We start from the raw sequence: 57671 nt of genomic DNA on the forward strand, positions 1-57671 counted from the left end.
TTGATTGCCTGGTTTTTCGGATCGTTGATAATTGCTCCAAGCTTTTCGATATCGTTTACCTCCATAACGAGCGCAATTGAATTCGGATCGTCTGCATCCTGAAATGTTTTGAACCCTGAAACGGTATCGCCAAACAAATCAACCCGATCCTGATGTCCTTTTATCCATGTGTTAAAATCGCCTACTCTGTGACGAAATACGAATGTTGCCATATGGTTACAATTTAATTTTTACGCCTACTCTATTCGGTTTTCGGCTCTTCCCGTTTAATAATTTTCACGCCTTAACGCCATCCCAGTCTGCTATTTTAAATGCCCCAATAATTCCTTTCCGGATTGGATCAATTGCATCATTAATCGATTGAACCCCGAAGTCGAGACCGGCAACTGTGCGCAACGGACGGCTTCCGGCAGGAGCATTGATTAATGATTCAAATATCTTGACCACGACCATGGGATCGGTTGGTGCATTTTCGTCGGCAAATGCAGCCATAACCTGGGTGCCAAAACCATCGAGAAAATCTCCGACAAGAGGATAAGCAGAAGCGATTTCAGCATTTCCTGCTTTAAATATTCCGGGGAGAAAATTGGTTGAGAAGGGCCCCGGTTGAACAATGGCCACATCAATTCCAAATGGAGCCAGTTCATAACGCATAGCTTCGCTTAAGCCTTCAACACCGAATTTGCTTGCATTGTAAATGCCAAATCCCGGCGCGGAAAATCGTCCCGCAATTGAACTGACCTGAATAATCAAACCTGATTTCCGGGCTCGCATCGCCGGAAGTACTGCTTTTACAAGCCGAACGTTTCCAACGATATTCAAATCGAGTTGTGCCAGGCACTCTGCTGAAGTGAAAGCTTCTATTGGGCCTCCAAATCCCCGGCCTGCATTGTTGATGAGCACATCAACCGTTGGTATCTTTGTCATGGCTGTTTCAACACTTTCATCGGAAGTAACATCCATTTCAACAACTTCAAGTTTTAGTCCTTTTGTTGTTGCCAGTTTTTTCAGTTCGGCGGCGGCTACCTGGTTTTTGTCGTTCATGTTTCGCATGGTTGCATAAACATGATGTCCTTTTTCGGCCAGGTATTTTGCGGCATCGAAACCAAATCCGGTACTGCAACCTGTGATTAGAATTTTTTTCATTTTCTATTTTTTTGTTGCCTACTCTGTTCGGTTTTCGGCTCTTCCCGTTTTAATGAATATTTACAACTGGCCAGGCAGCATTCGCTGTATAGAAGGGTCGATCATGATGAACTCAAATAAGAACAATACCGCTTTTGACTTGTTTTTCATCATCATGTCCACCATGAAATTTTACCGAACCTTAACAATATAATCTGCAAAGAAAAGTTGATTTTTGGCTGAAAATAGATTGACAGGATGCCATTTTCCAAAATCTGACTCTTGAAAGTAAAAAGACAATCAAACTACCTTCAACAGAAACACAAAGCAATTTAAGACACAAATATCTTAAATGCAAATAAATTACTGACTTTCAGAAACCTAAACTATATTTTACCGATTCATTCAACAATTACCACTTCTCTGACAACGAATTCAATAATCATTGAAAAATCAGCCATTTTAATCTTTATTAACCTTAAAAATCTGCATTTAAGACAAATATGTCCTAAATTAAATCTGATAGTTCAAATTGATTCAAACTTTAAAAATTAAAATTATGGGATTAGTCGTTGCGCCTGTTGTAAAAGGCAAGGAAGAAGAATGGAAAAGCTGGACAAAAAATCTGAAAGGGGAAATGAAAAAAGATTACGATGACTTAAATAAACGTCACGGGCTGACCCGCCATGGTGTTTGGGCAGTGGAAACGCCAAATGGTTAGTTGGCAGTTGTTTTACACGAAGGACCTGGAGCCAACTCGTTTATGCACAGCGTGGCGGTTTCTGATCATCCAACCGATATTTTGATGAAAGACAGTATTGAGAAATTTCACGGCATGGATATGAGTGCACCCCCTCCTGGTCCAATGCCTGAAAAACTGCTTTAGATCAGCATTTTCGATCGATTGTTGAACGAATCGTGCGCCACGATATCAGGTATCCAGTGCCTTAATTTTGTCTTTCAGCGCGATAAAATCCACTGGTTTGGTTAGAAAATCATCGGCGCCAAGTTGCATGGCATGACTGTAATTTTCTTGATCACCGTATGCCGTTATCATCATGACAACGGGCGGTGGTTTTTGATATTTTTTCTTGATGTTTTTTAATAATTCGAGTCCGCTCATGCCGGGCATGTTAATATCCGAAAGGATCAGAACGACTTCCTGCTTGCTGTTTTTCATGTAATCCAGCGCTTCTTCGCCCGAAAAGGCAAAATCGAAACTAAACTCGCCGTGTCTGATCTCCCTCCGAAAACGCTGTTCAAACAATGTTTTAATATCTTTTTCGTCGTCAACTACCAAAATTTTCATGCTATTGGTCTTTATTTATTTAACGGGTAACAAAATAGTAAACGTGGCGCCTTCGCCTTCGTTATTTTCAACTTTTAACTGGCCGTTGTGGGCTTTTGTCACGATTTCGTAACTCATGCTCAATCCCAGGCCGGTTCCCTTCCCGCTGGGCTTTGTCGTAAAGAATGGCTGAAATATTTTATCCAGAACTGCCTGAGGAATGCCATCTCCATTGTCGCTGACCTTTATTTCTACTTTTCTGCCCAATTTTTTTGTGCTTACGACTACGGTAGGCATGTACGGGGTTTTATTTTCCTCGTCATCGGTGGTCGGAATTTTTTCAATCCGCTTTTTCTTTTCGCTGACTGCATAAAAGGCGTTGGTCAGCAAATTCAACACAACCCGTCCAATTTCCTGTGGCACGACCTCTACTTTGTCGAGCGATTCGTCGAAATCCGTTTTTAAGGTTGCATTAAACGATTTGTCCTTTGCCCTTAAACCATGATAAGCCAAACGTAAATATTCATCGGCCAGCACATTGATATCGGTCGGCTCTTTAATACCGGTATTGCTGCGGCTGTGCTGAAGCATTCCTTTCACAATACTGTCGGCGCGCTTTCCGTGGTGGAGGATCTTTTCGAGGTTTTGTTTTATGTCCCCTGCTATCTCATTTGCGAATTGCATATTTCCTTTTTTCAGCTCCTCTTTCATTTCTTCGAGCAATTCAGCATTTACTTCGGAGAAATTATTCACGAAGTTGAGCGGGTTTTGAATTTCGTGGGCAATGCCGGCGGTAAGCTCCCCAAGCGATGCCATTTTTTCGGATTGAATGAGCTGATCCTGGGTGGCACGCAGCTCATTCAGGGCATGCTCCAGGTCCTCTTTTTGCTTCGTAAGTTCGGCGGTGCGTTCGGCCACCAATCCTTCCAGCTCAACCTTCCGGATGGCGATGGCCCTGTTAACTTCATCCTCGTGCTGCCTTTTTATCCGCTCTTTTTCCTCTGCTTTGCTTTGCCTGTAATGGCTGAACAGAATGGCCACCAACCAGATGACCGAAAGCATTTCAGCAATGTCGAAATAATTCTCCCACCGGTTATAAAAATTGCTTAAAATGAACTGGATTGAATCACTCAAAAATGAGACGAGGACATAGGGGATAAAAGCCATTAAAAACATGCGCAGAGAACGCATTTCTTTCTGTTGAAAAGCAAAAAGGACAAGGGAGATCAGTATGATATGCCAAATCCATCGGGTAGCGTTTGAAGCCGAAAGAATGATTTCGGCGACAAAAAGGAAAATGGCGAAATACCGGACATATCGGAATAACCGTTCCCACGTCGGGTGATTGTTGATTTTTGAAAACCTGAACAAACGCTGTGTCAGCAACAGGGTGAATATGAGTGGACCAAGCGAAAGATGCATAGCTTTAAAAGTTATTGGTTTTTAAGTGCTTCTTCCTTAGTTTCGAATATTCTGAATAAATTCGAAAAACCCGAAATCCGGAAAATATCCTGAATGGCAGGTTGCATATTACACAGGAACAGCTTTCCACCGACTGAAATTGCTTTTTTCTGGGCGACCAAAAATACACGTAAACCGGAACTGCTGATATAACTTATTCCACCGCATTCGAAAATCAGATTTTTTTCTCCACTTTCAAAAAGTTGGTTGACCTCTTTTTCCAAAACGGTAGAATGGATGGTATCAACCCTTCCGTTGATTTTCAGCACGATGAAATCTGCGTTTTTTTCCTTCTTTATTTTCATATGTTTTTATTTAGTGTCAAAATGTTCTCGTTCTTGTTTCGGTCATAGTGCATTTCATCCATGATCTGCGACATCAGAAAAATTCCAAGGCCACCCACCGGTCTTTCTTCCGCAGGCAGTGTCACATCGGGTTGCTTATGCGATAAAGGATCGAACGGAATCCCGTCGTCGGTGATTTTAATGGTGAGCCTGTTATCTTTAACCGAAATGGAAAGGTTGATTTCGTGCCTGGCATCATCAGCAAAAGCATAAAACATGATGTTGGAAAGCGCCTCCTCAATCACCAGGTTTATATTCATGGCCAATGCTTCCGACAACTCCCATTCGTGGGCCAGTTTATCAATTTCCCTGGCCAAAGAAGCGAGTTCCCCAACCTGATTTTCAATAACGAAATATTTTGTTTTCCTGTTTCCCATTTTAAAAGAAACTATTTATAAATCTTGTTTCAATAACAACTCACTTGTCACTTGCCTTTTCCTGCACAACTCCTTTGGGTCTTCGTTTTTTTACCTGAACGGAGAATTCCAACATTTTTCGCAACCAATTGTAATAAAGGGCAATATATAAAATTGAAATCATTAACCATATCATTCCCAGATTAAAAACAAAGGTGTCAACCGGATAGCCAAATAGGTTTTTGTGTGAAGCCAGGAAATGTGCCCTTCCGTTATTGAAGTCGGGCTCTTTGTAAATGGGGGCTACTTTCTGCATATAGCCGTGGGGCGTTTCCCGGTATATCTCGTTTGCTTCACTGTTGAGCACCAAGGTTTCAAGCGATTGATTATGGTATTTCATTTTCTGATTGTAGAGGAACTGCTTGCCATTTTCCTTTTCCAGCTGGCGAATCAGTTGATCTTTCTTCCCTTTTATTTCCTGATTGCGATTGCTGTGAAAGTCTTTCAGTTGGTTCAGGTGTGATTTTGCAAACCCGGCAATTTCGGAATTGAATTTTCCGGCTGTCAGGCTTTCCGTATGTTGAAACGGGGGCTGTACTTTTTCATCATCCAGCTCTTCAATTTCATTTTTGATGATGGTGAGTTTCCGCGAAGTTTCTTCCGCTGGGTTGTTCAATCTTATCCAGCCGTCCACAAGGTCAAGCTGGCCAATCAATTGGGTGGTCAGTATTTCGGAACGAAAGCGGGCTCGTGCCATTTGCTTTTCCATCTCGAAAAAGCGGGCCATGTACCTGTTTTCTTTAAACTGTTCAACGGCCAACGCTTCAAAAGCCCAACGCGAAGCCATGATTTCTCCGGCAATCGGAACGGCATCTTTAGCGGCCGTTTTGTCTTGTAAATCATCAAACTTTACGATAATGCCGCAAAGCAGAATCTGTGGGATCAGCAGTAGCGGAACCAGAATGTAGATGGCCACCACCGAATTGAATGCCGCAGAAATATTTAATCCTAAAAGGTTGGCAAAAACCGCCACAGAAAACAGAACGATCCAATAGGCCAGCGTCATCCCGTGGATTCCAAGGATGAGATTTCCGATTAAAACGAAACTGAACGACTGAAATGCCGAAAGGACTACGAGGAAAAGAATTTTGGAGTTTAGGTAACTGAAGCGGCTCAGGTTAAGAAACGATTCGCGCTGTACTATTTTGCGATCTTTAATAATCTCCTCGGCACTGACGCTCATTCCCATAAACAAAATCACGACAATAGCCATGAAAAGGTAGGAGATCATACTTTTATTTTCGAAAAAGATGTAATCGTTTCCCTCCGAGAAACGGGTGAACCAAGCCACGATCAGGGCAAGCACAGGGGCTTCGAGAAGGTTGATGATCAGGTATTGGCGGTCGGCGGTTTTGATTCTCAAATTCCGTTCGAAGAAGATCCGGAACTGTTTTGTCAATCCTGGTTTTCTTGAACCAGCGGGGGGCAAGCCGGCTTCCGGACGCGGCATCTTCGCTCGTAGTAACTTGGACTTTTTTCGGTATTCGTCGTACCAGTACTGCGGTGTAAAACGACGTTCAGGCAAAAAGTTCCCCGAATTGTCAATCTTTTTGGTTTCCACAATCTCCAGTACCTGCTCGGGATTTACATTTCCGCAAAGCAAACATTCGCAAACTTCGGCATTCACATGGTTCACCTCCCTCTTGAAATAGATGATGGCGTCGAGAGGATTACCTGTGTATATGGGGCGGCCTCCTGAATCGAGAATCCACAACTTGTCAAACAGTTTGAAAATAGCCGATGACGGCTGATGGATGTTTACGATGATTAATTTGCCTTTGCGGGCCTGCTGCTTTAAAAGCAACATCACTTTTTCCGAATCGGTGGACGACAAGCCCGATGTGGGTTCATCAACAAACAGGATGGCCGGTTCGCGAATCAATTCAAGCGCTACATTCAGCCTTTTTCTCTGGCCTCCGCTAATCACCTTTTTTAGCGGGCTGCCTACTTTTAAATCTTTAAAGGCATTCAGTTCGAGTTCATGCAATACCTTGTCGACCTTTTCACCAATAGCTGAAGGCGAAAGCTGATCGAAGCACAGGGTGGCATTGTAATAGAGGTTCTCCCAAACGGTAAGGTCTTCAAACAAAAGATCATCCTGCGGCACATAACCAATCAGCCCTTCGATAGCCTTTTTATGATCGTAAATATCGACCTGGTTGATTTTAACCCGTCCCTGCCGTACCGGTATATTCCCGTTCAGGATATTGAGCAGCGTTGATTTCCCCACGCCACTTCCACCCATAATGGCAATCAGTTGGCCCGACTTTTCGGCAAAGGAAAACCGGTGTAGCCCGTTGTTGCTGTTCTTGAATTTAAATTCAATTTCTTCGGCTGAAAAAACAAAGGAGGGGCTCAAATCCTCATCAATAAAACCAGACGAAATATCGGTGTAATAAACCGGCGCTATCCGGGGCCCACGAATAATGCTCCCTTCCTTGAAGGCATAAAAACGTCCCGGGATTACCGGGTTTCCTTCAATGGTGAGGTATTCGTTGCCGTGGAACACAAAAATGTGGTGTCCAATTGACCGACAACGCAAAAAAAGCAGTTCACCATCAATATTCTTTTCATAAATGTGCCGATACCTGTGTTTGCCGGGTTTTTCATTTCTATTGATCAACAAAAAATCGGAGGCATCAATCTCTTGGGTGGAAGGATAAAATATAAAGGCGAAAAATTTATTGACCTCTGCTTTACTGATTTCAAAAACATTGGCCAGGGTCTCAAAAAGCCCTTCAGCCTTCGCGATATTTCCGTTTTTAACCAGTTCGAGGAAACGCAGAAAAACCATGATCTGCTCTTCTTTCCGGAGCCAGCCCCTGATGTTGGTGCTGATGTTGCGAGCCTCCTGCACCATGTCAAGCGGGATAGCAGGACTTCCGTCAACCCCGTATAAATCAAGCAACTCTTCAAAAAGGTTCAGGTATTCCTTACTGTCAGCAATGCCAAAGTGCTCGTGCAGGTACAAGGAAAAATTCCGGATGGCCTCCTCTTTTTTCGATTCGCTTATGGCCGAGAACAATGCAAATAAATTGATCAGGGCATTTAGTGTAATCTCGTTCATAAGCAATATGTTAGAAATAGAAAAATCCGGGGTCCTGCGCAGGTCCCCGGATTTCAACAACTAGTTCAAAATATTCTTTCTGAAATCCTCCATCAAAGATCCGATTTCTGTCAGTTCTGTTTCGGTAATTTCCGTGTTTTCTTCAAAAATGGTGACAACGGGTTTAAACTGTTCGTAATATGGCTGTATGCTTTCATCTTCCGACATCAGTTCGAGCAGTGTAAAAACCAGGTTCACCCGCTCGGTTTGCGTGCTCATGATCTCCAGCAATTTCGCTTTGTTGTTTGCCAGCAAAGTGGTCTGGCTTAAAACATACAAAGCTTCCACATTGGATCCAATGACGGAAAGCGCATAAACCCCGGGTTGATTGCCGGCGGACATTTGCTGGTGAAAGTGGTTGAGGTTCTCTGATACCAGGTAATCAAGCGAATCTTTGTTGCCCGCATTTTCCCTGATTCTCTCCATATGATTTTTTGATGAAATAAGTTCATCTCTGAGTCCGAGTTGATCGATCAGTTGTTCGGAAACTCCGGTTATTTCAGCGGCCACATCACCCCGGTTATAAACACTGGCATAGAGCAAATCGAAAGAATAGAGGCCGAGTCCAAAACTTTGCTCCGATTTGGTCATCAGCTTTTCGGCCTGATCAGGGGTCACCGTTAAATCAAAAATATAGGAAGCACCCGCCTCATTCAGTAGCGTGGCAATCTCCTTTTCACTAGGCATCTTGTTAATGGTTTCAACAATTTGATCTTTGATTTTTACGGCATCAAAAACTTCAACTTCAACATATGCCTCTTGTCCGCCGGAGGTTGTCCCTTTCTTTTCTTTAGTTTTAGTCGATGAATTACATCCGGCAAGCAGAGCCAGAGCCAGACCAAACGCTAAAACTTGTGTGGTAAATAAATTTTTCATTTGCAATTGTTTTTTTTGATTCTTAATTCATGAATACATTTATTTTCTATTTTCTCCCCCAAGACACCAAAAGAGAATATGTTTAGTGTGCGCAATCATACCAAATATACGAATATTTCATTTAGTTACTTATTATCAAGTCTTTCTATAAACAAATGTAAGGAAAAGTTGTTTTCAAAATTAGAGTAAAAACACCGCTGGATCTGAAGCTGAAATAAAACTTTATTTTTTTATGATTCAATCTTTACAAACTGCAGTTAAAATACTGGTTGTTGATGATGAAACCGATATGGAGCCGATGATCCGGCAGAAATTTCGCCGCCATATTCGTGAAAATACGTTTGATTTTGAATTTGCTTCGAACGGGTTGGAAGCTCTGGAAAAGATTGTTGAATTCCCCGAAATTGGGATTGTGCTTTCCGATATTAATATGCCGGAAATGGATGGGTTGACGCTGCTTTCGAAGTTAAATGAATTGAAAAATCCCGGGTTGAAAACCGTGATGGTATCGGCATACGGCGATATCGACAATATACGAACTGCGATGAACCGCGGCGCTTTTGATTTTATTACGAAACCGGTAAACTTTGAGGACCTCGAAATAACGATCAAAAAAACGATTGAAGAAATTATTTCGATCCGGCGCTGGCTAACCGAGCACGATCAACTTGTTTCCATACAACACGACCTCAACATATCCCGTGACATTCAGCAGGCCATCCTACCAAAAGAATTTCCACCATTTCCTGAAGAACCAAATTTTGATATTTACGCTTCGATGGTGGCTGCCAACGAGGTTGGAGGCGATTTTTACGATTTCTTCCTCATCGATAAAGACCGGCTTGGATTTGTGATTGGCGACGTTTCGGGCAAAGGAATTTCAGCAGCTATTTTTATGGCTGTCAGTCGCACACTGGTTCGCGCCACCGGGCTTAAAGGCGATTCGGTTAGTGACTGTATGCGATATGTAAATAATCTTCTTTGCATTGAAAGTGTTTCATCGATGTTTGTTACCGTATTTTATGGAATTTTGAATACGCAAACCGGCGAGGTTGATTACGTAAATGCGGGGCACAATCCGCCCTATCTACTTTCGACAGAAGGGATTAGCAAGGTTGAGATGACCAATGGCCTCGCACTTGGGGTTATGGATGATTTTAACTTCGAATCGAAAAAATTACATCTGAAAAAAGGCGACCAGCTTTTGCTCTACACCGATGGCGTTGTAGAAGCTTTCAACCTGGAAGAAACAGCTTACGGAGAAGAAAAATTTGAGAATTTTCTGAATGAAAATCGCAACCATTCTGTTGAAACGATCATTAAAAGATCATTTGCCGATGTCAATGATTTTGTGGCTGGTGCGCCTCAGTCAGACGACATTACACTTTTAGGAATAACGTTTAAAGGGTAAATTGTCTGAGCCAGGATTCATAGGATTAAATGATTGGCATGATTCAATTTAGTGGGATTTGAACGACGAACTCTGTCCCGTCTCCTTCTATTGTTTCCACCTTTATTTCTCCTCCATGTGCCTTCACAATATCGTAACTTAAACTCAACCCTAATCCGGTTCCCTGTCCGGTTGGTTTAGTGGTGAAGAAAGGTTGGAAAATTTTGTCTTTGATGGAGGAAAGGATTCCGGGGCCATTATCGGTTATACGAATTTCAATTGTAGTATTCACTTTTTTTGTGGATACGATAACTTGTGGCTTGTAACTTGATGCTTGAGGCTTTGATTTCTCGGACACTGCATAAAACGCATTGTTAATCAAATTCAGCAAAACCCGCCCGATATCTTGGGGAACTACCTCAATTTTAGGGAGAAATTTATCAGCTTCCAATTTGAAATCTGAATTGAACGATTTGTCTTTTGCCCGGAAACCGTGGTAGCTCAGGCGTAAATATTCATCTGCAAGTGCGTTGATATCAGTGGGTTCTTTTTGGCCGCTGTTTCCACGGCTGTGCAACAACATGCCTTTTACAATGGCATCTGCGCGCTTGCCGTGGTGATTAATTTTTTCGAGGTTTTGTTTGATGTCTTTTACGATCTCATTTGCCAACTGTACCGAGACTTCGGTACCAACTGCCAACTCTTCCTTCATTTCTTCCAACAACTCATTGCTTAATTCCGAAAAATTATTTATAAAGTTCAGCGGATTCTGGATTTGGTGAGCAATGCCGGCAGTGAGCTGGCCGAGACTTGCCATTTTTTCGGATTGGATAAGTTGCGATTGTGTTGCTTTTAATTCTGCAAAGGCATATTCCACCTGATTTTTGGCCATTTCCAGTTGGTTAAAATCTTCGTAACGTAAGTAAGCGATTGAGAATGCCTGTGCCAGTGAATTTACAGGTTCAAGTTCATTATCGTTTAAAGGAGAACTATTGCCTATATAAAGCATACCCTGTTTAAACGGAACAAAATTCAGATACAATGATTGTGGCGCAGAAGCACCCTGAAATGATTCGGGGTTATCTACTTTTTCTTCCTTAATCAGGTTTTGCATAAAACTGACAAATTGAGTTTTATTCCAGCTCTCACGATAGGTTTCATTATTTTTCCAACTTCTAACCATTCCCGAAGCAATTCCCTCCTCATTAAATGACATTTTGAAAGTGCTAAGCGACCGTCCTTCAGTTGCGGAAAGATAGGTTTGAATCGATTCAGAGACTTCGTCCATAATAAATACACCGCAATGTATAAATGGAATTCCCAGAGCAATCAGTTCTTTCCAGATTAGTGGAGTTATTCGGTTTAAATCTTCTTTGGTACGCATGCTTGCAATTTCACCACGAACCCGATCAAGAGAAGCTTGTTTAATTTCTGCAATGCGTTTTAGCTCTCTTTCCTTCGATTTTTCAAGTTGCTTTTCAATTCGTACTTTTTCTGTTATGTCGTACTGGACAGCAATTAAACTCTCAACTCTTCCATCTTTGTTAAATACCTGAGAAATTGACCATTCCATGAAAAATTCAGTTCCATCTTTTCTATAATTAATGGTTTTTCCTTCCCAAACCTCACCTTTGCCCAGAATGTCTTCCAGATGTTTGAAAATACTCAGATCGGTCTTAGGGCCTTGCAAAATTCTTGGAGTTTTCCCAATCAGTTCCTCTCTGGCCCAACCTGTCATTTTCTCAAAAGCTTTGTTTGCATAAATAATGTAAGGACCCGGAGGTCCAAGTTCCGGAGTAGTAATCAATATACTTTGAGTCATTGATTCCAATATCATTGAATCACGATGAGAAGGCAGAGGGTTTTCCATTAATTGTTCAATATAATTGCCAAGACATATTATACAATTTTGTATAAATATACATATAATTCCAGTGCAACAATTGGCTTATTTACCGGCTTCAGAGTTTTCAGTGATCACATCCGGTAGTTGGACAATAAATTCGGTAAAGACTCCAGATTCAGAATTGATCTTAATACTACCTCCATGTGCCTTCATGATATCATAGCTCAAACTGAGCCCCAGTCCGGTTCCCTGCCCGGTTGGTTTGGTGGTGAAGAATGGCTGGAAGATTTTTTCCTTTATGTTTTCAGGTATTCCATTACCGTTGTCAGATACTTTAATCTCAAGTTTGTCGCGAGCTTTGGCGGTGCTTACTGAAACGGTTGGTTTATATCCTTCTTCTCCTTTTTTGCTCCGCTCATTCACGGCATAAAACGCATTATTTATCAAATTCAGCAACACCCTGCCAATATCCTGCGGAATCACATTGATTTTCGGTAGCGACTCAACGAAATCAGTCTTAAAATCTGCATTAAAAGACTTGTCTTTTGCCCGTAAACCGTGATAAGAAAGTCGCAAATATTCATCGGCCAGGGCGTTGATATCGGTGAGTTCTTTTTTGCCGTTGCTGATTCGGCTGTGTTGCAGCATGCCTTTCACAATGGCATCGGCGCGTTTGCCGTGGTGGTTTATTTTTTCGAGGTTTTGTTTGATGTCGGTTGAAATGGCTTTGGCTTCTTCCGTGTCGCCTTTATCCAGCTCTTCATTCATTTCATCAACCAGCTCACTGCTTATTTCCGCAAAGTTATTCACGAAGTTTAATGGGTTTTGAATTTCATGAGCAATGCCAGCGGTCAGTTCTCCCAAGGAAGCCATCTTTTCGGATTGAACCAATTGGCTCTGAGTGGCCTTTAACTTCGATATGGTTTTATTGAGCGCTTCGTTCTTGATTGCAATCACTTTGTTTTGCTCATCAAGTGCCAGCATATTCTTTGCAATTTCATTTCTGGCATTTTCTATGAGGCGCTTTTTTTGTTCCAATTCAGCGATGGTATTGTTTAATACATTGGTAATGGCGCTTTTGTCCATTATGGTGCGCCTGTACTTGAACTCTGCAATCTCCAGTTGCTTTTTTACCGGTTTAATTTCTGCTATTAAAAGCTGTCTGTCCTCCTCCGATATATCAAGGTTCATTATCAATTTAAGCAGTGCTTCCAAAGTATATTAGTTTTTCTCCTTTAAAATTACCATTGAACATGTTTCATTGTGAAAATCACAGAAACTATTTTTTGAGTATCCTATTTCTCCGTAAGTAAAAAACCCAATCAAAGGCTTATCCCAAATAGCGCGAATTTGTTCTGCTTCATTGCTGGTCATTGGCCCCAAAGCCAAATGCCTGGCTTTACACGAAAACATTAGTATTGCATCGGCTTCAGGAATAGTGGTTTTTAAACTTGAAATTTCATTGGTGGTATTTTCAACTAAATCAAAGCCAGGGGGTACAGAAAACTTCACTTTGGATCCCTGAGGTATGCCACCACCGAATATCAAAGACCTGTTTTCGTTATCGGCCATCATGGGTGACCTCAAAACGACATTACCGTTTTCCTTGGTCAATTGCAACGGGTACTGGGCAAAGTTCATTGCTACTACTTCCGAGCGGTTATCCAAATACCCCTTAAATTCAAAATATTTGATAAAAACATCAACAGCGGGTTCATCATCGATTGTATAAACTACGTTGCCCTCTGATTTTGTGATTGTTTTTTCTATGCCAATGCTGTCCCACCCACTGGTGGCAAGGCCCTGTACATTGATTTTATCACCATCAACAATCAATCCCATAATCGCATTTGAATATTCTCCTGCGGCGTTAAATACGTAAGTAGCTTTCATGGTCAAATCATCGCCTGCCAGTCCTCCATACAATGGCATTTGAGGGGCTTTATCAAATACCCCTTTGACTATTTGTTCGCCATCGATTGTTAGCCCGCTTGAAACAACAATGAGCGAAGGATTATTGAAAATCTTTTGGGCATGATCAGCCAGGTTCGCACAGGCTTCGTATGTGGATCCGTGCGTGGTGTCCTGAATTAATACCTCATAATGGGTCTTTTTTATGTCCAAAAGCATGACAACGGTCGATTGTTCGGTCACTTCAGCATCCAGAATCTCTCCGGCTGTAGTAGCACCAAAAACATCCACTTTTTTCTCATTGAGGAACTCGGCTAATTCACTCCTGTCTTGCACTATGGAACAGAACACAATGGCAAGAGTTGGCGAAAAACCATCGCTGGTAGCTTGAGAAAATTTTGATTTAATATCATCAATGTTTTCTCCAAACATATTTTTTGCTTTCATAATAATTTTCTTTTAAATAGTTCCTGATTCGTTTGACCCGGCTTTAACTGCCGCAGCAATAGCCGTTATATTTTTAGTAATAATTGACATTAGCTGAGGAATAAAAGAACCATTTACCGTTTTGCTAAGCCAGGGGTTCATAATGGTGGAAATTATAAAACTGATAGACGCATCATTATCGGTTACAACGCCCAGCCGTTGCCGCAGATTGTCAATCAGCAAATCACCGTCTGCCTCACGGCTAAAAGCAGATGAAGTGACCACAATTTCGGTATTCTGTGTATTATCCTCATAGGGTTTGTAACTGAATTTCCGGTAAATCTTATCATTTAATTCGTTTACTTTTAGCATATTATTATTTGGCGTACCATCGTCCATGTAGTAATTGTACAGGTAAGTTACAATGGTTTGGTCGCCGCCCAGTAATTTAAATAATTCAAAGGCCTCGGGGTCGGCAAGTAACTGCTCGTTGGTTTTGTTTACGATTCTGTCTCTGATAAATTCGTACTGCGTCTGTACCTCTGCAGGGCCAAGACCCTGCCGGATAGCGGGAATGGGTATCAGTGGTACCACAAAAAAAGGCAGATCGGCAATATTTAGACAAACCAATGCCGCATATAAACGCTTTGCGTTGAAATAACATTCGCTGGTAAGTTTACCATAGCCATCCATATTGGGTCTTATTACCTTATGACATAGGTACACTGCGGCGGCCGCGGCTCCGGGTTTTGATCCTTCCACGCCATACACGCCTACGGTGGGATCCACACCGCCATGATACACCACTGGCGCCGTGAAGGAAACAAGGTTTCGCATGGCGGAATTGCGGTAACATAACCCTCCGGCAGGGTATGGAACGTAGCCGGATTTATGGGGATCAACGGTTATGGAATCAGCATGACGTATCGCTTTATACTGTTGAATTACATAGTCACTCATTGGCAGTTTCGCCATACCAGCTTCATCAATGTGTTTAAATGAATGAGGGCTGCACTCATCACTGCTGTTCATCATTGTTATGAAATAGCCGCCCCAGGCAGCATCACAATGAATGGCAAACTCCAGGCCTTTTTCTCGGTATTCATCCCTTATCTTGAGGATATCGGCCAAGGGATCAACGGCGCTTTCTTCTGTTGTACCGATTATTGCCACCACATTCATAAGTGGAATTTTCTTTTCTAAACAAAGATCAAGGGATTTTCGCAGTTGGCTTAAATCCATTCTTGCATTTAAATCCACCGGGAGACTCCACATATTATCAGCGCCAATCCCTAAAATAGCAGCCCCTTTTGGCCATGAGTAATGCCTGGTCCCGGAACAAATGGATACCGGGGATTCAGAAATGGAGGGTAGGTATTTTTGTAAAATCTGATGATACCCGATTTTCTGTGCGGAGTATTTTGAAATGGCAGCATTGATCGTATCAATATCGATTCCATACTGTTTATTTATCCGGTTTGGAATATCCAGCACATCATCAATGGCCAGGTTAAGCGTCGTCCAGTCGTCAAGATTGGCAAGCGTTGCCATCGAACCATTGGCTAGTTTTACCTGGAAATCGTCTATATTTTGAAAAACTGCTTCCTTGTGAATTGCTGCACGTACGCTTACCGGATAAAATTTTAGATTCCTGGCCATCCATAATCCTTCCAGGTTGGCCACCGAGCCATCGCAGGTAATATGTCCCCAACCTGTAATAAGGTTGCCCGGCAAAGGGACTTCTGCCGTATTCTGACCAATCGGTTGTACGGAATAACCCAGCATCTTGCACAAATCGTTGCCCACATACATTTCCATCAGTGTGGTTACCGGTGAAGCTTCGGCCGCTACATTATTCTGATTGTATAGCAGGGCTGCAAAATAGCCGAGAATGCCCGGTAAAGCGGTGTCCCACAACATGTGTCCAATACTGCGCATGCTGAAAAATGTGCCCGATTCCTGCAATTGTGAGACGAGTTTATCGTATTCATCCATCATCATTTGCATCGTACTCTCAAATTCCGGAGAGCTTTGTATGGCGGCATCGACATAATCCGGATCATCAGGATAATAATTTTTCCTGAATTCGACATTGCCCTTCAGGGCGCGGTCAAGCATTTCGTGCAGATATTTGGCGTTGCCGCCATGGGTTCCTAAAAACAAAGCTTCAAGAGTTTCAGCACCGGAGCCGGCCAACCCAATTTGTTTTTCTTTGGGTAAATTTCGATGCGCATGCAATAAATTCCTGGCGAATTGCTCTGCGTGATGTTTCGATATTTCATGCATAGTAAAGTGTATTTAGGATATTTATTCAGTCATCTGCAAATTTGAATTAAAGCAATCTCTGAATATCTTCCATACACCATCTTCCTGCTTCCAGAGCTGTATTGATTTTCCACTATCCATATTCCTGCCATCCTGTTGGCTGAGCTCATATTCTGTTTGAACGCCCACTATGCCAGCACTTCCATAAATGCTTGTGGAAATAACCTTGTATTTCGTAAAACCCTGGCTTATATAGTCCGCAAGTGTTGTTTGAATCTTGTTTCTTCCTTTTACCGACTCCTGGCTTGGAGCCATAAATTCTGCATCTTCCGTGTAACAATTGGCAACACCTGCAGCATCAGCATTGGCCATGGCTTGTTCAAAAATCCGGGTTCTTGCTTCGATAGCCTCCCGTGTCGAATTAATTCCATAATCATTTTTTGTGTTCATAGTATAGGGATTTTAATGATAAATTCTGTGCCTTCTCCTTTTTTTGATTCTACTTTCAACTCCCCACCGTGCGTTTTCACAATATCGTAACTCAAACTCAATCCCAATCCAGTTCCCTGCCCGGTGGGTTTGGTCGTAAAGAAAGGCTGAAAGATTTTGTCTTTTATTTCAGCAGGAATGCCTTCTCCATTATCTTTTACACGGATTTCGACATGGTCGGCAATGTTTTTTGTAGAAACGATAACCGTAGGATTGTAATCAGGTGGTGTTTGTGGTAGAGACAAGGCATGCCTTGTCTCTACGGGTGTCGTTTTTTCATCGGTTCCGGTTTTTCCATTACCGACCGCATAAAACGCATTATTAATCAAATTCAGCAAAACCCTGCCAATATCCTGTGGAACAACACTGATTTTTGGTAGCGACTCATCGAAATCAGTTTTGAAATCGGCATGAAACGATTTGTCTTTTGCCCTAAGTCCGTGATAACTCAGCCGCAAATATTCATCTGCCAGGGCGTTAATGTCGGTGAGTTCTTTTTGTCCATTGCTGGTGCGCGAGTGTTGCAACATGCCTTTTACGATCGCATCGGCACGTTTGCCATGACGGTTTATTTTTTCTTCATTCTCCTTAATATCGTTAGCAATTTCTTCAGCTAACTGCCTGTTGCCAATTGCCAACTCTTCTTTAAGTTCTTCGATCAATTCTTTATTTAAGTCTGAAAAGTTATTGACGAAATTGAGCGGGTTTTGAATCTCGTGGGCTATTCCGGCAGTGAGCTCTCCAAGACTGGCCATTTTTTCGGATTGGATGAGCTGGGCCTGGGTTGTTTTTAATTTGGTGTACGCTTTTTCAATTTCACGGGCATGCAGAAGTTCACGCTCACGCGATTTTTCCCGTTCCATTCGGATGGTTCTTTCTTTCTGGTATTTATGAACCTGCCAGATGCTAAAAATCAAGAGCAGCAAATAAAATCCATAAGCCCACCAAGTTCTCCACCAAGGCGGCAGGACGGTGATTCCCATACTGGCACCCTCCATATTCCACACCCCAAAACTGTTGGCTCCCCGCACCCGGAAAGTATATTCGCCCGGCGGAACATTCGTATACGGAGAAGTTTCGCCATCGCGCACATCCTTTCGCCACTCTTTGTCGTAGCCCTCAAGCATAAATTGCAATTGAATGGATGATGCATCATAAAAATCGAAACAGGCAAGCGAAAAAGCAAATAAATTCTGATCGTGTGCCAATCGGATTGCTGTCGTTTGCCAGATCGGCTTCTCCAACAAGTCAAAAACTGCAGTTGGATTCTGATCGCCTAACAGATGAAAACCAGTAATACGGATATCCGGCAGCCGGGTATTTTTATGTTGTAATATCTGAATTGGGTAAAAGGCATGGAACCCTCCTTTCCGGCTGAAAAATAATTCCCCGTCGTAAGCAACATAGCCGCTGTTGTAATGGTCATAGGCATTTCGGATACCACTATTGGCGTTATAAACCGACATGGTTTCAATTTCAGGATCAAACTCAATAATCGAATTTTGGTCGCTTAACCATAGTTTCCCATCAACGGACTTCACCAGAGACAATAGGTAATTTGAAGGCAAAAGACTGTTGTTTGGAGTAAATGATTTGAATATCCCGGTGGCTGGATTTAGCTTTTGAAGTCCATTTAACCAATCAGCAAACCAAATGTTCCCGTCATTATCTTCAGTGATATAGGAGAGCATGCCAAGCTGCTTACCTGCCTTAAAAAAATGTTCTATTCTGTTCGTTTTCGGATTAATCCGGTCTAAAAACAATGGATTAACTATGTCGCCAAACGGAGATCCTCCTCCCACCCAAATATGCCCTTTTTCATCTTCATAAATAGATCCAACCAAATTTCCACCAAGGCTGTTTGGATCGTTTGGATCGTGGGCATAGTTTACAATGTCATTTGTTGCCGGGTCGTAGCGAAAAAGGCCTTGCTCCCAACTCCCAAACCAGAAATGGCCGGAGCGATCATGTAAAACCTCCATAAAAAAATCTTGCGATATGTCATCCGTAATTCCGGGTAGTTGAAAAAACTGGAACCCACCAGTTTCGGGATTTCCACGAAATTGCCCTCTGTCTGTACCAACCCAAAGGTACCCTTCCCTGTCTTCCATCAATCCATGGATCATTGTAACCGGTCCTTGAGAATCACCAATTTCAAAAACTGTTCTAGACCCTGTCCGGCGATCAATCCGTTCGAGATAGGCAGGATTAGCATGTCCTATCCATATATTACCCGATCTATCTTTTAAAATCCCATGAGAACCTGATCTTGATTCATCCTCATTCCTTGGAATGTTGAAAAAGGGAAACAGGTCGTCATACAGCTTGACTTTAAGAACTGTCTGACCATCGCCTCCGGATGTCACCCATAGGGTGCCGTCCTTTGTCTGGTAGGTCTGCCACAGGAAGTCGGTATTAAGGTCGCTTGCATTATTTCCCCTTTTAAAGTGCCGGGTGATTCCGGAAGCCGGATCAAACACTTTAAGTCCACCTGGGAAAGCGGTTATCCAGATTCTGCCTTCGTCATCTTCGAAAATTGAAGAAATATGGGTAGACGAATCAGAAGCAACCGGAACTGGTCCAGCCTGCCAGGGGCCCGATAACTTTTCAGGGTTTTTAGGATCGCTGGTCAGCCTCTTGAAAGTTCCCTTTTCCCTGTCCATTAAATGCAGGCCATCACCCACTGTACCGATCCAGAAATTGCCTTGGCTGTCTTCCAGAATCGACCTGACTTTGTTGCTGATAAGGGTGGTGGAATCTCCTGGGTTATGCAGGTATCGCGTAAATGTTTCGCTTTCGGGATGATACCTGTTTAATCCGCCTTCGCTTGAATTTGTTTCCCATGGAAAACCAGCTCCAACCCACAGCGTACCCGTTTTATCTACATAAAGCGCTCTGACCCTATTGTACGAAAGTGAGTTTGGATCATCGGAATCATGCTGAAAATGCTTAAACGTTCCGGTTTCCGGGTCGTACCGGTCAAGCCCAAGCTCGCCTCCAATCCAGATAAAACCCTGATGGTCTTCTGCAACACAGCTTAATACATTACCACTCAAGGATTCGGGATTGTCAGGATCATGCTGGTATCTGGTAAAAATCCCCCGTTCGGGCTCGAAAGTAGTCAGCGCTCCCTGCTGCCAGTGTGTCATCCAAAGCGTGCCATTGGAATCAAGAAACACTGATTCAATATAATCGTTTGACAACGAATTCGGGTTATTGACATCGTAGCGGTAAATCACAAACTTTTGCCCATCGTAACGGATCAGGCCTCCCTGCGTGGCAAACCAGAGGAAACCTGTTTTATCCTGTACCATTCCCTGTACACTGTTCCCATAAGTATCCCCGGGCAGTCTAAAAACTTCAAATCTGGGATTAAAATTCCGCACATCTGCTGCACTCCTTTGCTGTGCGAAGAGTTGTATGCAAAATAAAAGTGTAAAAATCCCAAACAGTATTTTCATAATTGGCCGTTTTTCAGTGGTAATCGAATAATAAACTGTGTGCCCGTTCGTTGGTTACTGCTTTCATTTCCCCGCCACGCGCTTTTACGACATCGATAATTCAACTCAAACCCAACCCTTTTCACTGGCAAGACTCCAATCCGTTTCGATAAACTGGTCGTCTTTCTTTTGATAAACTCACCTCCAACAACCAGAACTATCAGGGAAAACAAGCAACGGAACGATGCAAAATATTTTGGGTTTCATTGTTAATAATTGATTGAAATTCTTTAGCAATACCTGAATACAATTTAAAACATTTGTGAATAAAATACCAATTTATCCGAATATATTATTCAGATTGAAAGTTTTGTAAGTCAATAATTTATATAATCTTGCGTTTTGTTGTGATCCGATGAGAAAACAGTGCTTACAGGGCACAAAAATTACAAGCGAAATGGCTGATAAAATGCTATTACCTTTAAAAAGATGAGCAGACCTGCACTTACAAAAAAAATCCTAAAAGATTAAAAAATCAATCCGCATTTTCTTCAATTCGTGTATCCACAGGTTGCCTAACCCAGGGGTTGAGACTTTTTTTGAAGGACGGCCCAGGTTAAGTATTGATGATCGCTGGGGTACCTGCGCGTACTTATGGGACGCCCAGCAGACTTTAGGACATAAAAAAGGCAAGCCTCTCGGCCTGCCTTTCCCTATTTGGTAGCGATTTATTTTTATAACCAACGTAAATAATTGAAATCCTGCCGGTGTGGAAGGAGTGCATTCTTCGGAAACATGCGGATCGCATAGTTGTAAGCTCCCGGATGCGTTAAATGAAGGTCGAGCTTGTAAGTAGTCAGCCCGTCTTCAGTCTTGAGCATATTAAACTCCTTGCATTCGACCAACTCCGGATCATCACCTCCTCCGTTTTCCGTCATCACAATTTCAACTCCAATTTCATCAGGCGACAGCCCTTTCAAGTCCAGAACCACCTGCGCCGGATAGTCCTCTCCAATCCGGATGGCATTAGTAATTCCATCAGCAATTTCAAGTTCCCTGACTTCAATGTCGTCCCATTTTTCGGCGATCTTGCTCTTCCAACTGACCATTTCCCGGGCTAATTTAAAGTCATCGGCTTTCAACAGTTTTCCGCGTTCAGCCTGCGGCACGTAAAAGCGTTCCTGATAGTCACGAATCATCCGGCTTGTTGTGAAGTTAGGGGCCACCTGCGCTTGCGTTTTCTTAATGTATCCCACCCATTCTTCCGGAACATCGTTGCTATTCCGGTTGTAAAAGGCCGGTACAATCTCATCTTCAAACAAGTTGTAAATGGTTTGCGCGTCCAGTTCATCCTGAAAATCCTGAACATCGTAAGAACGCTCCAGTGGTAAAGCCCAGCCGGCGCCTTCCTTGTAACCTTCCACCCACCAACCGTCCAATACGGAGAAGTGAAGGGTACCGTTCATCACGCCTTTCTCGCCGCTGGTTCCTGAGGCTTCCAATGGGCGGGTGGGTGTATTTAACCAGATATCAACTCCCTGAAGCAGTTGCTTGGCCAGGTTCATGTCGTAATTTTGAAGAAACAGGATTTTACCTAAGAACTCCGGTCGCTTTGAAATTTCCACAATATATTTAATCAAATCCTGCCCCGCTTTGTCGGCCGGATGGGCTTTCCCCGCAAAAATAAACTGCACGGGCCGATCGGGGTTGTTAACAATCTCGGCCAGTCGGTCAAGGTTTCGAAAAAGCAGGTGTGCTCTCTTGTAAGTCGCAAAGCGTCGTGCAAAACCAATGGTCAGTGCTTTGGGGTTTAATGAGCTGAGCACCTCGGTGATCAATTTTGGGTTTTCGTTGCGTTTCACCCAGTTATCAGTAAAACGTCCCTTGATGTAATCAATTAGTTTGGAGCGAAGATTCTGCTTCAGGTCCCAAATTTCCTGGTCAGGTACCTTATAAATCTTATCCCACAAATCGAAATCCAACTGATTATTCGTAAAATCTTTTCCAAAGTATTTTAGGTGAATGGCTTTCCACTCTTTTGCAGTCCAGGTAGAATAATGTACTCCGTTTGTGACATAGCCAATATTTAATTCTTCAGATAAATAACCTTGAAACAACGGTCTTAAGATGTCTTTCGACACATCGCCATGTAACATACTAACCCCATTGATTCCCTGTGACAGGTTGGCCGCCAAAAAGCTCATATTGAAATGATCTTCGTATGGTGCCACTTTTCCAAGCATCACAAATTCATCCCAGTTCAGGTTGATCTTGCCCGGATAATCTTTCATGTACATGGCAAACAGATCCTGATGGAAGGAATCGTGGCCGGCTGGCACCGGTGTGTGGGTTGTAAACAAGGTCGATGCCCTTACCACTTCTTTGGCCTCGGCATAGGTGAGCTTGTCTTCAACGACCAGGTTGTGGATTCGCTCCAAACCAATCATGGCTGCGTGTCCCTCATTGCAGTGATAAATATCGGCATCGGTGTGTCCCAGCTTTTTCAAAGCGCGAATTCCGCCAAGGCCCAGTAACATTTCCTGTTTCAGCCGGTTTTCATTATCGCCTCCATACAGGTGATGCGTCACAAAACGATCGTTTTCGTTGTTGGCATCAAAGTCAGCATCGAGCAAATAAAGGCTTACCGAACCAATTTTTACCTCCCAAACCTGGGCATGAATGACGCGCCCTGGATACTCCACTTCAACGTGTACCCAATTGCCATCTTTGTCGAATGCCGGCTGAACCGGAATTTTTGAAAATTGCTGGGCTTCGTAATTGGCCATCTGGTCGCCTTGCAAGGAAATAACCTGCTTGAAATAACCGTAACGGTACAGTAATCCCACGGCTACCAAGTTAGCCTTGGAATCACTAGCCTCCTTCAGGTAGTCTCCAGCCAGTATTCCCAGACCTCCTGAGAAAATCTTCAGGCTGTCGTGCAGTCCGTATTCCATACTGAAATAAGCAATTTTGGGGCCCACCTTCTGCTCCCGCTCCTTCTGGTAGTTTTGGAAGCGTTCGTAAATTTCATCCATTTCGAGGATGAACGCTTCGTTGTGTTCCAGCTGTTTAAATCGCTGATAGCTTACTTGCTCCAGCAAAACAATGGGATTATGGGCCGATTCTTCCCATATTTCTTCATCTATTTTCGCAAATAACTCACGTGTTTCCGTATTCCAAACCCACCACAGGTTTTTGCTCAACTCTTTCAGAGGAGCTAGTTTTTCAGGAATGTTTGATTCAACAAACAATTTTTTCCAATTTGGCATATCCACAACAGGTCCTTTTATAAATCTTACACCTTCTGTATTCATCTCCGTCAAAATAAATTATATTACTATGAAAATCAGTTCACTCCCAGCATTAAATATGCTGAACTAAAAAGAGATGTAAAAGTATAAAAACTTTCATTCAAAGATTTTTACGCCTCTTCAAGATGTTCAAGATTCTGGTTAAACTTACTTTTTACTTTTTGCTCCAGTTGAAGCGGTCTTACGTTTGGTTGCAGTTTTACTCGTTTTTTTCCGGGCATGAAGATGGGCTATTTCCAACTCGTATTTTTTTAGTTTCTCGTCCTTTTCAAGCAAAGCTTTATTCAAAACAGCCAACTTAACTTCCAATTCACTTTCTGGAACAAACGTATTCAATCTTAGTTTAAAATCGCTGAAAACATTCATGTAATTAATAAATGCTTCGTAGGGACTTTCGTATGGATTGAAGTAGTTGTGTACTTCTCCGTCAGAGAAAAACTTTGTACTCATATAATAAAAATGATCGCTCACCTGAAGGTAGCTCCAGTCTTTATTTAAGGCTTCATCGCTTATTTTTGCCATTCGGTCTTTCAGTTCATACACTTTATTGAAAGCTTCCTGTTGCATTTCATTTCCCAGCCAGGCTGTCAAATCACGTTCTTCATCGGCCCATGAAATGGTATTGGGCACGTTTACTGCCGATACAGGCTGAAAGTCGTCGGCAATTTCGGAAGGCGTAGCAAACCGGAAAGCCGACTGGTTAAAGACCGTATCAGGCAAATGCTCCATAAACCGGAAGATCCCGGATTCTTCGGACTGGTGCTCGCCAAAGGTTTCGTAGTCCATGAAAAGATTAATGATCTCATCTTTCTTATCTGCACTGATCCAACGGACAAACTTTTCGGTGGTCAGCGGATATTCGCTCCAGGCTTGATTAGAGAACCGGAAGGCAATGTCGTCACTCAGTTTGAAGTTGCGCATCAAAACCTTTAGCCGGGGATTTATGGCATTACAATATAAAAAGTTAGGCGATTTCCAGCCCAAAACATGTTTGGCTCCTTCGGTTAAAACAGCTTTAAACCCCATGTCGGCAACTGCCGCTCCTATTTCGTCCGAGTAGACCATCTCAGTATTTCGAAACACGGTGGGCCGCTGTCCGAAATAGTGTTTCATAGCATCACTGTGTTTATCAACCTGCTCTTTGAACAGTTCTTTGCTTTTTAAAGCCACTAGCGAGTGGGAATAAGTTTCGGCCAAAAATTCAACCTGTCCTGTTTTTGCCAGTTCCTGAAATGATTCCAACACTTCAGGAGCATACAGCTCAAACTGCTCCAGAGCTGTTCCGGTAATGGAAAAGGCGACTTTGAATTTCCCCTTATGCTTCTTAATTAACTCAAGCATCAGTTTATTCGCCGGCAAATAACAATGCTCAGCAACTTTTCTCAGAATAGTCTCATTCGCGTAGTCATCGTAATAATAGTGATCGTTGCCAATATCGAAAAAACGGTAACGACGGTAACGAAAAGGCTGATGAACTTGAAAGTATAAACAGATGGCTTTCATATCTCTTGTTTTTTAATCGATTTTTAACGCTTCATAATATACATCGCGGACATTCTTTGCCGAGTTTTTCCACTGCAGGCTGTCCACTTCCTTTTTTCCATGTTTCATAAACATATTCCACATACCAGGATAATTTAGCAGCCCGTAGATGGCGTCGGCCATGGCGTGCACATCCCAATAATCGGTCTTTACTGCGTATTTCAGAATTTCGGCAACTCCCGACTGGTTGGAGATAATGACCGGAACATTGGTCTGCATGGCTTCCAACGGAACAATTCCAAAAGGCTCGGAGACCGAGGGCATCACAAACACATCACTCATGCGAAACATATCAAAAACATCATCGCCTTTCAAAAAGCCGGTGAAGTGAAAATAGTCGGATATCTTCAGTTCGGCAGCTCGTTTCACCATGCCATTCATCATATCGCCGCTACCAGCCATCACAAAACGAACATTTTTCATCCGCTTGAGCACCAGGTTCGCGGCTTCAACAAAGTACTCGGGTCCTTTCTGCATGGTTATTCGGCCTAAAAAGGTGACAATTTTTTCTTCCACCCCCTTTTTCAATCGCACTTTTTCTTCCTGGCTGATGGGTTCGACGGCATTGTAAACCGTAGTCACCTTAGCGGGATCGATTCCATATTTTTCAATAACAATCCTCCGGGTCATATTGCTCACCGTGATGATTTTATCGGCTGCAAGCATCCCTCTTTGCTCAATGCCGAAAACTTGCGGATTGACGCTGCCGCCACTCCGGTCAAAATCAGTAGCATGAACATGAATCACCAAGGGCTTTCCGCTGGCTTCCTTCGCTGCAATTCCGGCCGGATAGGCCAACCAGTCGTGGGCATGAATCAGGTCAAACTCCTGATCTCGGGCTATGACTTCGGCTACCAACGAATATTTGTAAATTTCATGCAACAAGTCTTTTCCATACGTGCCGCTAAATTCGAGGCGCCCATCCTCATCGGTTTCTACAAAGCGGGTTTTTTGAGAATACTTTTTACTACTCAGTTTCCAAAACTCCTCTGGATCCATATAGGGCACCATCCCCGATTCAACTTCATAATAGTCAATTTTCTTTTGAAGGTCGCGAAAATGAATTTTTTTTCGGGTGATAGGCACTTCGTTGGCCCCCAATAGTCTCATGCTTGATTGATCCTCGTCACCATGAGCTTTAGGAACAACAAAGATCACTTCAACATCCTTGTATTCAGCCAAGCCCCTTGTTAAACCGTAACAAGCTGTCCCTAATCCCCCAGATATATGTGGAGGGAACTCCCAACCAAACATTAAAACTTTCATATGTATTCTATTTTAAAAAATTATTCTACAAATTTGACTGCCAACTTATTACATCGGATCAAAGCAGCGACACTCCATGCCTGCGAGATCGCTCCTTTGCCCTGGTGTGGGGGATTTCCGTTGTAGTTCTCAGGAATGGTACCGATACAATGTTCAGTCATTTCCTCTTCAAATCCTTCTATTATATTTTTAACAAACGGCAGCCCCCCTCTTTTATGAATCTTCAAATAACCATCGACAAAAAACATTAATAGCCAAGGCCAAACGGTTCCCTGGTGAAGTGTTTTGTCCCGTTCGGAAATACTTCCTGCACAAATGCCTTCATAATCGGCACTTCGGGGAGACAATGTCCTCAATCCTCTCGGAGTCAGGAGTTGTTGTTTTGCGGTACTGAGTATCTGTTTCTGCTTTTCCCGGTCAAGCGGACTGTAATCCAAGGCGGCAGCGATAACCATATTGGGTCTGACAGACCAGTCCTTGGCTCCATTTTTAACACTATCAGCTAAATAGCCGTGTTCTTCGCACCAAAATTCATTGATAAACGAATCAGCAATTTGCTTGGGCAAGGCTTCCCATTGCTTGGTGAACTCCTTATCTTGGACAGCTTCAGCCAGCTCCAGTGCAAAACAGATAGCGTTGTACCAAAGGGCATTCACTTCAACAGGCATTCCAGCCCGTTGAACAACTGGCTTGCCATTCACATACGAATCCATCCAGGTCAGCGCCAGGTTTTCGGATTCGCCTTCAATCAGGCTTCGCTCATTCATTTTTATATTGAAGCTCGTCCCCTCACGGTACGCGTTCAATATTTGCTTCATAACACCCCCGTACTTTTCCCATATGTGTTTACTGTTTTTTGCTTCATTCGTGTATTGCTGCAAGGCCCAGAAAAACCAAAGCGGTGTGTCTATATTGTTGTAAGCTGGTTGTCGTATTCCGTTAACATTGGGGAAGAGGCCATCTTTCAACTGCTTCAACTGGGTATCAACCACCGCTTCAAACAAATCGGGTTCATCCTGATCGAGCGTAAGAGCAGGCAGCGCAACAAATGTTTGCCGTGGCACGAACCCATACCAGGGAAAACCTGCAATGAGATCATGCGATCCCCCTTTCTCTACAAAGAATTGCCGCCCGGCATTCATCAGGTAACTCATAAATGTATCACGCGGTGGTCGTTTATTGAGCTCTCGTGTGAACTTTGCTTTTAACGCATTGGGACCTGCTTCGTTGATCGAAGCTGAAAACACGATACTTTCACCTTTTTTTATCGGCAACTCAAAGTACCCCGGAACAAACAAATCTTCCCGATAATCATAGCCCCTGTTTTTCTCTTTCAGGTATTCGATATTGTTGTACCAATCAGGCACGGCAATAAATTCGACTGGTTTAGAAAACTGCATGTGCAAAAACGGATAGCCTTCATACAGTTTCATTTTTATTCCATTGGATACTTTCTTGTATTTCGTATTGGCATACAGGTTTGCTTTACTCAAGCCATGCACACTTCTAAAAGCCAAAAACGGCTTAAAGCGCAAAACGGTAGGCGAATTGGCTTCTATCAGCGTGTAGCGGGTGAGCACCTGCTGTTCATTCTCAACCAATATGCGCTCCTTAGTCAGCACAACTCCCCCGACACGAAAGGTTGTCGTTGGAATCCGATCAACTTCAAAATCGCGAATGTACTTATGTCCTTTGGGTTCATAAAAATCACCTTCGTATTTATGGATCCCTAAATTAAATTGGGCTCCATGCTGAATGACCGTCTCGTCAAAAGAGGACAGCAACACATGTTTGTCGCCATCCAGTTCATCGAGCTGGCAGACTAACAAACCATGATACTTTCGGGTATTGCATCCGGAAATCGTGGTACTAATGTATGAACCTGCCCGGTTTGACCGGAGAACTTCCCGTGAAAGGGAGTATTCCAGATTAACTAAACGACTTTTATCAAATTTTAAGTAGCTCATAGTTCCAGACGTTGGGCTTAATCAAATTAGTAAATTAAATTTATAAACAACAGGTGATCAGATCGGGATGGCAATTCTGTACAAATGTACGGAAAGAAATCCGTTCATATTTTGCTTCCTTGCTGATAACCATTCAATTCAAGTTCAAAGTGTTTCTTTTCATTTCCTAAATTAAGAAAAGGAAAAGTTTTCAATAAATTATTGATCTCTTTTAAGTTGTATAACAGAAAATTCTCATACGCTTTGGACGTTTTTTGATAAGGACGATGCTCCATTGCCTTAACAATTTTCAGTACCTGACCAGTCAACCTCAGACTTTCTTCTGCAATCATTTTCGAGCTGAACTTCTGCCAAATATGGTCAACGGCTTGCTCACTAATGTGCAACATGTCAGGCGCATAAAAACGATAGTCGCGTAGTTCGTCCATCACAATTTCGTACGATGGAAAGTAGGCGCATTGCTCTTCGCCGAAGCCTGTAATCAACCGATCAACAGCCAGCAATAAGCTTGCTTTGCTCAGCTGATTCTCAACGGCACCATCTTTCCAATGACGTATTGGGCTGACCGTGAAGAGGATCTTTAACTTTGGGTTAAATCTCCAAAGCGCCAAAATTAGCTCCCGGTACTCTTCCACAATCTCGCCAGGTGTCAACCGAAGACGTTTAAACTCAGTAGCCGGCAGCTTGTGACAGTTTGAAACGATTTGCCCGGTTCTTTTCAATTCGAAAATCCAGGCCGTACCCAGCGATAGGATTAAAAACTCGCTTTCCTTTAAATGCTTTGCCGAACGACTCAACTGCTCATTGATTCCGTCCAATGTCTGCTGCTGGTTGGTCGATGAAAACCGACTGTGATGGTCGAAGCTGTGCCAAACGCCATCGTGTTCAACTAAATCAGCCTGAGTATACGTTTTTCCATCCATGAGCAAACGCAGGCTTTTGGCAATCGACTGTGGATTATACAAAGTCCCAAAGGGGTTCAAATCAACCTGAAACTTTAGCTGCAGCATCCGCTGACCAATATTTTCGGCAAAGCACGAACCAACCAGCATCAATTTTGACTGATGGTCGATCTTCCACCCCAAATCCTTTATGCTTACTGCTGTATAGTATTGATTCATTTATCTTACGCGTTTAAAAGCTTCCTTTTTCAGAACGATCGCAGTTCGGGCCGGCAAGTACAGATGCAGGTAGTGCTGACTAGTTAAACCAGCTGATGGCCTTGTATAGTAGGTCATACGCTTATCAATCCGCTCTTGTCCCCCAAAGCGTTCCTCATCAGTATTAAAAAGAATTTTGAACTTGGAAGGTTCAATCGGAATCCCATAATCTGTAAATGATTGTGTCGGATTGAAATTAAACACCACCAGGAATTGGCCCCGCTGATAACTCAGCACCTTATCGCCGTTATTGTCGTAGCGCCAAATTACTTCGGGGCTTTCCAGCAAACCGACCTGCCGAATCCACTGCATCATTTGCTGGTCGAAATCCGATAATAAGTGGTACCGTAACTCCTTGTTGTCGGCCAAGCTCCAAATACGCCGGGCATGTTTGTACGACCAATTATTTCCCAGTCGCGGAAAGTCGATCCACTCGGGGTGTCCAAATTCATTGCCCATAAAGTTGAGATACGCGCCGCCAGCACAGGTTACCGTAGCCAGCCGGATCATTTTGTGCAACGCCATTCCCCGTTCAACCAGCAGGTTAGGCTGGTCTTTGCGCATGCTAAAGTACATTTCCTTATCAATCAGCCTGAATATAATTGTTTTGTCACCCACCAGCGCCTGATCATGCGATTCGGCATAGCTCACCACTTTTTCATCCAGCCGCTTCGAGGTCAGTTCATGAAATATCTGTCCCATATCCCAGTTATCGTCCGGAATCTCCTTAATCAACTTAATCCAGAAATCGGGCACGCCCATGGCCATTCGGTAATCAAAACCATATCCTCCCTCGTCAATTGGAGTGGCCAGTCCAGGCATACCACTCACCTCTTCGGCAATGGAGATGGCATTGGGATCCACTTCGTGGATGAGTTTGTTGGCCAGGCAGAAATAGCTGACAGCTTCCTGATCCACACCGTCATCGTAATAATCGGCATATTTCGTAAACGCTTTCCCTAATCCATGATCGAAGTAAAGCATACTGGTCACGCCGTCGAAACGATAACCATCAAACTTAAAATCTTCCAGCCAATAGCGGATATTAGATAGCAAAAAATGCAACACTTCGTTCTTTCCATAATTGAAGCAATAAGAATCCCAGGCTGGATGCTCTCCTTTTGGACCCGAATGAAAAAACTGATACCGGGTGCCGTCGTAATTTCCCAGTCCCTCAACTTCGTTCTTCACTGCATGAGAATGAACCAAGTCGATAATGACCGCGAGTCCCATCCCATGAGCCTCATCAATGAGCTGCTTCAATTCTTCGGGTGTTCCAAAACGCGATGAAGGCGCAAAAAAGCTCGACACATGATATCCGAAACTTCCGTAGTAGGGATGTTCCGGAATAGCCATAAGCTGCACCGTGTTGTAGCCGGCCGCCTTGATGCGCGGCAAAATCTGCTCCCGAAATTCATTATAGGTATGCACCCGCTCTTCTTCGCCGGCCATTCCAATATGACTTTCGTAGATCAGCGGCGCTTCTTCGGCCCGTCTATAGTTTGGGTGCTTCCATTCAAAGTCTTTCTCCTGAATCCACACCTGCGCATTGAAAAGCTTGCTCTCTTGATCCTGAACCACGCGCTTGCACCAGGCTGGAATTCGTTTACCACTGCCGCCACTCCAATGCATAGAAAAGGCATAGAGCTGTCCGTGCTCGAGTTTATCTTCGGGCAGAAACAATTCCCAGCGCCCGTCGCCAATCGACTGCAGGAGATAGTCTTCCCGTTCCTGCCAGTCGTTAAACTCGCCAATCATATAGATTTGGGTTGCGTTGGGTGCCCAATCGCGAATGACCCAACCTTTGCTGATTTTGTGCAAGCCAAACCAATGATGTCCACTTGCGAAATCTTTTAACGAGCCTTGTTGTGTAAGTTCCAGCTCTTTCGCTTTGGCTTGATTTATTCGATCGATAATAATCGGTGCATGAGGTTCCAGATACCGATCGTTTTGTACTAATTGTGGTAATTCCATAGGTGAATGCTTTCCCTAAAGATATGAAAATGCCCGATAGAATGCCACCAATTCCGGTTTAAATCAACAATAATTCACACCACATCACATTTGACAAAAATTAACCAAAACATATTATTGAACAGCTGTTGAAATTTCGTCAAAAACTTTATTCCGCTTATCTTATCATGCACAACCTGAAATTAAATTGAGATGAAAAAACTATTCAAAGTCATTCTCTATTTCCTTCTGATCGTCTTGGGAATTATTCTGATAGCCACCCTCGTTTTTAATGCTTACTACGCCACATTAAACAAGCGGGCAAAAAAGGAGCTTCAGGAAGTACCGCGATTAATCGTTGGCGAACTCCAGTTTAGGGATCTAAACAAAAACGGTAAGCTGGACCCTTACGAAGATCGCCGCCAACCTGTCGATGTTCGGGTTGAAGATGTCCTTTCGCGAATGACTTTGGACGAAAAAGTCGGGTTGATGTGGCAGCCACCCATTGGCGTTGGCGACCAAGGAGAGCTTCAGAGTAAACCCGGAATACTAAGCTCAGTTTCCACCTATGATGCCATCATTCATAAAAAGCTCAACCACTTCAATCTGTTTACTGTTCCGGCAACCAAAGCCCTGGCCAACTGGTCGAACAACTTGCAGCAACTGGCAGAACAAACACGCTTGGGTATTCCGGTCAGCATCAGCACCGACCCCCGGCACGGGATTTCCAACTTTATTGGAATGGGCTTACTTGGCGGCAATTGGTCCCGCTGGCCTGAACCCATTGGATTGGCTGCCATCGGCGACTCGTCGTTGGTGGTTGAGTTTGGACAAATCGCCCGACAAGAGTACCGTGCGGTGGGTATCCACACAGCGCTTCATCCGATGGCCGATTTGGCAACCGACCCGCGTTGGGCCCGAATCAACGGGACTTTTGGCGAAGATGCCAAGCTCTCGGCAAGACTGACCGCAGCGTATATCCATGGATTTCAGGGCGACAAGCTTGATACAAACAGTGTGGCCTGTATGACCAAACACTGGCCCGGCGGAGGCCCGCAAGAAAAAGGTGAAGATGCTCATTTTCATTATGGGAAAAACCAGGTTTACCCGGGCAATAATTTCGCCTACCACCTCATTCCTTTTGAAGCCGCCCTTAAAGCCAATACTGCGATGATAATGCCTTATTATGGAATTGCTGTTGACCAGACCAGCGAAAATGTCGGCATGAGCTTCAACAAGGAAATCATTACCAAATTGCTGCGCGAAGAATATGGCTACGACGGCGTTGTTTGCTCCGACTGGGGCATTATTGAAGGTTTCTCGTTTCTAGGCTACGAACTGGTGGAAGCTAAAAACTGGGGCGTTGAAAAACTGACGGTTGACGAACGAATTGCCAAAGTGATTGATGCCGGGGTGGATCAGCTGGGCGGAAACATGCACACCCGGCAGCTGCTTCGGCTTGTTCGGAAAGGAGTGGTTTCGGAGGATCGAATCAACCAATCGGCTCGACGCTTGCTACGGGTGAAATTTGAACTGGGTTTGTTTGATAATCCTTTTGTCGACCCGGAGCAGGCTGTTGAAATTGTCAATCAAAAGAAATTCCAGAAGAAGGGAAAACTGGCCCAGCGAAAATCAATCGTACTGCTAAAAAATCAGTTGAATGGAGGAGGCGGAAAAGTCCTTCCATTGACGAAAGGAATAAAAATCTATACCGAAAACATTAATCCCGAATTAGCGTCAAACTATGCCACTGTGGTCAATCAACCCGAGGAGGCCGACTTCGCCATACTCCGGCTCAACACGCCGTTTGAGGAACGAACTGATGATTTTATCGAGCGGATGTTTCACCAAGGCGATTTAAATTTTCCGGAGGCTGAACTTTCGCGACTGCTCAACATCATGCGAAAAAAACCAACCATCATTTGCATGTACCTGGACCGTCCGGCTGTGATTCCCGAAATCAGCAAGCAAAGCAGCGGGCTGCTGGCTGATTTTGGCGCTGAAGATGACGCGGTGCTGGATGTTATTTTTGGAGACTTTAAGCCACATGCCAAACTTCCCTTCGAACTTCCTTCGTCTATGGAAGCTGTAGAAGCCCAGAAAGAAGATATGCCCTACGATTCGAAAGACCCCTTGTATCCATTTGGATTTGGCCTGACTTACGGCGAATAGGTGAACCAACTCGCCTCCACTTTTCTCCGGTGCTCATGTACAAACGTACCCGTCAAACTGCCGGCGGGGGTTCGTAATCAAACAATCATGGCTCCACTCCATGCCGGCGAAGTCTTTTTTAAATAATCAAAGCTCCACTTCTCGCTGGGGAAGCCATCATTAATTAATGACGACTCTGGCTTATTACTTTAGCTCATCAATGTCTGACCCATCCTGACCGTCTCTTTTCAAGCTACGCTTTGCGCACAGCTACTGAGGCCGTTTGGCTTTAACCAACGGATCAGGGAAGCGATACAGATAACGGCTTGCCGCATCAGTGAATGGGGCTAAAGACCCGAAAAACAGCACAGGATGCGGTGCGCTGGATTAATCCAACGGCAATACAAGAGCTTGTGCTCAATTCACCGATCGATGAGGCGGGATACTTGAGCCTACCAATAACTCGGGGTGACCTGTTTCCAAATCACCCCGGCTCTATTTTCTACCAATACCTGAATGAATTCAGGCTGTTCTATGTTCAAACCAGGTCGAAGCGATCGAGATTCATGACTTTGTTCCAGGCCGCCACAAAGTCGCGCACAAACTTTTCCTGAGAGTCGCTGGATCCATATACTTCAGCCAAAGCACGAAGCTCTGAATTCGACCCAAAAATGAGGTCAGCACGGGTACCCATCCACTTTTTCTCGCCAGTTGCACGATCGCTGCCCTCAAAGAGCTCTTCTTCCTCCGACGTTGCTTTCCAGGTTGTTCTCAAATCAAGCAGGTTCATAAAAAAGTCGTTGGTGAGCGCCTCCGGACGTTGGGTGAACACGCCGTGTTGTGACTGATCGTAGTTGGTATTCAGCACCCGCATCCCGCCAAGGAGAACCGTCATTTCGGGAGGCGTAAGGGTCAGCAATTGCGCCCGGTCAACCAATAACTCTTCAGCCGAGGCGCTTATATTGTCGCGCTTCTTCAGGTAATTGCGGAACCCGTCTGCATTCGGCTCCAATGGAGCAAACGCTTCAACATCGGTTTTTTCTTGCGAAGCATCGGTTCGTCCAGGAGTGAAAGGCACGGTGAGCTCAAAACCGGTATTCTCTGCTGCCTGCTCAACTCCCGCACAACCGCCAAGAACAATCAAATCGGCCAACGAAACCCGCTTACTGCCCGATTGAGCACCGTTAAACGCTTTTTGAACGGCCTCCAATTTCTCCAGCACCTGAGCCAGTTGAGCCGGATTGTTGACTTCCCAATTTTTCTGAGGAGCCAAACGAATCCGTGCACCATTCGCACCACCACGCTTATCCGAGCCACGGAAGGTGGAAGCGGAAGCCCAAGCCGTCGTGACCAATTGGGATACAGACAAGCCCGACTCGAGAATCTGATTTTTCAGGGAAGTGATATCCTGTTCATCAATCATGTCGTGATCAACAGCTGGCACCGGATCTTGCCAGATCAGCTCTTCCTGAGGAACCTCCGGCCCCAAATAACGGGCAATCGGTCCCATATCGCGATGGGTTAATTTAAACCATGCACGGGCAAAGGCGTCGGCAAACTCATCCGGATGTTCATAAAAATGTCGTGATATTTTTTCGTAGGCCGGATCAACCCGTAAAGCCACGTCGGTAGTTAGCATAAATGGAGCATGACGTTTCTCCGGGTTGTGTGCATCGGGAATGCTGTTGGCACCAGCTTGTCCTCTGGGTTTCCACTGGTGTGCTCCGGCGGGACTCTTGGTCAGCTCCCACTCGTAATCAAAAAGGTTTTCAAAGAAGTTGTTGCTCCACTTCGTTGGCGTTTTTGTCCAGGCGCCCTCCAAACCGCTGGTAATGGTATGTTCTCCATGCCCAGTGCCGAACGTATTTTTCCATCCAAGGCCTTGTTCTTCCATGCTTGCACCAGCAGGCTCCGGCCCTACATATTTGAGCGGATCAGCCGCACCGTGTGTTTTACCAAAAGTGTGTCCTCCGGCAATCAGCGCAACGGTTTCATAATCATTCATCGCCATACGGCCGAAAGTCTCGCGAATGTCTTTTGCTGCAGCCAGCGGATCAGGATTGCCATTCGGGCCTTCCGGGTTCACGTAAATCAGTCCCATATGAGTGGCGCCAAGCGGGTTTTCAAGCTGATCGCCGGCTAGTCGTTCCTTGTTTCCCAACCATTCGCCCTCAGACCCCCAATAGATATCCTCTTCGGGTTCCCAAATATCTTCGCGTCCACCCCCAAAACCAAATGTCTTTAACCCCATCGACTCCAACGCGCAATTCCCGGCCAGGATCATGAGATCCGCCCAGGAAATCTGCTTGCCATATTTCTGCTTGACCGGCCAGAGCAATAGGCGCGCCTTGTCCAGATTGGCATTGTCGGGCCAACTGTTGAGCGGCGCAAAACGCTGCGAGCCGGATCCCCCACCTCCCCGACCATCGGCAATACGGTAGGTTCCTGCGCTGTGCCATGCCATTCGAATAAAGAATGGCCCGTAGTGCCCATAATCGGCCGGCCACCAGTCCTGAGAATCGGTCATCAGATCGAAAAGATCTTTCTTGACAGCAGCCAGATCGAGTTTCTTAAACTCTCTGGCATAATTGAAATCCTCGCCCATTGGGTTGGACATAGAGGAGTGCTGACGAAGGATGCTCAAATTCAACTGATTTGGCCACCAATCGCGGTTTGATCTGCCACTGCCAGCCGTCTTTTTCACTGCTCCTCCCATAAATGGGCATCTGCTTGATTCATTAACATCCCAAACCTTGCCATCTCCCGGAGTACTTGAATGTGTGTCGTTTTTCATTTTGGATTAATTTTTCTTGTTATGAGTTACAATTTACGAAAATCCCTGCTGCAATTTTTATTCGAAGTTTCTATCTTGACATAGAGAAAACCTATGACTCAAAATTCAGTTCCGACTAGGATCATTGGCTTATTCCTGCCTCTCGGTGACAGACACCGGAGACTCAGCCAGTCGAGAAATCGGTTAAGTCTCAAACTTCAAAAACATGGAAATCAAGGAATTGTTTAATCAACTGGCCTGTCGGACAACAGCAAACCTGATGGGATAGTTTTAGCGAAGGTCTCCAAAAAGGGAGTTGCCAACTGTAGTCAAATCACGGTTGCCACTTGACATCCAATGAAACCTTCGAAGAAAATGTGTGGCAAGCAAGCTGATCGCAGTCCACAGCGCGCACCAACAAAGAAAGCCGCTCCGGGAATATCTCCCAAAACGGCTTTCGTCATATCAACCTTAAACTCTATTTTATCATAGATGGATTACTTCATCGTAGGCCGCTGCTGCAGCTTCCATAATCGCTTCACTCATGGTTGGGTGAGGGTGAATGGATTTGATCAGTTCGTGCCCGGTAATTTCCAACTTTTTAGCTACCACCAGTTCGGCAATCATCTCGGTCACGTTTCCTCCAATCATGTGGGCTCCGAGCAGCTCTCCGTATTTGGCATCGAAAATCAGCTTCACAAAACCATCTTTCTGCCCGGCAGCACTTGCTTTACCACTAGCTGAATACGGGAACTTTCCGACTTTAATATCGTAACCGGCTTCCTTGGCTTTCTTCTCTGTCAGACCTACCGACGATACTTCGGGGCTGGTATAGGTACACCCCGGAATGTTGCCGTAGTCAACCGGATCAGGATTTTTGCCGGCAATCTTCTCCACACAAGTAATTCCTTCGGCAGACGCCACGTGTGCCAATGCCGGACCATGAACGATATCTCCAATGGCGTAAACTCCTTCCACATTAGTCCGGTAAAAATCATCGACCTTAATTTTACCGTTTTCCAGTTCCACGCCCAGCTCTTCCAACCCAATATTTTCAATATTGGGCGCAATCCCAACAGCCGACAAAACGATTTCTGCTTCGATGGTTTCTTCACCTTTTTTGGTTTTCACCACCACCTTGCATAACTTGCCTTTCGTATCAACCGACTCAACCGACGCGTTGGTCATTACTTTCATTTTATCTTTTTTGAAGGAGCGCTCCAGGGTTTTGGCTACTTCCTCGTCTTCGTTGGGAACCAACGTTGGCATATATTCCACCAAAGTCACTTCTGTACCGATGGCATGATAGAAGTTGGCAAACTCACTGCCAATAGCACCCGATCCAACCACCACCATCGACTTGGGTTGCTTGTCGAGAGTCATGGCTTCACGGTATCCAATAATTTTCTTTCCATCCTGCTCCAGGTTCGGTAATTGACGCGAACGCGCTCCGGTGGCTATAATAATATGCTTGGCAGTAACCGTTGTTTTCTTGCCTTTTTCATCTTCAACCTCAACCGTTCCTTTGGATTTCAATCGCCCATAACCGTTGATAACTTCAATCTTATTCTTTTTAAAAAGAAACTGAACCCCCTTGCTCATTCCTCCTGCCACTTCGCGACTACGTTTAACCATGGCCTGGAAGTCGGCCTTTACTTCACCCGAAATACTGACGCCATAATCGGCAGCATGCTTGGCGTAGTCAAAAGCCTGCATGCTCTTCAGCAATGACTTAGTTGGGATACATCCCCAGTTGAGACACACGCCACCAATATTTTCTTTTTCAACAACTCCTACCTTAAAACCTAATTGGGAAGCCCGGATTGCAGCGACATAACCGCCAGGACCACTTCCTATAACTAATACATCGTAACTCATAATGATTGATTAACTGAATTTGATTGATCGCTTTAAAAAACAGTTTAAGTTGCAAAAAGTTTTCCAAAGTAGCGAATACCAGCCAGCACATTTACAAGCCGAGGCCCAAAGACAAAGCCGGCCCCAAAGGGAACCGGCTTTGTCTTTATGATTGTCCGCTTGCGTACGTATTTGTTCTGTCGCGGCTGTCAATTATTATCATTCATCGTCATTTTATTGTCACTAATCGTATCAAAACAACTTAATGACCACCCAACGACAATTGAATGACTTTTTAATGTTAATGACATTTGGAAATCTTACGGATATTCATTTTTTCTTTTTTTGGCCTGCAGCTCGTCATTCAATGGAGCGATGAAGGACACATCGTATCGATTGCCTTGTTAATTCAATAGCTCAGCTAATTTATCATGCAATTCCTGTCCGCGCAGGTTTTTAGCAATGATGACTCCTTGCGGGTCGAGCAGCACAGAATGAGGGATGGAATTCACCCCATACATTTGGGCCACTTCGTTTTGCCAGTACTTCAAATCAGATACCTGAGTCCATGCCAACTGATCGTCTTCAATCGCCTTCAGCCAGGCCGCTTTATCGCGATCAAGTGAAATACCAAGGATGTCGAAGCCTTTATCTTTAAAACTATTGTAAGCGCTGACAATATTTGGATTTTCCTGACGGCAGGGGCCACACCAGGCCGCCCAGAAGTCGAGCAACAGATATTTCCCCTGAAATGAAGCCAGGCTAACGGGGTTGCCTTCTGGGTCATTCATAGTAAATTCAGGAGCCTTGGTGCCAATGGCAGTCCTTCCTTTTTGCTCTACAAACTCTTTTAACTGCCGGGTGTACACCGATGAGTCGAGCTCCGCCGGAAACAAATCAACCAGCTCTTTCAATTCTGAGTACTCCAATTGCTGGGCCAGCTGCGTGAGTGTAATAAATGGAGCAACAATGGAATTGCTGTGTTCTTTCACAAAGTTTTTAGCGTAAACCTGCATGTTTTGGTTGGTCGCTTCCGCATCAATGCGAATCCGATCCATTTCATCCTGGTTCCCGGAAGCTGCTGCCGCTGAGTACTGTTGCTGATATTCGTTAACCTTCTCATTCATCAGCTGCACTTCGTCCAGATACTCATTAAACGTATCGGTCAAAGGCGAACCTGTCACTTTGGTGCTACGCAAGCTGTCCTTGTTCGCCAGTACCTCTATTTTGGTGTTTTCAAGGAAGAACTGGGCAAAATACTCGCGGTCGCCCAGGCGCAAGTAATGCAGTTCAGGAACCGTGATGCTTCCTTCAAATTTGAACTTCCCTTCGACCAAGTCGGTTGTGTCGGTAGTCACTGCCTGGCCATTTTCGGCTTTCACCAAATAGACAATGGCCGAATCAAGCCCGGCAACCGTGCCGCTAACCTGATACTTTGCTGAATTGCTTTGGCAGCCAGCAATGAAAAGCAACACAAGAACAAATAAACCTAAATTTCTCATTTGTTAGTTTTTTTTGATTGATAATAGTTTTCCAATAATTCGCGAGCAGCGACAAATGAACTCATCTCCTGCTCAAGTACCTTCTGTTCAAAGGCTGCCGTTATATCTTTTAAGTCGTTATTCTGGTAAAAATCAGACTTTAAGCGGTCGTTAATTGTTTCATACATCCAGTACCTCGATTGCTCATTTCGTCGGTGCTGAAAATAACCATTTTTTTTCACTAATTCGACGTACTCCTCAATGGTGCCCCAAATTTTGTCGATGCCAATATGATGAAAGGCGGAACAAGTCAGCACTTTAGGCGTCCATCCCGAATCGGTTGGTGGAAACAGGTGCAAAGCATTGAGGTACTGCACACGGGCCATCTCCGCTTTTTCAATGTTATTGCCATCAGCTTTATTGATGGTGATGGCATCAGCCATTTCCATAATGCCGCGCTTGATGCCTTGCAGCTCATCGCCGGCACCAGCCAGCATGAGCAACAAAAAGAAATCGACCATCGAATGAACCATTGTTTCGCTTTGGCCCACACCAACAGTTTCAATAAAGATGGTATCAAAGCCTGCGGCTTCACAAAGCACAATGGTTTCGCGGGTCTTTCGGGCCACCCCCCCCAACGAGCCTGCTGAGGGCGAAGGTCGGATGTAGGCATTTGCGTCGGAGGATAATTCTTCCATGCGGGTTTTATCACCCAGAATACTTCCCCTGGAGCGCTCGCTGCTGGGATCGATCGCCAATACCGCCAGCTTTCCGCCGCGTCGGGTAATAAACTTACCCATCGATTCGATAAACGTACTTTTGCCTACTCCTGGCACGCCGGTAATGCCAATACGCAACGACTTTCCGCTGTAAGGCAGGCATCGGGTGATGATTTCACTGGCAATCTCCTGGTGTTCCTTTTTCGAACTTTCAACCAAGGTTACAGCCTGGCTAAGCGTACTAATATTGCCGGCTAAAACACCCTCCACATAGGCGTCGGCTGTCATCGTTTTCTTGCGCTTATGTTTCAGAAAACGCCGGATCGAATCCTCATTAAACGTCTCTGGCTTATCGATCCCCTTATTGACATTCAGCCCTTTACATTGGCCATCATTTTCGATATGATGGTAATCGTGATCTGCTATCATGTAAAAAAATTTATACGAAGGTAAAACATACCTGAACAACAAAAAAATAAGCCGCTCCAAAAATATGAAGCGGCTTTCAATTCTTATCGTTTTGTTGTTATCCGGCGACGTTAATGTTCGTTGAGACCCTTAAAATGGTCGTGGGGTTTTTAGGATCATTGGTAATTACGGTGATTGATTTGTTTTGGCGTCCGCGTTTTCCCTTGGAATCAAATTTGACTTTTAGCGGAACCACTTCATTCTGAGAAATAATTTTTTTCTCCGGCGTTACCGCCGTACAGCCACACGATGTTTTCACATTGCGAATAATCAGGTCGCGTTTCCCTTCATTTTTAATGGTGAAGGTATATTCTACCGCATCGCCTTGGTTGATATCACCAAAATCGTGGGCTTTTTCATTAAAAGAAACAACGGGTGCATTAGCCAGTTCTTCGGCTGACAGCGCAGAAAAATCTTCTTCAATCGTGGCCGATACTCCGATAGAATTACGGTAGTTTGACTCGCCATTGATATTCAAATAAATCCGGTGCATCATAAAGCCGTAGGTATTCAACTGCTTGGCATCGTAGGTCACAACAATCTTTCCTTTGCCTTTGGTAGGAACCGTTTCAGGAACCGCTTTTGCTGTTAAGTGCGATGGAGGGGTTTTAAACTCAATTTTCACAGGCTGATCGGTATCGTTGACCACTTCCAGCTCCTCGGTTTTTACTTCGCTTTCATTAATCTTGACAAATGAAAGCTGGTTGGTTTTTGCGCGCAGCGGCCCAATTTCGCGGGGATACTGCTCGGCCAATGTTTTCTCACGCTGCTCAACGGCTCCTTTAATTCTTAAAACCACCGTTGCGTTTTCAGCATTCGACGAAACAGTTACCGTTTTATTGAATGGGCCCGGCCGATTACGCGGGTCATAACTCACCTTTATAAACCCTTCACGTCCCGGAGCTACAGGCTCTTTCGTCCATTGCGGAGTAGTGCAACCGCAGGATGCCCGAACATTGTTCAGGATCAATGGGGATGCACCATTATTTACAAACTTGAAACTGTAAGTTTGCGGGCCAGCTTCTTCTTTAAAGGAACCAAAGTCATGCTCCAGTGTTTCAAAATCAATTTTAGCTTGTACCGTTTGTCCTATCCCAGCCGTAGCAAAGGAAAAGGAAAACAAGACTAAAAGAAAGAGAATATTTTTCATAACCGATAATTTAGAATAAGGTATTAAATTCACGATCAAAGATAACAATCCCGAATGAATTTACGATACGGCAACAAATCTATAAAAGCTTCTATCTCATCGCTGTTAATACATCACTAACTTTTGTTAATGAACTGTTAATGGATGGATCTTTTTCAAAAGAATACGTAGTTTCGTGGTTGTCAATTGCGTAAGCGAAAAAGAATGGGAAGAAACACGATAAGATATGTCATTATATTGGCTACATTCTCGGTTTTGGGCATTATTCTGATTCAATTTTTCTTTCTTCGAAATACGGTTAATTTAAACGAAAGGAAGTTTCATGAATCAACTACCCAGGCCTTAAATGTTGTGGCTCACAAGCTGGTTTCGTACAATCAAAAAGTAAAAGGAAAGGAACCGAAAGTGGATCTGCCCAATGCGGTAGATCAAATTTCGAACAACTATTATGTGGTAAATGTAAACGAAGATATTCACCCGGGCTTACTCGAACATTTTTTAATTGAGGAGTTCAAAAACCACAACCTGAAAGTTGATTTTGAGTTCGCCATTTACGATTGCGAAAACGAAAAGATGGTATACGGAAAACACCTGATGGAGACGAATGACAGCCTCACCAGCACGCTCTTGGTGAGCAAGCAGTCGGATGAATGCGATGCAGAGGATGCGCTGTTCGAACAACACTATAAAACACAGACTGCAAAAAAGGAATGCGGCCTGCCCACCTGTGAAAAGTACACCTATTATTTTGGCGTATCTTTTCCAAACCGTTCCAAGTATTACAGCAGCCAGGTGCACGCATGGTATGTAGTCAATGGTTTTTTGCTGATTGTCATTTTGTTTTTCGGCTATACCTTGTTCGTCATCTTCAAGCAACGGCGGCTCAGCGAAATCCAGAAAAATTTTATCAACAACCTCACGCACGAGTTTCGGACTCCAATCGCCTCAATCGATCTCTCGTCCAAGGTGATTGCCGACCCGCGTATTTTAGATCATCCCAACCGGCTGCGGGAATACTCCAACATTATTAGCGAACAAACCCAGCGCCTATCAGCCCAGGTAGATAAGGTTCTGCTGATGGCCAGCATCGAAAAACAACGGCTAAAGCTCGACCTGACCATGATTGAGTTAAACCTGTTTGTGCGAAAGAGCATTGCCGATTTTAAAACCAGTCAGAACGGGCACCAATACGCGATTAACTTTACCAGCGAGGTAGAAGAATGGCGAATCCAGGCCGACGCACTGCATTTCTCCAATGTCATTTTCAATATTCTAGATAATGCCATAAAATATTGCGACGAAGCACCACAAATTGATGTTGAATTGAGTGAGACCAAAAAGCACATTCAACTCAAATTTGCTGATAATGGCATTGGCATTCCCAAGGAATACCGCAAGAAAATATTTGGTCGCTTTTACCGGATTCCAACCGGCGATATTCACAATGTAAAGGGATTTGGCTTGGGGCTCGATTACGTCAGGAAGATTGTTGAAAGGCATCATTGGGAAATTGAAGTTTCTGATAATTCGCCAAAAGGAAGTATATTTACGATTACAATCCCAAAATAAGGTCACGGACCTATTTATTATTTTCCGTGTTGTCTCTACCATGAATTGTTAAAGACTCGAAACACGACAATAAATAACTCACAGCAGTTAACTATGGAACTAAGCGGTAAAAAAATTCTTTTGGTTGAAGACGACAAAACCCTCAACTTCATCATCCGTGATAATTTAGAAGAAGCAGGCTACGACGTAAAAGCAGCGGGCGACGGGCAGGAAGGCTACGAGATCTTCGATAAAAATCCGTTCGATCTGTGCCTGCTTGACGTGATGCTCCCCAAATTGGACGGTTTTTCGCTGGCCAAAAAAATCCGGGAAAAAGACCAGTCTATTCCCATTCTGTTTTTAACGGCTAAAGCCATGACCGAAGATAAAATCAAAGGCTTTACCATTGGCGGGGACGACTACATTACCAAGCCATTCAGTATGGAAGAGTTACTGCTTCGTATCAAAGTGTTTTTGAAACGAAGCCATACCGATGAGCTCGAATCGGATGAGGTGAATAGCTGCAAAGTGGGCCATTTCGACTTTCTTTTTGACAACCTGACCCTACAGCATGGTGATGAGAAACGCACCCTCACCTATAAGGAAGCCGAGTTATTACGATATTTTTGCGAACACTCCAATGCCGTATTGAGCCGCTCAGATATTCTGAAAAACGTGTGGGGATCGGACGATTATTACCTGGGCCGAAGCCTCGATGTATTTATTTCGCGCCTGCGCAAATACCTGAAAAGCGACCCCGATATCAAAATCATTAACCTGCACGGCATCGGCTTCCGGTTTAATGCACCCGTTGAGAAAAGGTGACCCAACAAGAATCTTTTAACCTCTTTGTGTTATATGCCGAATTAAATGCCGAAATAGTCAATGCAATTATCAAAAATCCTACGATTCCTGCTGTCGGTGTTTTAACCTCAGAATCCGGTTGAATCCTTATTAATTTATTGTATAAAATAAATGGAAGACCTGTAAGAAAAGCAGCGATCAACTTTGAATAAGGTTTGGGCTATTTTGTCTCCCCCGGATAAATCAGTGGTTTACTGATGCTGTCTCTGCCTTCCCATTGGATGACTCTGGGGCGGGTGATTGATCGCCCTTATGATGCCAAATCATTTCGGGCTTACTGATGGAGCTCATCATCTTTCTTCCGCTGACGGTGTGGACCACACCAGTCAGTAACCCGGCTCTTTAGGGCCGGGCCGTTGCAACGAAGCAAGCTGGGCTTTAGCTCTATATTTTCACGGCGGGCTGCTTCAAAAAGCAGTCGGGATTACAACTGAGACTGGGCGAGTAAGGATTTCATAAGCCCGAGTAGGATTCTGGGCCTTTCAAGTAGGGTCTGAAAGCAGCCGAGTAAAGTTTCTTGTTCTTCGAGTAGGGTTTTTAGCTGTCCGAGTACTACTCGACCAGCATTTTTGCTTACTCGGACTGAATGTCGGTTTACTCGCACTCGTTTTTGGTTAATCGCATTTGGCTGAGCCTTTATCCGCTCTGCGATATACGCTGCCCGGAGCCAAACAAGCCCATCAGACGAGAGGTTTGTTGTACTCGGATCAATTTTTTCCGGCTCGACCGCGTAGTCTGTTTTCATGCGGCTCGCCAGTACTCCACGTTTGAGCGAATCGGTCATGAGCGGTGGGGAAGGTGAACAAGCTCAGATAACTTAAAATATAAATCCCCACCAACAAGGCAGGGATTTATCTCTCATCAAAATTATTGCATTTTACATCAACTCATATTCATCGCCAAACGAAACGCCCATCTTCCTGGCTTTCAGGATCAGGGAGTTATCAGCTTCAACCAGGCTCAGCTTACCGCCAACTTCCACCAAGGGAACAGTGGTTAACGTGTTGGCTCTCATAGCCACCATGGTTCCAAAGTTGCCTTCGGCAATGCATTGCGCGGCAAACGAGCCGTAGCGGGTGGCTAAAATGCGGTCCATCGGGCTTGGGCTTCCACCTCGCTGAACGTAGCCCAAAACCGTTTCCCTGGTTTCAATGCCGGTATAGGTACTAATGGCCTCTCCCACATGTGCGGCGGCCGAAACTTTCTTCGGATGTTCAATACCTTCGGCTACTACCACAATCGAATAGGGCTTATTGCTTTGGTAACGCTGCTCGATCTTTTTGCACACCGAGCGGATGTTATAGGGGACTTCGGGAATCAGAATAATGTCGCCACCACCGGCCATTCCGGCATACAGGGCAATCCACCCTGCGTGATGCCCCATGACTTCAATAATCATGACCCGCTGGTGCGAGTTAGCCGTGGTATGCAGGCGGTCGATGGCTTCGGTGGCTATTTGAACGGCCGAATCGAAGCCGAACGTCACATCGGTTCCCCACACGTCATTATCGATGGTTTTTGGAATACCCACTACGTTAAGCCCTTCTTCATGCAAGCGGCTGGCGGTTTTCATGGTTCCGTTGCCACCAATACAAACCAGCGCGTCCAATCCCAGCTCCTGGTAGTTTTGCTTGATCAATTCGGGTTTGTCATTTTCCCCGTCTTTGACCACTTTATAAGGTTTTTCCCTTGAAGTTCCCAGGATGGTTCCTCCCAAGGTTAAAATCCCGGAAAGATGCGACTCTTTCAGCTCAACATAATCCTTTTCAATCAGCCCCGAAAATCCGGCAGTAAACCCGACAACTTCCATCCCGTAATCGACAATAGCGGTTTTACCAACTCCCCTAATGGCTGCATTCAGTCCGGGACAATCGCCCCCGGCAGTTAAAATCCCAATTCGCTTTGGTTTTTGACTATTCATATGATTAAATTGTTTGTTTTCTATTGAATCATATGGAACTCACACTTTAATCATTTTCTTTTGCGTTGATCAAACATGCTCGTTTCATACAATCAAATTTTTGAAATTGCCACGCAAGTGTGACGGTTAAAATTTCATTCTAAATTACTAAAAGAAATTCGCTTTTGACAGAAAAAATTCGATTCATACGGAGCTTGTCTGTCCACGTTCGGCCTCAATGGCATGAAGGCTTTAATCAATTTTCGATCATTTGTTTACTAATCAGCAGACAAAACCAGTCTGTCGATTGTCCGTCTTGAAACAACCCGAATCAATTTTTTATCGGACTGCCCCGTGCTTGCAGCAATCCGATACTGGAAATCCACAAGTTTTTTATTAATTTCGTACCATTATTTCGAATTCATTTTAATTTAAATCGATAACCTAAAATTTAATTACCTATGAGACGAGTTTATTTGCTACTGTGTGCCTCGGTTTTGCTTTCTGCAACTGCCTGCAATTCTGGCACTAAAAAAGCCGAAGAGGCTACCGATGAGAAGTCAGCCCAGGTTGAAGAGCCCGCTGCCGACAATACCCTAACAGCCGCCGAAAAAGAAGCGGGCTGGGTGCTTCTTTTTAATGGAGAAACACCCGAAGGCTGGCGTGGAGTGAACAAAGACCATTTCCCAACGGGATGGCAAGTTGTTGACGGAACTTTGATGTGTAAAGGTTCGGGCGAAGGGGAAGCTGGCGCAGAAGATGGTGGTGACATCTTGTACGACCAAAAGTTTAAAAACTTCCAGCTAAAGCTCGAGTGGAAGATTTCAGAAGGCGGAAACTCCGGTATTTTCTACCTGGGCGAGGAAGTTGAAGACTGGCCAATCTACAAAACTGCTCCTGAAATGCAAATCCTCGACAACGAGCGTCACCCGGACGCCATGCTCGGGAAAGATGGCAACCGCATGGCCGGATCGTTGTACGACCTGATTCCTGCCAAGCCACAAAACGCAAAACCTGCCGGCGAATGGAACAGTGTCGAAATCATTTGCTACCAGGGAACAGTTGTCCACAAGCAAAATGGCGAAGTGGTTGTCGAATACCACTTATGGACTGACGACTGGAACGCGCTGGTGGCTGACAGTAAATTCCCGGGCCTGAATGAAGACTGGGCCAATGTACCCAAGGAAGGTTACATCGCCCTGCAAGACCACGGAAATGATGTTTGGTTCAAAAACATCAAGATCAAAGAAATGTAACATTCATTTTTAATGAGATAATTAAAGGGTTGCTGTTGCAGCCCTTTTTTGTTTTTCATACTTTCATCACAAAGTTTTATTTTAGCTATTAAGACCTGAGACCTATGCCTGACAAAAACATCACTCATGTTCCGTTTGAAATAATGAAGCAACGCTTTTACGAAGTGCTGATTCAGTTGAAGTTTCCCAAAGAAAAAGCGAAAACATGTGCCGCTATTTTTGCCGGCAACAGTCTGGATGGCATTTATTCACACGGCGTCAATCGTTTTCCGCGCTTTGTTGATTACGCCAAAAAAGGATACATCAATCCGCGGGCAAATCCAAAAAGAACCGCACAAATTGGTGCTATTGAACAATGGGACGGCCAATTGGCTCCCGGACCAAGCAATGCGGTGCAGGCTACGGGGCGCGCCATGGAATTGGGCAGCGAAAACGGACTGGGGCTAGTTGCCCTGGCCAACACCAACCACTGGATGCGCGGCGGAGCCTATGGCTGGCAGTGCGCCCAGGAAGGCTTCGCGTTTATTGGCTGGACCAATACCATTGCCAACTTACCGGCGTGGGGCGCCAAAACATGTAAGCTCGGAAACAACCCCCTGGTGTTTGCTATTCCCTACCAGGATGAAGCGATTGTGTTGGACATGGCCCTGTCGCAATTTTCGTACGGAAAAATGGAAGATCTGCAAAAGAAGGGCGAAGAACTTCCCCTGCCCGGTGGATTTGACTTGCACAATCAATTTAGTACCAAGCCTGCCGAAATACTTGAATCGGGACGCCCATTGCCGGTTGGCTACTGGAAAGGCGCCGGCCTCTCGCTGCTGCTTGATTTACTGGCGACCTTGCTCTCGGCAGGACTATCCACCTCAGCACTTAGCCGGCAAAACAAAGCGGAATATGGCGTGTCGCAGGTTTTTATTGCCATTGATTTAAAACAGCTTGATAATTTTCCGGCGATGGAGCAGACAATCCAGGCTGTACTTGATGATTTCCAGTCGGCTGAAAAAGTGAGCCCGGAAAGCTCGTTACGCTATCCGGGCCAACGCGTTTTGATTACCCGCGGAATAAACAGAATTAAAGGAATCCCGGTTGACACTGACCTTTGGCAACAAATTCAAAACCTTTAAAAGGAAGAAAGACTCTTCATTGTGACCAATCGCATCAAGTATTTTACTGATCCGTCTTAATTGCTTTAAACAACTCAATGACTATTCAATGACAAAGAATGACCACTAATGACTCTTTCACAACCCCCGACAGATTCGGTGTTTTGCTGTTATTCGTATTGCTGAATAATAGTACCTGCCATGCGAAGCAAGGCCGTGTGGGTATCAATGAAATTATAAACCGCTTGCAGTTCCTGTAAAGCCGCATTTAGGTATATCAACTGCACGTCGCGAAAGTTGAAAGAATTGATGGATCCGTTTTCAAACTTTTCCTTGGCAATCTGAAAATTCAGGCGGGCAGCTTGCAGATTTTCGTTGGCTACGCTCAACAACTCTTTCCTCACCAGGTAAAACTCGTATAAGTTTTCCAGCTTATTATCCAGGTCATGCTGCATTTGCTCCAGGGCAACCAATCCGCTTTCTTCTTCAAGCTTGGCAATCTGAAGCGCTCTTTTGCGGTTTCCCCCGCTAAACAGGTTATAGCTCAAAGTGAAGTTGCCATACATATTGTTCAGATTGGTCCAGGATATTCCACTATTTTCATAATCGTTGCCGGTACGTGTGTGTGTTGCTCCACCGGAAAATGACAGGGTTGGGTAATAGGAACTTTTAGCGGCCATAATGGCATTTTCCAATAAATTTTGACTGATGTACTGATTCTTCAGACTTTTATTGTTGGCAATCATCTGGCTGTTCAAATCAGCCAGGCTATAGTCGATAGGAATGGCTTCAAACGTATCGTTCAACTCGTAAGCTGTATTGCTTTTGTCGGCCATGAGAAAAGCCAGGTCACGCAAAGCGTTTTTGTGGGCCACTTCCTGAGCCAGATAACTGGTTTTATCGGTCAGGTAGGCATTCTGGGCCTGTAACACATCGAAGGTCACCGCTGACCCAAAGTCCTTCCGTTGCTCGGCCCTGCTAAAGCGGTCTTCGGAAAGCAACATCACTTCTTTCAGCACGTTAAGACGTTCCTTCTCGAGCAATGCCGAATAATAAGCTAAAATCACCGACTGGATCGTTCCTTCAACCATGATGGCCGTATTCTGCTTCGAAAGCTCTTCCAGCTCGGCAAAGCGTTGTTTGCTAATATTTACGGCAAAACCATCAAACAGCGTCCAGTTCAGATTTAGCCCTCCCGAATACCGGTTTTGGATGAAGTCTTCGGTTGCGTTGTCGTTTAACGCATAGTCGGCGCCAAGCGCAACGCCAATATACGGATAGCGTCCAGCTTCACCCCAGTTGTTTTTAATCTCAGCAATTCGCTGATCCTGTTTCACCAGCGTGATATCGTAATTATTTTTAAGTGATTTGCTGATTGCTTCCTCCAGACTCAGTGCTGTCTGAGCCTGTGCGGAAAACATTGCAAGTATACAAACCACCGCTATCATTAATCGTTTCATAAAGCCAGTTCTATTTTTCAGCATAAAAGTGTTTTCAAATTATTTGATTTGCTTATCAGAATCCACGTTTTTGTCGCCGTTCTCCAGTTTCCTCAAGCTGTGCAGGTATGCAATCTCAACTTCCTCGGCTTCGAACTTGCGACCGTGCCACAACTGATGAGTCACCCGCCGGAAATCATTCAGAATCATTATCAGTGCCGGAAAAAACAGCAAAATAAACAAGGTTCCGAAAGCCACACCGTAAACCAGCGAAATTGCCATCGGAATCAGGAACTGCGCCTGAAAACTTTTTTCCAGAACCAGCGGAAACAAGCCAAACGAAGTGGTCAATGTGGTCAGAATGATCGGCCGCAAACGGTTTTTTCCTGACTCCACAATCGCTTCCCGGACTTTCATCCCCCGCTCAATTAGTAAATTATACTTTGCCAGAAAGACCACGGCATCGTTGACAATCACCCCAGTGAGTGCAACAATACCCCACAAGCTCAATATCGAAACCGGTTTACCATGAATTCCATGTCCCCAGATTGAGCCAAGCACGGCTAGTGGAATCATAATTAAAATCAACAACGGCTGCTCAAAGGATTTAAAATTAATCATCAGGATGAACACAATAATCAGAAAAGCCATTGGGAAATAAATCATCATGTCACCCATATTTCGTTGACTTTCTTTCTGTTGTCCTTGGTATTCAATTTGAATTCCGGGATGAAGCGCTGCGAGCTCCGGGATCACGCTGGCTTCAATCTGCTCCAAAATCTCGGTTACCGAAGCATCCGGATCCGACAATTCAGCACTCACGCGAATCTCGCGCCTCCCATTAAAACGCTGGATATTTACCGGGCCGCGTTCCAGATTGTAATCAACCAATTCGGCCAGCGGATACTCTCCAGCCGCAGTCTTTATTTTCATGCGTTCCATTTGTCCGAGCGATGTACGGTCTTCCCTCGGGTAACGTACCCAAATTCGCAGTTCATCACGACCTTCCTGAATGCGTTGGGCCTGTCCCCCGTAGAAACCCTGCCGAACCTGGTTGGCAATGGTAGCCTCATCCAGCCCAAGCATGTAGGCGATTGGTTTTAATTTAAGGCGCACTTCCTGTTTTCCCAGAGCGTTGTTGTCCACCACATCTTTCAACTGGGGCATCTCTTCCAGCCTGGTCATCAGAAAATCGCGGCCCAATTCCAACTCCTCAATATTTCGCGAAAGCAAGCTAATTGACACCGGAGCGCCAAAACGCCCCTGCGCTCCGATGGTAAATTTCTCGGCTTCAAGGACAGGCCCCACTTTTTCGGTCACCATGTTAATGATTTCGTAGGTGCTGATGCCGGTTTCTTCTGAATTTCGTGGGAAGACATTGATATTTCCGGCATGTGCACCGGTTTCCTGCCCATCGAAAGCGGTTCCCATATTCACAAACGCGTTGTCAATAATATCGATCGAATCGTTGTATTTTTCTTTTAGCTCATCGTTCACTTCCCACACAGCTTCTTCAAATCGTTGCAGGTAAACCATGGTTTGTTCCTCGCCCTGCCCCGGAGTAAAAGCCAGGTTGATATTGAACGAATCAAACTCCATACGTGGAAAGAAAGTGGTTTTAATGATCTGTCCGCCCAAAAGGCCAGCGGTAATCAACACCATGGCCAAAGGAACCCCGATCACAATATATCGCCATTGAACAATAAGTTTCAAAACCCGATCGTACGCATAATCGCGCAACCAGTTAAACATTCGTTCGGAGTATTTCCGAAAACCTTTTTCCCTTGACTTCATGCTTTTTTCGCTCAGCACACTTGCATTACCAATATGGGCCGGTAGAACCAGAAAAGCTTCGAAAAGCGAAAAGAACAAACTCAGACAGACGATGAAGGCCATTTCACGCATCATTTCCATTTGCCCGGTAATAAAGAACAAAGGCGAAAAAGCAATGATGGTAGTGGACACAGAAGTGACGACCGCCGGAATAACCTCAACGGTACCATCGATGGCCGCCCGCATCGGACTTTTACCCATTTCGAAATGCTGAAAAATGTTTTCGCCAATCACAATCCCATCATCTACCAAAATACCAATCACCAGGATCATTCCGAATAGGGAAATCATGTTGATAGTAACCCCCATCAGGTTGGCCACAATAAACATAGCCAGAAATGAAGCGGGAATTCCCCAGGCAACCCAAAGCGCCAGACGGGTACTCAGCATCAATGCCAAGGCAATGACAACCAGGATGAGTCCCTGCAATCCGTTCGTGTATAACAAATCGAGCCGGCTGTGCAGCAACTCCAGAAAGGAAAAGGTAACCCCCACTTCCACCCCGGGATGCTCGGCATTAAACTCCTCAATATAAGCGTGAACGTATTTGTCTATTTCTTCGAGATCTTCAACAATCAACTTCGAAACACTAATGGTGATGACCGGTTTGCCTTTGCGCAAACTCTTGGTGGGCACATCGGCAAATTTCTTTTTCACCTCGGCCACATCGCGAATCCGGATCAGGCTGCCATCGGTATTGGCACGCAATACAATGTCGCCAATTTTGTTCGGATCAGCGCTACGGGAACGCAGACGAATAACCAGCTCTTCCTTCATGGAGCGGATTTCGCCGCCGGAAACATCGCGGTTGTTCTGCGAAATGGCATTTTGCAAATCACTAAATGTCAAACCATAGCGCAGCAAATTTTGCTCAGGCGCCTCGACCGAAATTTCCAACTGAGGAAATCCGTAGATATCGACTTGGCTCACTTTACCAGAGGCCAGCAGTTCCTCTTCAACCTGCTGTGCGTATTCTTTCAGTGTCATCAAATCAACATCGCCCGACATTCGCAGGAACAGGGCTCGCGAGGTGGTACGCTGCTTAAATACAATGGGACGTTCGGCAGCCGAGGGGAAAGAGGAAATTCCGTCAACAGCATTTTTGACTTCAATCAGGGTTTCATCAATGTCAATGTCGCCGGTGATTTCAATCTGCACACGGGCCGAGTTTTCGGATGAAGTAGAAGTGATTTCATAAATCCCGGGAATTCCGCGCACGGCTTCCTCGATACGGGAGGTGACGCCCTCCTCCATTTCAACGGGTGAAGCTCCGGGATAGAATACCGAAACGTAAATATTTTTTGACGGCCTTTCCGGAAAGAAAGACTTTTTCATGGTGTACATGCTTAACCCACCAACAACCAGCAGAAATACGATGATCAGGTTAGCATAGAACGGAAATCGTACAAAAATTTCAACTGCCTTTCTCATCTTGCTGCTTTTCATTTTGAGTATTGCCACTCGCCTGAGCTCCCAGTATTTCAACCGGCGTGCGTTCCTTTACATTGATCAGTGCTTCGGTAACCAGGTAAGTACCCTCTTCCAGCCCGTCAAAAATTAAGGTTGACGTGTTGACTTTAATTATATTGATTTGTCTTTTCTGCAAATAACCGTCGGCAACGGTAAAAACAGTGTTGGTATTGAACACCGCGCTGCGTGGTATTTCCATGGCATTTTTGATGGGATAGCCTGGAAACTCAACCGACAGGTACTCACCAGTCAGCATTTCGGCTCCGGCTTTCGAATCTACTTTCACGAATACACTCCTCGACTGGCTGTTTTGGTCTACAAAAGCAGCCTTCCTTACCACTGTTCCGTACAATTCACTCTGTCCGCTTTTGATCACCTTTACCCGGTCGCCCAGCTTAATCCATTTTGAAAATTCATTCTCCACCGGTACTTCCAGCTCCAGCAAGTCGGTACGAATCATTTTGGCTATCTGCCCGTTGGTATTCACATAAGCGCCTACTTCGTAATTCACCTCGGTAAATGTACCATCAAAAGGTGCATACATTGAGTGGCGTTCCAGCCGCTTCTCATTTTGCCGAATGCTGTAGTAATCGTTTAAGATACCTTGGCTGGCAAGGAATATTTTCAATTTTTCATTTTCGTATTCCGGCAGTTCTGGAAGCTCTTCATTCAGATCAATTTCATTAAAAAACTTCAAAAATACCTCATAACTATCCGGGAAATCAATTCTCAGATCGGGTAAAATATTGGTCAGACTGTTCAGAAATATACTTTTCTTACTTTTTAGTTCCAACTCAACTTCATCTTTATAAATGGTCGCCAAATGCTGCCCTTTTTTAAATGACGCGCCTTTCTTCAGGCTCACTTGTCCGGCTTCAATTTTTCCAGCAGCTTCAGCAATCAATACGACTTCGTTACCTGAGATTACCCTGCCCTGCGCAGTCACTTCCGACGTAATGTCGCTATAAGCAACAGGCTGGGCAGCCACGTAGCGTTTTACATCAACCTCGGGGCGGGTCCCAGCTTCCGGCTTCATCGAAATAAAAAGTTTTGACAACAGTGCGGATCCGCCCAACAAAACAATGAGGGCTACAACAACAAAAGTAATTTTTCTCCAATTCATGTTATTCTGTTAATTGTTTTTAAGTCGTTCATTAAAACAAAACTCAGATAGAAATTCCCATTCTAAAAACCTGTTTAATTTTGCGGGTTGCAAACCTATTAAAAAATCGGGAATGATCCGTCTTTCTGGAAAGACAAACAACAGGCTACAAATGTAGTGTGCAATATCAAACAATGATTACAGCCCTTCAACCGGTAAAGTGTAAATAATTCTAAATGGGCACAAAAAGAATGAGGATTTAACTCATCTTGTTAAAATTCAAAAACAAGGAACAATTAAGCTACGTGTAAAGCAGTTTTATTTACCTTTGCCGTTCTTATTTCATGTGAAGCTTCAAAACAAATGCAAGTTTTAAATTTTGACACCATTGTCATTGGTAGCGGCCTGGCAGGTTTGTCTGCCGCCTACCATGCTTCCAAATACGGAACTGTGGCTATCATTACAAAATCGCAGCTCGACACGAGCAATTCTTATTACGCCCAAGGCGGAATCGCCGGGGCTATCGACAAGGAAGACTCTCCAGAATTACACCTACACGACACGATTGTTGCCGGGCGGGGCCTTTGCGAAGAAGAGGCCGTCAGAATCCTTGTAACCGAAGGGCGCGAACGAATTCTAGAGCTGATCGATATGGGAATGAAATTTGACCAGATGGAAGGCAACTATGTTCTGGGGCTGGAAGGCGGACACAGCAAGCGCCGAATTTTGCATTCCGGAGGAGACGCCACAGGTAAGGAAATTACTGGTTTTATGCTGCAAAAAGTTCGGGAACAAAAAGACATCACTTCATTTGAATATACAGCCGTTACTAAACTCCTGATCGAAAACAGTCAATGCTGTGGCGTTCAGGCCATCGACTTTCCTTCGGGAAAAAATATCATTTTCAAGGGCAAAGCCAGCATTTTGGCAACCGGCGGCCTCTCGCGGCTATTCAGCCGAACCACCAACCCACACACCGCAACTGGCGACGGCATTGCCTTGGCCTATGAAGCAGGAGCGCAACTGGCGGACATGGAATTCATCCAGTTTCACCCATCGGCTCTTTACTTGAAAGACCAGGATGCCTTTTTAATCAGTGAAGCCGTTCGGGGCGAAGGAGCGTGGCTGCTGAATACAAATGGCGAACGTTTCATGAAAGATATTCATCCGCTGGCCGAACTGGCTCCCCGGGACATTGTGGCCTTTTCGATTTACAAGCAGATGCAAAAACAACAAAGTCCGCACATCTACCTGTCGATGAAACATTTGGATGCGACCAAAACGAAAGCACGTTTTTCAACCATTTATAATAAGTTGAAAGAATACGGGTACGACATGACCGCCGACCTGTTGCCTATTGCTCCCGCGGCCCATTACATGGTTGGAGGTATTAAAACCGATTTGAATGGAGAAACCAACATTCCGGGTCTTTTTGCCTGTGGTGAAGTAGCCTCCACCGGAGTGATGGGCGCGAACCGATTGGCCAGTAACTCATTGCTCGAATGCCTTGTTTTTGGGAAAAGAGCCAGTGAGCAAGCCGCCAAACGAAAACCAAACGAACTCAGTCAAGCGGAGCAACAACCTCTGACCAACGACATCAAAAATGAACAGGCCTTCCTGGAGATCAAAAATGAAATAGCCGATTTGATGTCGCAAAAGGTGGGCATTGTCCGCAGCGGGGAAAAGCTTCGCGAAACGATTGCACAGCTTGAAGCTATTGGACAACAGATTCCGCGAACAATCTCCGACTACAACGAACTGAAAACCTGGCACATTCAACAAATCTGCCTGTTAATTGCCCAATCTGCGCTTCTGCGCGAAGAGAGCCGGGGTGGGCATATCCGCGAAGACTTTCAGCACGAATCACCTGATTTCAGGCTGCATATCATTCAACAAAAGAATCAAGAACCTTTTTTTATTCCGATTCAAAAATGATGACCACCAACGAACTTGAAGCAGCCAGGACGCTAATCAACCTGGCACTGGAAGAAGATGTTGCTACCGGCGACATCACCACAGACAACCTGATTCCGGCGACCACACGGCGTAAGGCTTACATGATTGCCAAAGCCGACGGAGTTATAGCCGGACTGCCCCTCGCTGAAATGGTTTTTCGCCAGCTCGATGAAAGCCTGGTCTGGGAACCTCAGGTGAAAGAAGGCGCACGGGTAAGCAACGGAACCGTCTTGGTGCGCTTTGAAGCTTCGTACCGGGCCTTGCTGACTGCCGAGCGCACAGCGCTAAACTTCTTCCAACGCCTGTCTGGCATCGCCACCATGTCGGCCAAATACGCCGATGAAGTAAAAGGAACAAATACGGTGATTCTGGACACCCGTAAGACCCTCCCGGGATTCCGGATGCTAGATAAATATGCCGTCAGAACCGGAGGCGCAACCAACCACCGCATTGGCTTGTTTGATATGGTCATGATCAAAGATAATCACATTGAAGTAGCCGGAGGAATTACCCAGGCTGTGAAACAAATTAAGGCCAAAGTTCCTTCAAATATCAAAATCGAAGTGGAAACAACCAACCTGAAACAGGTAGAAGAAGCACTCGCTGCCGGTGCCGACATCATTATGCTCGACAATATGGACAATGAGACCATGTTAAAAGCGGTTCAAGTCATCCAGGGAAAAGCCAAAGTTGAAGCTTCAGGCAACATGACACTGGAACGAATCAGGGGAGTAGCTTCTACAGGTGTGGATTACATCTCCATCGGAGCGCTTACACATTCGGTACAGGCCATGGATATTAGTCAGCGATTGGAAGAATAAAATGAATTTAGTTATTGATATCGGAAACAGCCGCATCAAACTGGCACTGTTCAGTGAACGTGATCTCATGTTTAACGTACCGCTGGACGAACTGAAGCCGGAACACATTCAGGTTCTGCTGAATGAACACGATGACCTGAAGAACGCTATTGTTTCCTCCGTCCGCGAATATCCCGAAGAGCTAAGGAGCTTCCTTGA

At 44.6% G+C, this 57671-nt stretch carries 40 protein-coding genes (1 of these 40 running past the window's edge); 11 read left to right on the forward strand and 29 right to left on the reverse strand.

The genetic code is table 11. The features are described from left to right. Positions 1-212 (reverse strand): hypothetical protein (locus tag AAC033_RS04830; RefSeq protein ID WP_339735974.1); only part of this gene is annotated, 212 nt, incomplete at its 3' end. Positions 213-276: 64 nt separating this feature from the next. Then, entirely contained in the window at positions 277-1146 is an 870-nt protein-coding gene (locus tag AAC033_RS04835; RefSeq protein ID WP_339735976.1) for an SDR family oxidoreductase, read from the reverse strand. A 538-nt stretch (positions 1147-1684) separates the two neighbouring features. Here AAC033_RS04835 and AAC033_RS04840 point away from each other — a divergent pair. Together AAC033_RS04840 and AAC033_RS04845 are read left to right on the forward strand one after the other, a co-directional pair. Next, the gene (locus AAC033_RS04840) at positions 1685-1846 is read left to right on the forward strand and encodes a hypothetical protein (RefSeq protein WP_339735978.1); all 162 of its coding nucleotides are present in this window, start codon (positions 1685-1687) and stop codon (positions 1844-1846) included. Further along, positions 1847-2011, forward strand: coding sequence for a hypothetical protein (locus tag AAC033_RS04845; protein ID WP_339735980.1), 165 nt, complete (start codon positions 1847-1849; stop codon positions 2009-2011). Positions 2012-2056: 45 nt separating this feature from the next. Here AAC033_RS04845 and AAC033_RS04850 read toward each other — a convergent pair whose 3' ends face one another. The 6 genes from AAC033_RS04850 to AAC033_RS04875 are packed head-to-tail and all read right to left on the reverse strand — an operon-like array spanning position 2057 to position 8616. Continuing rightward, positions 2057-2434: a response regulator gene (locus AAC033_RS04850; protein ID WP_339735982.1), complete on the reverse strand. Its 378-nt coding sequence runs from the start codon at positions 2432-2434 to the stop codon at positions 2057-2059. Positions 2435-2449: 15 nt separating this feature from the next. Then, positions 2450-3835 carry an ATP-binding protein gene (locus tag AAC033_RS04855; RefSeq protein ID WP_339735984.1) on the reverse strand — a complete coding sequence of 462 codons (1386 nt, stop codon included), beginning with the start codon at positions 3833-3835 and terminating at the stop codon, positions 2450-2452. 11 nt (positions 3836-3846) lie between these two features. Further along, positions 3847-4179 carry an STAS domain-containing protein gene (locus AAC033_RS04860; RefSeq protein ID WP_339735986.1) on the reverse strand — a complete coding sequence of 111 codons (333 nt, stop codon included), beginning with the start codon at positions 4177-4179 and terminating at the stop codon, positions 3847-3849. Then, on the reverse strand, positions 4176-4595 hold the full coding sequence (locus tag AAC033_RS04865; protein ID WP_339735988.1) for an ATP-binding protein: 420 nt from the start codon (positions 4593-4595) through the stop codon (positions 4176-4178). Before AAC033_RS04865 ends, AAC033_RS04860 begins: the two co-directional genes overlap by 4 nt. A 40-nt stretch (positions 4596-4635) precedes the next feature. Continuing rightward, positions 4636-7701 (reverse strand): ATP-binding cassette domain-containing protein, encoded by a 3066-nt coding sequence (locus tag AAC033_RS04870; RefSeq protein ID WP_339735990.1) that lies wholly within the window; start codon positions 7699-7701, stop codon positions 4636-4638. Between the two features lie 60 nt (positions 7702-7761). Then, positions 7762-8616, reverse strand: a complete 855-nt coding sequence (locus tag AAC033_RS04875; RefSeq protein ID WP_339735992.1) for a hypothetical protein — start codon at positions 8614-8616, stop codon at positions 7762-7764. 232 nt (positions 8617-8848) lie between these two features. Between AAC033_RS04875 and AAC033_RS04880 the strand changes: the two genes are divergently transcribed. Then, on the forward strand, positions 8849-10027 hold the full coding sequence (locus tag AAC033_RS04880; protein WP_339735994.1) for a SpoIIE family protein phosphatase: 1179 nt from the start codon (positions 8849-8851) through the stop codon (positions 10025-10027). Between the two features lie 43 nt (positions 10028-10070). Here the strand turns inward: AAC033_RS04880 and AAC033_RS04885 are convergent, their stop codons facing one another. The 12 genes from AAC033_RS04885 to AAC033_RS04940 all read right to left on the reverse strand — a co-directional run bounded on the left by AAC033_RS04885 (position 10071) and on the right by AAC033_RS04940 (position 31603). Then, a complete protein-coding gene (locus AAC033_RS04885; RefSeq protein ID WP_339735996.1) occupies positions 10071-11828 on the reverse strand; it encodes an ATP-binding protein in 1758 nt (585 codons plus the stop codon). Between the two features lie 126 nt (positions 11829-11954). Then, complete coding sequence (locus tag AAC033_RS04890) at positions 11955-13043, reverse strand: ATP-binding protein (RefSeq protein ID WP_339735998.1); 1089 nt, start codon at positions 13041-13043, stop codon at positions 11955-11957. A gap of 30 nt (positions 13044-13073) precedes the next feature. Beyond that, the gene (locus AAC033_RS04895) at positions 13074-14210 is read right to left on the reverse strand and encodes an FIST N-terminal domain-containing protein (RefSeq protein WP_339736000.1); all 1137 of its coding nucleotides are present in this window, start codon (positions 14208-14210) and stop codon (positions 13074-13076) included. Between the two features lie 12 nt (positions 14211-14222). Next, a complete protein-coding gene (locus AAC033_RS04900; RefSeq protein ID WP_339736002.1) occupies positions 14223-16475 on the reverse strand; it encodes a pyridoxal-dependent decarboxylase in 2253 nt (750 codons plus the stop codon). Positions 16476-16496: 21 nt separating this feature from the next. Beyond that, positions 16497-16904, reverse strand: a complete 408-nt coding sequence (locus tag AAC033_RS04905) for a nuclear transport factor 2 family protein (RefSeq protein ID WP_339736004.1) — start codon at positions 16902-16904, stop codon at positions 16497-16499. Beyond that, positions 16901-20404, reverse strand: coding sequence for a two-component regulator propeller domain-containing protein (locus tag AAC033_RS04910; protein WP_339736006.1), 3504 nt, complete (start codon positions 20402-20404; stop codon positions 16901-16903). The genes AAC033_RS04905 and AAC033_RS04910 overlap by 4 nt, the downstream gene beginning before the upstream one ends. 713 nt (positions 20405-21117) lie before the next feature. Next, positions 21118-23652 (reverse strand): alpha-glucan family phosphorylase, encoded by a 2535-nt coding sequence (gene glgP / locus AAC033_RS04915; protein ID WP_339736007.1) that lies wholly within the window; start codon positions 23650-23652, stop codon positions 21118-21120. 189 nt (positions 23653-23841) lie between these two features. Continuing rightward, a complete protein-coding gene (locus AAC033_RS04920; RefSeq protein WP_339736009.1) occupies positions 23842-25197 on the reverse strand; it encodes a glycoside hydrolase family 57 protein in 1356 nt (451 codons plus the stop codon). 12 nt (positions 25198-25209) lie between these two features. After that, positions 25210-26502 carry a glycosyltransferase family 4 protein gene (locus AAC033_RS04925; protein ID WP_339736011.1) on the reverse strand — a complete coding sequence of 431 codons (1293 nt, stop codon included), beginning with the start codon at positions 26500-26502 and terminating at the stop codon, positions 25210-25212. 20 nt (positions 26503-26522) lie between these two features. Further along, positions 26523-28469, reverse strand: a complete 1947-nt coding sequence (locus AAC033_RS04930) for an amylo-alpha-1,6-glucosidase (RefSeq protein ID WP_339736013.1) — start codon at positions 28467-28469, stop codon at positions 26523-26525. A gap of 104 nt (positions 28470-28573) precedes the next feature. Further along, a complete protein-coding gene (locus AAC033_RS04935; protein ID WP_339736015.1) occupies positions 28574-29590 on the reverse strand; it encodes a GSCFA domain-containing protein in 1017 nt (338 codons plus the stop codon). Next, the gene (locus AAC033_RS04940) at positions 29591-31603 is read right to left on the reverse strand and encodes an alpha amylase C-terminal domain-containing protein (RefSeq protein WP_339736017.1); all 2013 of its coding nucleotides are present in this window, start codon (positions 31601-31603) and stop codon (positions 29591-29593) included. A gap of 192 nt (positions 31604-31795) precedes the next feature. On the opposite strand from AAC033_RS04940, the gene AAC033_RS04945 reads away from it, so the two are divergent. Continuing rightward, on the forward strand, positions 31796-33754 hold the full coding sequence (locus tag AAC033_RS04945; RefSeq protein WP_339736020.1) for a glycoside hydrolase family 3 N-terminal domain-containing protein: 1959 nt from the start codon (positions 31796-31798) through the stop codon (positions 33752-33754). Between the two features lie 517 nt (positions 33755-34271). Here the strand turns inward: AAC033_RS04945 and katG are convergent. The 5 genes from katG to AAC033_RS04970 form a co-directional block, all read right to left on the reverse strand. Continuing rightward, a complete protein-coding gene (katG, locus tag AAC033_RS04950) occupies positions 34272-36527 on the reverse strand; it encodes a catalase/peroxidase HPI (protein WP_339736022.1) in 2256 nt (751 codons plus the stop codon). 465 nt (positions 36528-36992) lie between these two features. Continuing rightward, positions 36993-38384 carry a dihydrolipoyl dehydrogenase gene (gene lpdA, locus AAC033_RS04955; protein WP_339736024.1) on the reverse strand — a complete coding sequence of 464 codons (1392 nt, stop codon included), beginning with the start codon at positions 38382-38384 and terminating at the stop codon, positions 36993-36995. 383 nt (positions 38385-38767) lie between these two features. After that, positions 38768-39865, reverse strand: coding sequence for a TlpA disulfide reductase family protein (locus tag AAC033_RS04960; RefSeq protein ID WP_339736026.1), 1098 nt, complete (start codon positions 39863-39865; stop codon positions 38768-38770). Next, positions 39862-40992, reverse strand: a complete 1131-nt coding sequence (gene meaB, locus AAC033_RS04965) for a methylmalonyl Co-A mutase-associated GTPase MeaB (RefSeq protein ID WP_339736028.1) — start codon at positions 40990-40992, stop codon at positions 39862-39864. Before meaB ends, AAC033_RS04960 begins: the two co-directional genes overlap by 4 nt. A gap of 97 nt (positions 40993-41089) precedes the next feature. Beyond that, complete coding sequence (locus AAC033_RS04970; protein ID WP_339736030.1) at positions 41090-42181, reverse strand: DUF1573 domain-containing protein; 1092 nt, start codon at positions 42179-42181, stop codon at positions 41090-41092. A 204-nt stretch (positions 42182-42385) separates the two neighbouring features. On the opposite strand from AAC033_RS04970, the gene AAC033_RS04975 reads away from it, so the two are divergent. Both AAC033_RS04975 and AAC033_RS04980 read left to right on the forward strand, forming a co-directional pair. Next, entirely contained in the window at positions 42386-43750 is a 1365-nt protein-coding gene (locus AAC033_RS04975) for a HAMP domain-containing sensor histidine kinase (RefSeq protein ID WP_339736032.1), read from the forward strand. Positions 43751-43843: 93 nt separating this feature from the next. Beyond that, positions 43844-44554 (forward strand): response regulator transcription factor, encoded by a 711-nt coding sequence (locus AAC033_RS04980; RefSeq protein ID WP_339736034.1) that lies wholly within the window; start codon positions 43844-43846, stop codon positions 44552-44554. 916 nt (positions 44555-45470) lie between these two features. Here AAC033_RS04980 and AAC033_RS04985 read toward each other — a convergent pair. Further along, entirely contained in the window at positions 45471-46514 is a 1044-nt protein-coding gene (locus tag AAC033_RS04985; protein ID WP_339736036.1) for an ATP-dependent 6-phosphofructokinase, read from the reverse strand. Between the two features lie 440 nt (positions 46515-46954). On the opposite strand from AAC033_RS04985, the gene AAC033_RS04990 reads away from it, so the two are divergent. Both AAC033_RS04990 and yiaK read left to right on the forward strand, forming a co-directional pair. Next, on the forward strand, positions 46955-47749 hold the full coding sequence (locus AAC033_RS04990) for a DUF1080 domain-containing protein (RefSeq protein WP_339736038.1): 795 nt from the start codon (positions 46955-46957) through the stop codon (positions 47747-47749). A gap of 104 nt (positions 47750-47853) precedes the next feature. After that, entirely contained in the window at positions 47854-48873 is a 1020-nt protein-coding gene (gene yiaK / locus AAC033_RS04995) for a 3-dehydro-L-gulonate 2-dehydrogenase (RefSeq protein WP_339736040.1), read from the forward strand. Between the two features lie 149 nt (positions 48874-49022). On the opposite strand, the gene AAC033_RS05000 is transcribed toward yiaK, so the two are convergent. From AAC033_RS05000 to AAC033_RS05010, 3 genes are read right to left on the reverse strand one after another with little or no spacing between them, the layout of a single operon-like run. After that, complete coding sequence (locus AAC033_RS05000) at positions 49023-50312, reverse strand: TolC family protein (RefSeq protein ID WP_339736042.1); 1290 nt, start codon at positions 50310-50312, stop codon at positions 49023-49025. Positions 50313-50351: 39 nt separating this feature from the next. Beyond that, entirely contained in the window at positions 50352-53555 is a 3204-nt protein-coding gene (locus AAC033_RS05005) for an efflux RND transporter permease subunit (protein WP_339736044.1), read from the reverse strand. Further along, on the reverse strand, positions 53539-54717 hold the full coding sequence (locus AAC033_RS05010; RefSeq protein WP_339736046.1) for an HlyD family efflux transporter periplasmic adaptor subunit: 1179 nt from the start codon (positions 54715-54717) through the stop codon (positions 53539-53541). The genes AAC033_RS05005 and AAC033_RS05010 overlap by 17 nt, the downstream gene beginning before the upstream one ends. A gap of 342 nt (positions 54718-55059) precedes the next feature. On the opposite strand from AAC033_RS05010, the gene nadB reads away from it, so the two are divergent. The 3 genes in view from nadB to AAC033_RS05025 are tightly spaced (at most 1 nt apart) and all read left to right on the forward strand, a layout consistent with a single transcriptional unit that may run on beyond the window. Beyond that, positions 55060-56631, forward strand: a complete 1572-nt coding sequence (gene nadB, locus AAC033_RS05015; RefSeq protein WP_339736048.1) for an L-aspartate oxidase — start codon at positions 55060-55062, stop codon at positions 56629-56631. Next, entirely contained in the window at positions 56628-57473 is an 846-nt protein-coding gene (gene nadC, locus AAC033_RS05020) for a carboxylating nicotinate-nucleotide diphosphorylase (RefSeq protein WP_339736050.1), read from the forward strand. The genes nadB and nadC overlap by 4 nt, the downstream gene beginning before the upstream one ends. 1 nt (position 57474) lies before the next feature. Beyond that, on the forward strand, positions 57475-57671 hold the beginning of the coding sequence (locus AAC033_RS05025; RefSeq protein WP_339736052.1) for a type III pantothenate kinase. The gene runs 538 nt beyond the window's last position; the window shows 197 of its 735 coding nt (coding positions 1-197); it begins with the start codon at positions 57475-57477; its stop codon lies beyond the right edge, outside the window.

It is taken from the genome of uncultured Sunxiuqinia sp. (genome assembly GCF_963974515.1).
Lineage (GTDB): Bacteria > Bacteroidota > Bacteroidia > Bacteroidales > Prolixibacteraceae > Sunxiuqinia.

Bases quoted from the DNA above. Each gene is read 5' to 3' on its own strand.
- AAC033_RS04885 (WP_339735996.1), bottom strand. From the start codon at position 11,828: ATGACTCAAAGTATATTGATTACTACTCCGGAACTTGGACCTCCGGGT.
- AAC033_RS04840 (WP_339735978.1), top strand. From the start codon at position 1,685: ATGGGATTAGTCGTTGCGCCTGTTGTAAAAGGCAAGGAAGAAGAATGG.
- nadC (WP_339736050.1), top strand. From the start codon at position 56,628: ATGATGACCACCAACGAACTTGAAGCAGCCAGGACGCTAATCAACCTG.
- AAC033_RS04925 (WP_339736011.1), bottom strand. From the start codon at position 26,502: ATGAAAGTTTTAATGTTTGGTTGGGAGTTCCCTCCACATATATCTGGG.
- meaB (WP_339736028.1), bottom strand. From the start codon at position 40,992: ATGATAGCAGATCACGATTACCATCATATCGAAAATGATGGCCAATGT.
- AAC033_RS04835 (WP_339735976.1), bottom strand. From the start codon at position 1,146: ATGAAAAAAATTCTAATCACAGGTTGCAGTACCGGATTTGGTTTCGAT.
- AAC033_RS04890 (WP_339735998.1), bottom strand. From the start codon at position 13,043: ATGAACCTTGATATATCGGAGGAGGACAGACAGCTTTTAATAGCAGAA.
- AAC033_RS04980 (WP_339736034.1), top strand. From the start codon at position 43,844: ATGGAACTAAGCGGTAAAAAAATTCTTTTGGTTGAAGACGACAAAACC.
- AAC033_RS04900 (WP_339736002.1), bottom strand. From the start codon at position 16,475: ATGCATGAAATATCGAAACATCACGCAGAGCAATTCGCCAGGAATTTA.
- nadB (WP_339736048.1), top strand. From the start codon at position 55,060: ATGCAAGTTTTAAATTTTGACACCATTGTCATTGGTAGCGGCCTGGCA.
- AAC033_RS04935 (WP_339736015.1), bottom strand. From the start codon at position 29,590: ATGAATCAATACTATACAGCAGTAAGCATAAAGGATTTGGGGTGGAAG.
- AAC033_RS04850 (WP_339735982.1), bottom strand. From the start codon at position 2,434: ATGAAAATTTTGGTAGTTGACGACGAAAAAGATATTAAAACATTGTTT.
- yiaK (WP_339736040.1), top strand. From the start codon at position 47,854: ATGCCTGACAAAAACATCACTCATGTTCCGTTTGAAATAATGAAGCAA.
- AAC033_RS04870 (WP_339735990.1), bottom strand. From the start codon at position 7,701: ATGAACGAGATTACACTAAATGCCCTGATCAATTTATTTGCATTGTTC.
- AAC033_RS04945 (WP_339736020.1), top strand. From the start codon at position 31,796: ATGAAAAAACTATTCAAAGTCATTCTCTATTTCCTTCTGATCGTCTTG.
- AAC033_RS05010 (WP_339736046.1), bottom strand. From the start codon at position 54,717: ATGAATTGGAGAAAAATTACTTTTGTTGTTGTAGCCCTCATTGTTTTG.
- glgP (WP_339736007.1), bottom strand. From the start codon at position 23,652: ATGCCAAATTGGAAAAAATTGTTTGTTGAATCAAACATTCCTGAAAAA.
- AAC033_RS04865 (WP_339735988.1), bottom strand. From the start codon at position 4,595: ATGGGAAACAGGAAAACAAAATATTTCGTTATTGAAAATCAGGTTGGG.
- AAC033_RS04895 (WP_339736000.1), bottom strand. From the start codon at position 14,210: ATGAAAGCAAAAAATATGTTTGGAGAAAACATTGATGATATTAAATCA.
- AAC033_RS05000 (WP_339736042.1), bottom strand. From the start codon at position 50,312: ATGAAACGATTAATGATAGCGGTGGTTTGTATACTTGCAATGTTTTCC.
- AAC033_RS04975 (WP_339736032.1), top strand. From the start codon at position 42,386: ATGGGAAGAAACACGATAAGATATGTCATTATATTGGCTACATTCTCG.
- AAC033_RS04880 (WP_339735994.1), top strand. From the start codon at position 8,849: ATGATTCAATCTTTACAAACTGCAGTTAAAATACTGGTTGTTGATGAT.
- AAC033_RS04960 (WP_339736026.1), bottom strand. From the start codon at position 39,865: ATGAGAAATTTAGGTTTATTTGTTCTTGTGTTGCTTTTCATTGCTGGC.
- AAC033_RS04910 (WP_339736006.1), bottom strand. From the start codon at position 20,404: ATGAAAATACTGTTTGGGATTTTTACACTTTTATTTTGCATACAACTC.
- AAC033_RS04875 (WP_339735992.1), bottom strand. From the start codon at position 8,616: ATGAAAAATTTATTTACCACACAAGTTTTAGCGTTTGGTCTGGCTCTG.
- katG (WP_339736022.1), bottom strand. From the start codon at position 36,527: ATGAAAAACGACACACATTCAAGTACTCCGGGAGATGGCAAGGTTTGG.
- AAC033_RS04860 (WP_339735986.1), bottom strand. From the start codon at position 4,179: ATGAAAATAAAGAAGGAAAAAAACGCAGATTTCATCGTGCTGAAAATC.
- AAC033_RS04920 (WP_339736009.1), bottom strand. From the start codon at position 25,197: ATGAAAGCCATCTGTTTATACTTTCAAGTTCATCAGCCTTTTCGTTAC.
- AAC033_RS04855 (WP_339735984.1), bottom strand. From the start codon at position 3,835: ATGCATCTTTCGCTTGGTCCACTCATATTCACCCTGTTGCTGACACAG.
- AAC033_RS04940 (WP_339736017.1), bottom strand. From the start codon at position 31,603: ATGGAATTACCACAATTAGTACAAAACGATCGGTATCTGGAACCTCAT.
- lpdA (WP_339736024.1), bottom strand. From the start codon at position 38,384: ATGAGTTACGATGTATTAGTTATAGGAAGTGGTCCTGGCGGTTATGTC.
- AAC033_RS04930 (WP_339736013.1), bottom strand. From the start codon at position 28,469: ATGAGCTACTTAAAATTTGATAAAAGTCGTTTAGTTAATCTGGAATAC.
- AAC033_RS04905 (WP_339736004.1), bottom strand. From the start codon at position 16,904: ATGAACACAAAAAATGATTATGGAATTAATTCGACACGGGAGGCTATC.
- AAC033_RS04985 (WP_339736036.1), bottom strand. From the start codon at position 46,514: ATGAATAGTCAAAAACCAAAGCGAATTGGGATTTTAACTGCCGGGGGC.
- AAC033_RS05005 (WP_339736044.1), bottom strand. From the start codon at position 53,555: ATGAGAAAGGCAGTTGAAATTTTTGTACGATTTCCGTTCTATGCTAAC.
- AAC033_RS04970 (WP_339736030.1), bottom strand. From the start codon at position 42,181: ATGAAAAATATTCTCTTTCTTTTAGTCTTGTTTTCCTTTTCCTTTGCT.
- AAC033_RS04990 (WP_339736038.1), top strand. From the start codon at position 46,955: ATGAGACGAGTTTATTTGCTACTGTGTGCCTCGGTTTTGCTTTCTGCA.